Below are 57671 nucleotides of genomic sequence, written 5' to 3' on the forward strand. Positions count from 1 at the left end.
GGGGTCTTTTAACCGCTCGGCCATTGAAGCAGTCTTTCATCAGATTTTTGCCATTAGCAGAAATCTGGAATTGCCGGAGCGCATCGCCTATTTGGGGCCGATGAATTCTTTTACCCATCAGGCTGCTGAGAGCCGATTTGGTGCATTGTCAGAATATTTGCCCTTAACGACTATCTCCAAGGTTTTTGATGCCGTAAGTACCGGAAAAGTACGCTTTGGCGTGGTGCCTATTGAGAATAATCAGGAAGGAATCGTGGCCGACACCATCGACTTATTGGGAAAACATGATCTCAATATTGTGGCAGAGGTGGCCATGCCGATTCACTTTGCTTTTGGAACGAAAGAGAATTCGGTCAAAAGCATCAAGAAGATTTACTCTCGTGATATCGCCTTTCGTCAATGTAAAAGCTTTTTGGGAGAGTTTTTCGAAGAAGGACAAGTGGAACTGATTCCGGTGAACTCTACTTCTAAAGCGGTGAAAATGGCAGCGGAAGAAGAAGGTGCAGCAGCCCTTTGTTCGCATGTGGCAGCCAGAGAATATGCTTTACCAATTCTGTATGAAAACGTTGAGGATTCAGAGGATAATTTCACTCGCTTCCTGATTTTGGGTAAAGAGATTGTTAATAAGCAATCCGGTAAGGACAAAACCACGATTCTGGCCAAAATCGGAGATAATCCGGGTGCCTTGGTGAATATGCTGCAGGATTTTTATCAGGCGGGCATTAATCTGACCAAAATCGAGAGTCGTCCGGCTAAAGAAGGAAAGAACTTTAAATACTGGTTCTTCATTGATTTTGAAGGCCATATTGAAGATGAGTCCGCCAAAGCGGTAATGATGGTGAACCGGGACAAGATTAAGTTCCTTGGGAGCTATGTACGGATGTGTTAACCCGAATTATTCACCGCTAGATTTAGTGATTCATCATAAACGTCTTGAAATCAGGTTATTTCGATTAGTTTTGTCGAATTATCAATAGCTCAAATTTGGGTATGCTTGCTTTCTCCTCATTCATCTGCTTCGTTGGGAAAAACTCGAAATAGGAAACTATTCCTTCATTTTTCCCGCCTAGCAGCTAAACGAGGATTTAAGCATAAATAATCCGGGTTAATAGCCAATAAAAAATAAAAAAAGGGAGATCCGATTCAATTCAGATCTCCCTTTTTCATTTTCAGGCCTGAAAATTTTCGTGCCCATTACAAATCTGCATGGAAGGATGAAGCCTGACTTTTCCGCTATCATCCAATACCACTTTATTTCTTCCCATCAGGAATTCCAACGCTTCTTCTTTGGGGAAAGGAACACCCGAACAAGCCATGAACTGCACATCAGCACCCCAATTTTCAGCAATAGCCGTTTCAAGGCCGGATGCATTCCATTTTCCATTGTTTTGTTCTACCAGGAAGATAACCTCGTGAATATGCTTTATATTGTTCATCGTAATTTAGTTTATTGAAGACCCTACAATTTTCCGCAAATCAAAATTGCCAATGATATGACCGATGTCATAAGGGAATTAATTCCTGAAAATATACTAAGAGAAAATGGTGCCCAATTAGTGGAAGGAGCCCGTGGAATGGAGATTTTTTCAGAAGGAGAAGCTCCTGTTTTTTACTATCAGGTGGAAAGTGGTGCCGTGAAAATGGCTCATTTTGCAGAAGACGGACGGGAATTCGTCCAGGGGGTCTTTCATAAGGGGGAAAGCTTTGGCGAGCCGGCAATTTTTGGGGATTTCCCCTACCCTTCCGGTGCTTTCATGTTGGAAAAAGGCAGGTTGTGGAAATTGCCTTCCGAAAAATTGATGGCATTATTGGAAAAGCGGCCTGATTTGCATTTCAAATTCACCCGTAATTTATCCCACCGCCTGCGCTATAAGGCCATTATGCAAAGCGAAAATGTGGGCGCAGCACCGCAGCGGATTCTGCGATTGATCGAGTATTCGATGGAACAGGCCCGGGAAAAGAAACCCTTTCTCGTGCCTTTAACTAGGCAGCAAATCGCTGATCTGACCGGACTGCGGGTTGAAACCGTCATTCGGACGATCAAAAAACTGGAGCAAAAAGGGGATTTGGAAATAGCCGATAAAAAGGTCTGGCTCAAATAAAAAAAAGGGAAGAGGCCAATGACCTTTCCCTTTTCGTATCGTTTATTTCTACTATTTCTGTTTTGGAGTATACTAGCAAACATTAAGCCAATGTGGGTAAACCCCTGGTGTTTTTAGAAATTTGATAATCAAAATCCCAGCTTGATCTGATCCCTGCCTTTTTTGGGTTTCAGAATAAAACCAGCCTCTCCTTTTTCCAGTGAATATTTGATCACACGGTTTCCCCCTGTGGGTTTGGCATTGGTATCCGACTCATTATACAATGGAAATTCTCGTACCAGCAAATCATCCTTAATGTAAAAGCGATCATGGCCCATATAGCCTTTGGCAAGATCCTCCGTCATTTCCGGCATATAAATCGGCCCGAAAGATTTATCGCCGAAGGAAGCAAAAGCATGCACTTTTCCATAGGTGCCTGAACCGATGGAATATTCAAACAGATAGATTTCCTGAAAGCCATCACCGTTTAAGTCAGCCTGATAACCTTCACGTACAATACCTTCTATCTTAGTCGTGAAGGGATCTTTCATATTTTCAAAGCCTTCCGGATTGATGGTAATCAGGTTATCCGTGGTGGTATTGGGAATATGGACCATCATTTTGACCTTACCTAAATCGAAAGCTTGCTCAAAGGCCACCGCCCCTGATGTTTTTTCTTCCTTTGAGTTTTCCGCCTTTGCTATGGCTTCTTCTCTATCGCCTTGCTGCTCTTTTTCCTGACATGCAATGAAAAATACAAAAACGAATAAGTATAATAGTTTGGTGCTTAGGTTATTCATGATAAACAGAACTTTTGAATCATAAAAATTGCCAAAAAAAGAGAAATAAAAAAGCACCTGACCAAATTGGCCGGTGCATATTTACTTTTATCATTAATACAAATGCCGGAAAGTGTGTGGCCAAACTATCGTGGGACAATCTGATTCGCTGCCATCATAACCTCTCCGTCTTTTGTGAAAATCTCAGAACGGGAGAAAAAGAACATGGCTTCATTGAGGGCATTTTCATCACTATCAGAGCCATGAACCGCATTTTTGCTGACAGATTCTGCAAATAATTTACGAATAGTGCCGGATTTGGCCTCTTCCGGATTCGTGTTTCCTATCAGCGCCCGGTAGGCCTCTACTGCATTTTCTTTTTCCAAAACCGCCACCACGATAGGGCCGCTGGTCATGAATTCCACCAATGACTTAAAGAAGGGACGGTCGCGGTGGATGCCGTAAAAAACCTCCGCTTGTGCAGTTCTGAGTTTGATCATTTTCATGGCTGCAATACGGAAACCGGCTTCGGTGATTTTGCTGAGGATAGGCCCGATATACTCATTGCTTACCGCTCCGGGCTTTATCATGGTGAAAGTTAGATTACCTGATTCCATACATTAAATACTTAGTGGTTATGTTGTTTTAATTAAAATTTGAGGATTTTATTGAGAAAAGCAAGTGTTATAGCTTCAATATTTGCATCATTTTATGACATTATTAAAAGGTGTTTATTGTTATAAATTTTAGACTTTATTTGAGTTGATTGCTGATCTTTTTGAAGTAAGATAAGAATAAGTCTATTTTTTTTATGGAGCAGTTTCCTTAATGAGCACAGAATAGTCGGATTTTGAGGGTTTTATCATGTCTTTAGTTTCTTATTAATGCTATTGAATATCAATTTTTTGCAAAAATAGTCTGCATGCAGAACAAATTTTCGTTATATTAGGTTAAGACGCTGTGAGTATGAAGAAAGAAGAAACTGTAGATTATATTTTTAAAGCCACCTGGCATGCCATCTCCCGGATGTATAATAAATATGCTTCCTCCCAGGAGATAACGACCTCCATTGGTTATGTGTTACTGAACATCCACCCCACCGAAGGTATGCCCGCTACCAAAATCGCCCCTTTAATGGGCTTGGAAAGTCGGTCACTGTCTCGCTTACTTAAAAATATGGAAGACCGGGGGCTGATTTACCGGGAAAGAGACAAGTATGATAAAAGGTCAGTTTTAATATTTCTGACTGAAGAGGGCCGCAAGAAAAGAAGCGTTTCCATCGCTACGGTGAAGGCCTTTAATCATGAGGTAAGAGATAAAGTAAGTGAGGAAGAGCTGGCTACTTTTTTCCGGGTGTCCGGAAAAGTAAACGAGGTGGTGGATGCAAGCTTAAAGAAGAAAACTAACCTGTTGGCAGATTATCAGTCCGCAGACCTGAAATAAAATTCCCTTAAACTAAACCCAAAACAAAATTTTTTACCACACCATGAACCGATCAATCAAAAAAGCAGCAATCCTGGGCTCAGGAATTATGGGCTCCCGCATTGCTTGTCATTTGGCCAACATTGGCGTCGAGGTGCTTTTGCTGGATATTGTTCCTCGGGAACTTTCCGAAGCGGAGCAGCAAAAAGGCCTGACGATGGAATCCCCTCAGGTGCGTAATCGCATTGTGACGGAGATGTTCCAAACCGCCGTAAAAGCTAAACCCGCTTCCCTTTACGATAAGTCATTTCAATCACGCGTAAGCCTTGGGAATTTCGATGATGATATGTCGAAAATCAAAGAGGTGGATTGGATTATTGAAGTGGTGGTGGAAAATCTGGAAATCAAGAGAAAGGTTTTCGATCAGGTGGAGCAGTTCCGTAAGCCGGGTACTTTGATCACTTCCAACACCTCCGGTATCCCCATTCATTTAATGTTGGAGGGCAGATCGGATGATTTTAAAAAGCATTTCTGCGGGACGCACTTCTTCAATCCCCCAAGGTATTTGAAATTGTTGGAGATCATCCCGACGCCATATACTGATCCGGAGATTGTGGACTTCTTCATGAAATACGGAGATGTTTATCTGGGTAAAACCACTGTGCTTTGTAAGGATACCCCTGCATTTATTGCCAACAGAGTGGGGATTTATGCCATTCTAAAAGTGGTGGATTCCATGCAGAAGCTAGGGCTGAATATCGATCAGATTGATAAACTTACTGGTCCGGTGATCGGTCGTCCGAAATCTGCCACCTTCCGAACTTCTGATGTTGTGGGTTTGGATACGCTGGTGAAAGTAGCCAACAACCTCTATGCGGCCCTGGAAAATGATGAAAGCCGGGAGACTTTCAACCTGCCACCGGTGATCAATGAAATGATCGAGAAAAAATGGCTGGGAGATAAAACGAAGCAAGGCTTTTACAAGAAAACTAAAGACGAGAATGGTAAGAAGGTCATCCTGACACTGGATCTGGAGGATATGGAATACAAGCCCAAACAAAAGGCTTCCTTCCCTACCCTTGAAATGACCAAGCCGATTGATGATGTTAAGGAGCGATTTAAAATATTGCTTTCCGGAAAAGATCAGGCCGGGGAGTTTTACCGCGATTCCTTCTTTGGCTTGTTCCAATATGTGTCCAATCGCATTCCGGAAATCACCGACGAGCTCTACAAAATTGATGATGCCCTTTGCGCCGGTTTTGGCTGGGAAGTAGGTCCGTTCAAGACCTGGGATTTGGTAGGGGTTCGCAAGACCGTAGCGAAAATGGAAGCCGCCGGCTACAAGCCAGCCGATTGGGTTTATGAAATGCTGGAAGCCGGACATGAGTCTTTCTTCAAGGCAGAAGCCGGAGCAACGACCTTCTATGATATTCCATCCAAATCTTTCAAAGGCATTGCAGGTACAGAAGATTACATCATTTTGGATAATCTTCGCGAGAGCAATGTGGTTTGGAAAAATTCAGGTGCTTCCATTTTTGATATTGGAGATGGCGTATTGAACCTGGAATTCCATTCCAAAATGAATACCATGGGCGGTGAGGTGATCGAGGCCATTAATAAAGCCATTACCCTTGCCGAAGAAAAATATACCGGATTGGTCATTGCCAATAATGGGCAAAACTTCTCCGCTGGAGCAAATCTGGCCCTGATCTTCATGAATGCCATTGAGCAGGAATACGATGAGATCGACTTCATGATTGCGGCCTTCCAAAAAACCATGATGCGCGCTCGTTATTCTTCCGTTCCGGTAGTAGTAGCACCACATGCTTTAACCCTGGGTGGAGGTTGCGAATTGACGCTACATGCGGATCGCGTACAAATGGCTGCGGAGACCTATATTGGTTTGGTGGAAGTGGGCGTTGGTTTGATTCCTGCTGGTGGTGGAACCAAGGAACTGACACTGAGGGCAGCAGACCGTTATGTGGAAGGGGATGTGGAATACAATGCCTTGCAGGAGGCTTTCATGTCTATTGCAACCGCTAAAGTGGCTACCTCCGCTCACGAAGCCTTGGGAATGAATATCCTGAGACCGATCGATGGCATTACCTTGAGTAAGAATCGTCAGATCACGGAGGCCAAAGCGACGGTATTGAAGTTGGCGGCAGAGGGCTACACCCAAAAGCCACAGCGTACTTTCAAAGTACAGGGACGTGGAGGAATGGCGATGTTCTACGCCGGAGTGAATGGCATGAGAATGGGGAATTATATCTCGGATCATGATGTGAAGATCGCCCATAAAATCGCCCATGTGATGTGTGGTGGTGATTTGTCTGCTCCTACAACGGTGACCGAGCAATACCTGTTGGATTTGGAAAGAGAAGCCTTCCTGTCCCTGACCGGAGAGAAGAAAACTCTGGAAAGAATACAGGCCATTTTAAACGGTGGTAAGCCGTTACGCAACTAATATCCCTTTACCAAACGAAAAAGAAATAATCATGAATGCATATATCGTTGCCGGTTATCGATCGGCAGTAGGAAAGGCGAAAAAGGGCGGTTTCAGGTTTACCCGTCCGGATGATATCGCCTCGGATGTCATCAAGCACCTGGTGAATCAGGTGGATGGTTTTGACACCAAAAGAGTGGATGATCTTATCGTGGGTTGTGCCATTCCGGAAGCAGAGCAAGGCATGCAAATGGGGAGAATGATTTCTTTATTAGCATTGGGCATTGAAACTCCGGGTTTCATCGTGAACCGTTATTGTGGTTCCGGTTTGGAGGCGATTGCAATCGCGAGTGCCAGAATCCATGCCGGGCAGGCAGAATGTATCATTGCCGGTGGAGCAGAGTCCATGTCGATGGTGCCGATGATGGGTTTCAAAACGGCTTTGAACTATAACATTGCCAATGAGACGCCGGATTATTATACCTCCATGGGATTGACTGCGGAGCAGGTGGCTTTGAAATATGAGATTAGCCGGGAAGATGCCGATCAGTTCGCATTGAATTCTCATCAAAAGGCTTTGGCAGCTTTGGAGCAACAGAAGTTCAAAGACGAGATCGTACCGATTTCGATTGAAGAGGTTTACCTCGATGAAAAAATGAAGCGCAAGAGCCGTTCATTTGTGGTAGATCAGGATGAAGGACCTCGAGCTTCCACCATGGAAGCCTTAGGGAAATTACGTCCTGCTTTCGCTATGGGCGGGCAGGTAACCGCTGGTAATTCCTCTCAAACATCCGATGGTGCTGCTTTTGTCATGGTGATGTCAGAAGCCATGGTGAAAGAATATAATCTTGAGCCTATAGCCCGTTTGGTGAGCTATTCCGTGGCCGGAGTAGCGCCTAAATTGATGGGGATCGGGCCAGTGGAGGCGATCCCAAAAGCCTTGAAGCTGGCAGGTTTGCAATTGGCAGACATCGAGCAAATCGAGTTGAATGAGGCTTTTGCTGCTCAGGCTTTGGGCGTGATAAAAGGCGCGGAGCTGAATCCGGACATCGTCAATGTGAACGGAGGAGCAATTGCCCTGGGACACCCACTGGGCTGTACTGGTGCCAAATTATCGGTTCAATTATTTAATGAAATGCGTCGTAGAAATCAGAAATACGGAATGGTAACCGCCTGCGTGGGTGGTGGTCAGGGTGTAGCTGGTGTTTACGAACTACTCAAATAAGTCCGACAAGGACAAATTCACACATATTTGAAGGGAGGCGATTGTCAGTCCGCCTCCCTCCCCTTTCGAACAACAAAATAAACTATACCCTATTATGGAGACCCTGAACAAAGAAAAAAAAGCCATTAAAGGAGGCGAGTTCCTGATTTCCGAAACCTCCCCTCAAGATGTTTTTACGCCCGAGCAGTGGAGTGAAGAACAAAAAATGATAGCGCAAACTTGTACGGATTTCGTGGAGCATGAAGTATATCCTAAAGTGGAGGAGCTTGATGCGATGAAAGATCCGGAGTTGATGCCGAATTTATTAGATAAATCCGGTGAGTTGGGATTATTGGGAACTTCCATTCCGGAACAATATGGTGGCTTTGGGATGGACTTCAACACCTCCATGTTGATCGCAGAGAAAGTAGGTGCAGGTTACTCCTTCGCAGTAGCCTTGTCGGCACATACCGGCATTGGTACCCTTCCGATTTTGTATTATGGAAATGAGGACCAGAAAGCCAAATACCTGCCAAAATTGGCCACCGGGGAATGGAAAGCTTCTTATTGTTTGACCGAGCCCGATTCCGGTTCTGATGCCAACTCCGGTAAAACAAAGGCGGACCTTACTCTGGACGGTAAACATTATTTGATCAATGGTCAGAAGATGTGGATCACCAATGGAGGTTTTGCCGATGTCTTCATTGTATTTGCTAAAATAGAGGACGATAAGAACCTGACGGCTTTCATCGTGGAGAAAGGCTTTGGTGGGGTGACCATGAATGAGGAAGAGAAAAAGATGGGAATTAAAGGTTCTTCTACCCGTCAGATTTTCTTCAACGACTGTAAGGTGCCGGTCGAAAATATGCTTTCAGAGCGTGAGAATGGTTTCAAGATCGCTTTGAATATCCTGAATATTGGTCGGATCAAATTGGCTTCTGCTACCTTGGGAGCCGCTAAAGGGGTGATCAAAAATGCTTTGAATTACTCACAGGAGCGTAAGCAATTCGGGAAATCCATTGCGGAATTCGGGGCAATAAAACACAAGCTGGGCGAAATGATGGCACGGGTTTATGCTTCGGAAGCCGCCACCTATCGTGCCGGACAAAATATTGATGACGCCTATGATGCATTGGTTGCCGGAGGAATGGAAGAAGGGGAAGCTAAATTAAAGGCAGTAGAAGAATTTGCGATTGAATGTGCCATGTTGAAAGTGCACGGCTCCGAGACTTTGGATTTTGTAGTTGATGAAGGTGTTCAGGTATATGGTGGAATGGGCTATTCTGCAGATGCGCCGATGGAAAGAGCTTATCGTGATTCCCGTATCAATCGAATTTTCGAGGGAACCAATGAAATCAATCGCATGTTGACCATCGATATGTTGTTGAAAAGAGCCATGAAAGGTAAACTGGATCTGATGAGTCCGGCTATGGCGGTAGCCAAAGAGCTCACTTCTATTCCGGATTTCGGTGGAGATGATGACGAGCGTGTACTGGCCGCCGAGCATAAATTGATCAAAAACCTGAAAAAAGCAGGATTGATGATTGCCGGAGCAGCCGTACAGAAGCTGATGGCCACCCTGAAAGATGAGCAGGAAATTCTGATGAATCTGGCGGATATGCTGATTCAGGTTTATGCTTTGGAATCGGCCGTATTACGTACGGAGCGCATTATTGAATCTGAAGGAGCCGGGGCCGCTAAAGTGCATATTGAAATGGTGAAAGTTTATGCGCATTATGCAGTAGATGAAGCCACAAAGGCGGGTAAGCAAGCCATTTATGCTTTTGCGGAAGGCGATGAAATGAGAATGATGCTCATGGGCTTAAAGCGCTATACAAAAGTGCAGCCTCATAATTTGAAAGTAGCCAGAAGAACCATTGCTGATTATTGTCTGGATAAGGGGGATTATCCTTTCAATTAAAAGAATTTAATGGTGTGTGATGCTTCCCTTTTTTCAAAGGGAAATAAAACCGGTCTGTTTGGGCCGGTTTTTTTATTTTTTTATTAGATATTGATGAATAATGGATTTTTATGTTCATTAATAGAAAAATGCGTTTCCGTGATTTCACTTACGTTTTTGTGAACCCAAAACCATGGAAAGTATTATTTGATAAAAACCCACATTAAATCTTATTATGAAAATTAGAAGAAATCTTTTGGCGGTGCTGTTCGGCGCTTTAATGGTGCTTTTCGGAACAGGACTTAGTTCCTGCGCAAAAAAGACCTATAACTCTTATGGGAAGAAAAAAACAATTAAAGACAAAGGAAGAGGACATACCAAGTATAAAACGATCTATTAAGTTATAAGGGGTTGCTTTCCAGTTCTTTAAGTCCTGTTTTATGCAGGAAATAGTAATTGGATATACTGGAATTGACAATTTTTCTTAAATTGCGAACTGATAATCATCAGGTAGAAGCGAAAAAACATGATTTCCGAAGATATTAATAAGCAAGGTAAACTTGCCAAAGTGGGATGGATTGCCAAAATGGAGAAAAAATGGGAGTTGGATAGCGCCTGGCAGGTGTTGATTATTCTTTTGGTTTTTTCCCTGACGGGTTCCACGGTAGTCTGGCTTAGAAAAGGACTCTACTTTGCATTGGGGTATGACGAAACCACCCCAATGTGGTTGAAAGTAATTACTTATTTGGTTTTTGTATTCCCCTCTTATCAGATTTTAATCCTAGTCTACGGATGGATCTTTGGACAATTTGATTTTTTCTGGAAGAAAGAGAAAAAGATGCTTCAAAGAATGAGACTGATGAAAAAGGAGAAGCAATAATACTTCGAAATAAAGAAAGGTAAGCAGAAGCTTACCTTTTTGTTTATACCTGTTTTTTCTAGCCCGAAATATTCACCGCTAATTTATTAAGACGCGCTTAGGGGGCGTGTGCCAGCTCATTGGTTGATTTTGCTGATTTTTTAATCGCTCAAATAGAGTTTAGCCTGCTTTTTCTTTATTTAGCGGCCTCCTTGGAAAAAACTCGAAATAGGGAATGATTCCTTCACTTTTTTCCGCTTTAGCTAAACGGAGGTTTATGCATGTATAATCCGGCTCAGGCATGCCTCATTCGGATTAAAGATCATAAGCATCGTACTTTTTCCACCACTCCTTTCTTTTGGCCTCTGTCCAGCTATAGCTTAATCGAAACGCTTCTAATTGATCAATAACCTCCTCAATATTCGCTGGCCGGTCTTCCATATCATAAGCCATACAGCTGAATAGGAAATCAATAAAGGCCTGTGGTTGATCATGAAGTTGGTAAGCTTCTAAATTGATCATGCTCGGAGATAAGGGCTTGCCGCCCAGGTTACTCTGGGAAAGCATATCAATCAGTAATTTTTTTCCCATCAGGAAAAAGCCGATGGCGCCCAAAGCGTAAATATCCACCCGGTGATCTGCCAGTTTCGGATTGGTCATTCTTTCCGGGGCCAGATAAGAGGGGGTTCCCGCTACCTGATTCAGCTGCGTGATCTCTTCGGTATTGCGCATGTCCTTCACCAAACCAAAATCCAGTACTTTTACGAAATCAGGCTCACCGCCAATCTTGCAAAGCATAATATTCTGTGGTTTGATGTCCCGGTGCACCAAGCCCATCTGGTGCGCTTCTTTTAATGACTTGGAGATTTGATAAAGGATATGTAAAATTCGCTCTACCGGTTGCTCCCCATGCTGATTCACTAACTCCTGAAGGGAAATCCCATCCAGATATTCCATGGCATAATAAAAGCGACCATCTTTGGTGTAATTGTAATCATACACACGAATGGTATTCGGATGAGACAGGCGCGCCACTAATTGTACCTCTCGTTCAAATCTTTGCAGGTGCTCCGGCTGGATCAACTCTTTTTTAAGGACCTTAATCGCGGTAGGTCTTCTCAAAAAAGCATGCTCTGCCAGAAAGACTTCACCAAATCCTCCTTCTCCAATTTTTTTCTTGATCACATAATGCCCCATTTTATTGGCCTTGCTGACCTTTTTCTTTAAAAGCGAAATATTCACATTGCTATTAAAAAGTAAAATGGAGAGTATAATGATGACGATGAACATCGGGAAATATACAATTCGGATGTATCGGATGGGAGCAAAAACTTCCGTAGCTTCCACCTCAGTGGCAACACCGAAGCCATATTCCGGAAGCCAATACCAGGCCCCCACCATCTCTTTTCCTGCATAATTGACATAGGGTTCCATCAAGGCTCCGAAAGTGAGAGAGTCTGATCCAAAAGACGCTTTTTCTTCTAATGCCGCCTGTACAATTTTGACCAAATCACTTTTCTTTTCCGGGTCTCTCATGGTCAGAACGTTTTTCTTGACCAGGGTATCTTTCTTGGACTTTATCAGTCCTACCTTGTCTAGCTCAGTGATGGTTTTGGATATCAATTGCCCCTGATCGTCAAAAGCATAGGATTCTCCTCCTTTTCCTTCCAGGGCTATATTGAACAATTTAGAAAACTGAATCTCGGGATCCATCGCCACCGCAATACCTCCAATTACACGGCCGTTTTCATCCCGTATGGGAGCGCAGAAATAACAGAAAGTATTGGTCGGTCCATCGGAAATAATGGTATTTTTTTCTTCCTGATAAGGAGGTAGAAAAACAGCTTTACCTTCTCGAATATCGGCCAATATTCCCATTAAGTCTTTGGCGATATAGGTGCCTATGACTTGACTTTGAGGCACGTAAGGGATTTTGGGATTACTGGAATGGAAGGCCACAATCGCCCCACTCAGGTCCAGCAAGGCAATAATAGAGGTATTGTTCCGTTCCGTTAGATTATTTAATAAGGCACTGAAATCATCATGCGCTTTTACTGCGAATAGGCTATCCAGAAAGGGAAGGTTATTGGCCGCCTCCAGAATTTCAACAGAGATATTTCGCAATTCAGTACTGTCATTAACTTCTCTTTCAATTTCTGTCAGGCGACTTTCTACCCAGGAACTCAAAATTTCATGGTGGGCAGTAAGGATGGATTTCAACTCCTTCCGCTGTTGGTCTACAATTTGTTTCCTAACACCGCTTCTGAAAAGATTTCCGCAAAAAGAAATGAATAACAAACAGGAGATCAACACCATTAAACGTACCCTTTTGGGGAGTAAGAGCTGGTTTCTCCATTGCTCTAAAAGGGTGTGTTTTTTGTTTTTGGTGAATTGGGTATCCGCACCAACCCTTTGGATGATTTTAGCACTCTGGGTGCTGGTTTTAGGCTCCTCAACGAAATTTAATAGCGATAATACCTCTTTACGCAGGGCTTCATCACCTGCGCATAATTCCCGTACTTTAGGCTCCACCTCATGAGGAGGTAAGTCCATTACCTGGGCTAAGATATCACTTACTTTTTCGTGGTTATTTTGGCGCATATTGCTGAGTATAGGTGGTTAAGGACCTAAAAAAGAAATCTGGATTTATCCTTTCACAAAAATCAAGCCGATTCCTGCTAGATAAATATACGAAAAGTGACAAAATGAGGTCAATAGCAATCTTGATGGCCATTTACTCATTAATTGTTCCTTGTTTTTTCAAAACTAAAGGAAATTATTATACGAAAGATTAAAAAAAAGCCGTTTTCAGTTAAGAAAACGGCTTTTAACAATATTTAACTGTTTGATTAACCCGGATTATTCATGCTGAAATCCTCGTTTAGCTGTAAGGCGGAAAAAATGAGGGAATTTTTCCTATTTCGAGTTTTTTCCAACGAAACAGATGAATGAGGAGAAAGCAAGCTTGCCCAAATTGGGCTATTATAATTCAAAGAAAATAAGCTTTAAAGACTTGAAATTATGTCACTTGTGTTGGCTTGATAAATTTGGCGGTGAATAATTAGGGTTAAATATCACACTGGCCGGCCATACAAGCTAATTCCTGAGCGGCCGTGGTATAATCTTCTTCCTCAAAACGGTAAATTTTCGAGAAATCAATTTCAGGGAATTCCGCACTTAATTTTTCATAAGTGGCCTGGTCAATTTCCACATATGGCATTTGATCAAATTGAGCATCATAAGCCGGAAGGAAGGTCATGCCTCCAATACGATTTTGATTTTCCCATACCCAACGAATGATATCCAACACTTCATCCTGCTTATAGGTGATGGTCACCGAAGGGTTATGTTCCGTATAATTTGATTTCACCCTTAACCAATATTCGCACTGCTCCAGTGCAGAGCGGTCATTGCGGGTAACTGCGCCTTCCGGAGCTTTGACCGGGAAGTGTGCCACCCAGGTTGTGGCATTGTCGGCAGTTTGTCCATTCTCCGGATCCATCGGTACGCCTGAGGTCTTCAATACCTTGTAAATAGGAGTGGCGGCGCCTACCCTTACATTTCGAATATAATATGGCGCCCAGCGAGAGTGAATACCCGGTGAGCAATTCAATAGTTGTGAGGAGTTGCCGGAGGGCTTCACACAAGTAACAGAAGCCGACTGGTTGATACCAAGAACCATCGCATAACGCGCATTTACATCCACGGCCAAATCTCTTAATTCTGCCATCACTTTTGGATCCTGTGCTAATGGGCTGTCCAATTGTCCGTTGATGTCCACACCCAACAAACGCTCTTCCTCACAGTTCTTTCTCCATTGTTCACGAAGCCCGGGGAAGTGAGTGGCCATTGATTGAATTGTTCCAATGATGGTGGCTAATTCTACTTTTTCTTTCAGGTCTTCCAATGAATCTTCCGGACGGGCCACCGCTACGGAAAGGTTACAGAATTCAAATGGACGAAGGATGATTTCTCCACAAGGATTGGTTCCAAAGCGCGCCTCTTTTCTTCGTTCAGGCATGGTCGCAATGGCTGCTTTTCGGTTGAAAATACCAGGCTCACCACGCTCAGAATGTACCATGTCTAACATGTATTTGGCAATTTCTGCCTGAGACAATTCACGATCCGGCCATACCGCAGAGTTATTGGCGTTCCAGCGCTGTGGGTTGGTTCTCCAAAAATCCCCGTCTTTAGAATGACGCATCGCGTCATCATCGAAATCGAAAAGAGAAATCATTGCCGTACGGCGTACTCCACCGGATACTGCGGCTGAACCAATCGCACACATAATGTCGTGCGCATCCAATGATCTTAGGAAGCTACCCTGGCGTGCAATAATTCTCGCTCGGGCGAAATCCAGCATTTGACGCAATGGCTCTGGGCCGGAAGCACGGCCACCTTTAATGCGCAATACCGCACCTGCCGGGCGAACTAAAGAATAATCAAATTTAATGTCATAACCTTTGAACCAGGCATCCAGTCCAGCTCTTAGAGATTCTCCCCAACCCTCAGTCGTATCTTTGACCACGTGGGTAGCCAGCGTTTGTCCTTTTTGTCGCTTAATTCTTGGGAATTTTTCAATATGTTCGTTCTCCACCGAGAAGCCTACGCCGCAGCCCGCCATTGAGATCAACAGGGCTTCCACAAAGGAGTCCATGGAATCTACTGGTAAGTAAGAACAGTTGTAAATGGACATATTGTTACGACGCGCCGCCGGGCCCGCCATCGCCAATAGCCTCATCGAAGGCATTACACGCATCTCCAGAATGCCTTTGCGTAATCTTTCATAATCGGAGGCAGGTAATCTGCTCTCAGATAATTCCTTCATGAAATCCACCGCCCGGTCAACGGTTTCTATCCAGGTTTCTCGTCGGCCTTTTTCATAGCCAAAACGGGAGTATTTATCGTAAAATTGAAATTTTTGTAGTTGTGTGGGGAAGTAAACGTCTGATGCCGCAAAGTCTTCTTTTACTTCCTGCGGTATTGGGCGACTTTCACGCATTTTTGCATGCTCAGCACGATAAAGGATGTAGTGCTTTGCCGCTGCGTATTCTCCTTCCGCCTGAAGCGTCATCTCCACAATATCCTGAATATTTTCTACCGTCGGTACATCGTACTGTGCAGAGACAATATTGACCACTCTTTCAGTAAGACTGTCAATGAGGGTCTTCAATTCTGACGGCTGACGGCCCACATTCGCAAAACATTTATCCAATGCATTGGCAATTTTTTGTGGGTCGAAAACGACGCGCTTTCCGTTTCGTTTTACGATATGTTTGGGTTGGATCACTTTTACTTCTTTTTGTTCTTGGTTCAGGGTTTGAGTGGCGGCGTTCTCGGACATGGGTCTCTCCAATATTTTGGGTGAAAAATTGATTTATCACCGCCCACTTCACGACAAAAGTAACGACTTGTGGGCGGATTCGGTGTTTTTGGAAGTAGAGCAGCCAAAAAAGTGGAGACTATAGCTAAAAATAGTACAAAATGGTAAGAGACTGATTTCTAGCGTCGGTTCAAATTTGGGGTGTTGCTCTTTCTGACAACCGTAACCAAATGTAATAAATCTCTTCAAAGAAAATAAAGGGGAGTTCATGATGGCTTTTAACTTCTTTAAAAATTAATAAAACCCCTTTTTAGGTACTTTTTCAAATTTAAATATTAATATTTCAATTGGTATCGATGATTTTGTGCCGCCAAAGCTTTAGGATATAATAATTTAGAGGAGGATTTCGAGAATCATAACATGCAGGTAATTTAAGGCTCAAATTTGCCTTAGCCCTTCGGTTACTGGTATTTTGGCCTTCGATAAGAGAAAAAAAGAAAGGGTTGTGAGAATGAAATAAAGTTTAAAAAGTGCAAATTCCTTTTTGTTAAAAAATCTTTACGCTTGCTTGTGTTAAAAAAAGAACAGCAAAAAGTGAAAGCTTCTGCTGTTCGGGGATGGATTATGAAAATGAGTAGCTATTCTACCACTATTTTTTTCTGATAGGCTTTTTTTCCCTGGATGATTTGCAATCGATAGTGACCATTTTGGAGATTTTGAGTGGAGATAGCGCCTTCATAATGGCCGTCAAAACCATTGTATTCTTCCTGATAGAGGGCTTGCATTTCAGCGTCTAATAATTGGATCAGCGTATTTTTTGATGGAGCGCTAAAGCTGAGCTCAATTTGACCGGGACTGGCCTTTAATTGAATTCTTTCCAAAGGGAGGCTTTTCCATTTGCTTTCGCTTTGTTCAGCCTGATTAAGGTCTGCAATTTTTACTGTTCTATGGTTTCGGGAATGGGGAGGATGGAAAAAAATATTTTCCTGAAAAGCGGTGTTTTGTTTGGCCTCCGCCAGGGCGTTGGTGGTGGTTTCAATGATTTTTTCAATTTCCAGCTGGTTCAGTTTTGTTTTTTCCAGCTGCTTCATCAGTTTTTCTTCCATGGCTTTTATTTCTTCTTCCGTTGGGAGTTCCTCTAGCTGGTTTTTCCAGACCAATACATCCGCCACTGCGGAGTCCCCCTCAGTGATAAATACAAAAGGATGCGTCATACTGTCCTCTAAAACCTTCACCTGCTTCATCTGTATATGCACCATGGAATCCAGTTTTTCATGATCAAATTCGAAATTAAAATCCATATTGAATTGCGCTCCGGAATCCAATGCAAAAGGGAAGTGAAAAGCTTCTTCCCCATGCGGGAAAGAATGCATTTGGAAATCTGCCATGCCGGCTTCCTGCATTTCTTTTTTCAGTTTCTCCCGATCTTTTTGCATGGCCTCAGGGCTGTCGTATTCGCGTTCAATGGTGACCTTATTACCTTCCTGGTCCACGGTCATCATTTTGAGGCTGAACTTTTGTGAAGCTTCCTGCGCCAATAGCGGAAGGTTCATGGACAGGAGGCACAAAAGGAGGAGTTTTAGCTTTTTCATAGGGCTGGTGTTTGATGAATTTTCAGTTGCTAAGGTATTGGATACCATTGGTTTATTTTGTTAATGCCCTGTTAAAACAAGTTAAAAGATGTTAAAAGGCAGTTGGCGGGTCATAGAGATTTGAAATTAGCCCTTAAATTAGGGGGCATAACCCCAGGGCTATGAATAAGAGAAATCTCAATATTGTCATTTTAATCATGTGCTTGTCCACATTGGGCCTGCTGGCTTTTCAATTGTATTGGGTCGGCAATGCCATGAAAGTGAATGAGGAGCGTTTTAATCAGGATGTGCACCTGGCCTTGAATGCGGTGGCGGCCAATTTGGAACAACAAGAGGTGTTGCACCGGGTGCAGAAGCAGCAAGAGGTATTGGTAGATACGGATTTTTTCTATTGGGTTAATCAGCAATCTCCAGGCGGCAGGCATGCTTTTCAAAATGGCTTTTTTCAAAATCCATTGCAGGCAAGATTAAATGCCATGAATTCTTTTGAACAGCAGATGGCCGCCGTGGAGCAAGAAATGCAGCAGATGATGCTGGACGTCAATATTGATGTCGGCGCCTTTCCAAAGGGAGCTCAGCAGTTCGACTTTAGTTTTTCAGCGGAAAGTTCCAATGGGCCGGATGGGCATTTCGCTTTTCAGGTGATTAGCGGGGATTCTCTACTGGAGTTTCATGAGCCGGCAATGAAGAGCGGAGATCAGATCGTTATTCAGTATCCAAGCCCACAACTAAAGAAAAATGGATGGAAAAAAACCTGGCCGGAATTAAAAGAAAAAGCCCTGGAGGAGCAAAAAAAGAAAATGGAGGAAAGGACTAAAATGGTCCAGAGAATCGTTGATCAAATGTTTGCCGCCCCCAGAACGGTAGCGCAACGGTTGAACAAAAATATGCTCGATTCTCTCCTTTCTGCAGAGCTTTCCCGTCGGGGAATGAATATCAATTTCCATTATGCTGTCATGCAGGATGATCAGTTCCTGATGAATAATATGGAGCCGGGGCAACTTCAAAATCTGAAACAAACGGATTTCAAAACCATTCTTTACCCCAATGATTTTTTTAGCTCCAATACTAAGCTATTACTGGATTTTCCTGAAAAGAAGCGTTTCCTTATTGGACAGGTAGGCGTTGCCATGGGCTCTTCTCTTCTTTTGGTGTTGATGATGATCCTTTGTTTTGCCTATGCGGTTCATATTATTCTTCGCCAAAAGAAATTGTCGGTGATGAAAAATGACTTCGTCAATAATATGACCCATGAATTCAAAACGCCTATTGCCACGGTTTCCCTGGCCTGTGAAGCTTTGGCAGACCCTGATATGCGGACTTCCCCGACGATTGTGGACCGCTATTTAGGCATTATTCGCAATGAGAATAAGCGATTGGGGCAACAGGTGGAAAAGGTTTTGCAGGTAGCCCGAATGGATCGCGAACGGATGAAGGTAAAATGGGAGACGGTGGATGTCGCAGAGATCTTGCGACAATCTGCCGAACATATTGCGCTTCAGGTAGAAAAAAGAGGCGGAAAAGTAATCTGTGAGTTGAAAGCGGAGCGCACCGTGATTCGAACTGATCGGGTGCATTTGTCCAATATCGTGGAGAACCTGCTGGATAATGCCAATAAATACTCTCCGGAAGCGCCCTGGATTAGCCTGAGTTTAAGTCAGGAAGAAAATGGATTGCGCATCACCGTGCAAGACCACGGTTGCGGAATGAATAAAGAACATTTGAGCAATATTTTTGATAAATTTTATCGCATTCCCACCGGGAATGTTCACAATGTGAAGGGATTTGGCTTGGGGCTTTCCTATGTGAAGTCCGCTGTGGACGCGCTGGGGGCACAAATTGAAGTCAATAGTCAACTTGGGAAAGGATCCACTTTTTCCTTATTTTTACCTTATGGAACAGAACGCTAAAATTTTATTGGTGGAAGATGATCCCAGCCTTGGCCAGATTCTACATGAATACTTAACCATTAAAGGCTACCCCACCGTTTGGTGTCAGGATGGAGAAGAAGCCTGGGATACCTTTAAGTCAGAGGAATTTCATCTTTGCATTTTAGATGTGATGTTACCCAAAAAAGATGGCTTTACCCTGGCCAGGGAAATTCGGGCCTCTGGCAAAGAAGTGCCCTTTATTTTTCTGACTGCCAAATCGCTGAAAGAGGATACTCTGGAGGGCTTAAGCCTGGGAGCGGATGATTATATGACCAAGCCTTTTTCAATGGAGGAGCTGTTACTTCGCCTGAAAGCTATTTTGCGGCGAACCTATGCGGATGCGCCTCAAAACCAGGAGATGGTCAAATTTGAATTTGGAAACTGTGTTTTTGATGCTCACCGGCAGGAGTTAACGGTGGCAGGCACCACCACCCACCTGACGGCCAAAGAAGCCGGATTATTGAAGCTTTTGGTGAAGAAGAAAAACCAAACCATGGATCGCTCCGAAGCCCTGAAAGAAATCTGGCAGGATGATTCCTATTTCAATGCCCGAAGCATGGATGTTTATATTGCGAAACTTCGGAAGTACCTGAAGGCGGATAGTTCTGTCTTGATTCAAACTATTCATGGCCAGGGGTTTCGATTGGCTGAGATGACTTAGGTGGGCTTATTTATGCTTCAATCCTCCTGAAGCGGCAAGGCGGGAAAAAGGAAGGAATTTTTCCTGTTACAATATTTTTCCAAGGAAGCTGATGAGGGAGGAGAAAGGGAGCTTACCTAAATTTGGGCTATTTGAAACTCAGGAATGACAACCTCCCTGCGCGGAGAAAATTAACCGCTAAGACTTATTGAAATTTTCGGAGAATAATTCGACTGCAAAAATAGCTTCCTCGGACTGCCCTTAGTTTGTGGAATCAGAGGCCTAAAATCCCCCGATGAATAGGATAAATTCCCTTATTAAACCAAATAAGAAGCAGAAAACAGGCGATTTTTGTTATATTACCATATGAAACCTGTTACTTTTTTACCTCAACAATAATCAAAACCATAATGATAGAAATTATCCCTTCTTTAGCAGTATTAAGCAATAAAGTGGTTCGCCTGCATCAAGGAAAATATGAAACGGCAGTGGAATATTCCGCCTCTCCGGTGGACATGGCCAATAAATTTCTCGACGTGGGGGTAGAACAAATTCATTTGGTAGATTTGGACGGGGCCAAGCAGCGGGAGCCGGTGAATCTGGATATTCTCGACACCATAAGTTCTCACTCCAGCTTAAAGGTGAACTTTGCTGGAGGGGTTTTAACCGATGGGGCCATAAACAAAGTTTTTGAATATGGGGCAAAAAGTGTTACTGCCGGAGGCTTGCCGGTGGAAAATTCCCGTTTGTTTGTGGGGTGGTTAATGACCTTTGGGCGCGAACGTATTGCGATGGCGGCAGATGCGCTGGGAGGGATGATCATGACGGATGCCTGGCGAAAGAATACGATGATTAAGCTGGAAGAACATATCGAATATTTTACTTCCCGGGGACTCAAGTTTGTTAAAGTAACGGATATTTCCAGAGACGGAACCCTGGAAGGCCCCAATTTTGAAATGATGGAGCAATTGGTGCAGCAGTTTCCGGATGCTCACCTGGTGAATAGTGGTGGAGTGCGTTCTATTGAAGATATTAAACGCCTTGAAGAAATTGGTGTCAAAGGGGTAGTCGTTGGAAAAGCTTTGTATGAAGGTTTGATTAAAATTGAAGATTTGAAGGAGTTTGCCGGCTAGTAAAACGACCCCGGTCTTATTAAAATCAAATAAGGTGATTGTTATAAAGATATTAAGCGCTCCTTTTAGGGCGCTTTTTGTTTGCCAAAATGGACAATATGTGATTTTTGGCACGGTTGTGGTTAAATTCTAAATGCGGTGAAGCAAAAAAAACTGCCACCTCTTCCGAGATGGCAGTTGCAGTCCAAAAAATCCTTGCGATAAGTTGAGATAAAAAAGTTCATTTCGTTTTAGCTGAAAAAATAAAACCGCATTTACAAATTTCTTGTCCATTCCACAATTTGTAAGCTTGGCTCCCAGCCATTATTTCATTAAAAAAACAGTAAAAAGTATAGTCAAAAAAATCGCTTGTTTAAGTTAAAAAAATCGGAACAGGACTCCACTCCTGTTCTGTCCTCCAAAAATCTACATTACAAATATCGCTATATTTTTTTAAAATAACATGACATTTATCATTTCTTTGCGGGATCTTAAATTCGATATGTATATTTTGGCTTAAATTCAAAAATTTTGAATTTTGACCAAAACAAATGAAAAATTGGCACCCCTCTGGCGGGACGACAAAACCGGGCAATTTTTTAATTGAATTTTTCTGTTTAATTTCATGGAATTAGCCTGTTTTTAGGGGTGTTTTTTGCACTTTTTTAATGGAATCTATTCAGCGCAACCGTTTGCGGAAACTTAGGCGTATTTGTAATTTTGTAAGATTAAAGTCCAATTTTATAACTGGGATCGCGATATGAAAATCACTGAAATTTTTGAAAAAAAATCTAAAACTTTCTCCTTTGAGTTTTTTCCTCCCAAAAGTTTAAAAGCCAATATTGAATTTGGAATCAATCTGGGGCAGTTGTTAAAACTATCTCCTGACTTCGTCTCGGTGACCTATGGGGCTGGAGGAAGCCATCAAAATGCTTCTTTTGACTTGGTGGATTATATTCAGAATAAACATCAATTGACCACCATGGCCCATTACACCTGTGTGGGCGCCAATGAAGAAAGAATCAAAGCCGATCTGGATTATCTGCAGGGTTTGGGGGTGGAGAATTTAATGCTTTTAAGAGGAGATCCTCCAAAAGGGCAAAGCACTTTTGAGAAGCAGGAGAGCGGTTTTAATAATGCCAGTGATTTAGTGGCCTTTGCTGCCAAAAACGGACAAAGTGCCATTGGGGTGGCAGGTTATCCGGAAAAACATCCCGAGGCAGATAATATGGCTTCTGATATCGATTATCTGAAATATAAAATGGATCAGGGGGCGGATTTTGTGGTGACGCAGATGTTCTTCGACAATGATTTCTATTTCTCTTTTGTCGAAAAGTGTCGTCAGGCGGGGATTACCGCCCGAATCATTCCCGGTATTATGCCGATCACCAATTATAATCAAATCAAGCGTTTCTCGGAGATGGTGAATGCGAATATTCCACAGCGTATTGTTAATGCCCTGGAGCCGATTAAAGATTCTCCGGAGAAAATGTATACCGCCGGGGTGTATCTGGCATTGAAACAGTGTATGGAACTGTTGGAAAGAGGAGCTCCGGGCTTGCATTTCTATACCTTGAATAAATCACGTGCGACCGTGGAGATTTTTGAGGCCATTCCGGAATGGTTGAAGCGGTAGTTCAGAACTTCAGAATTTTATAAAATACCCGAAAAGCCCTTCAAATGAGCGGGCTTTTTTTTATTGACAAAATTTTATTTGTCAAATATCTTCATCAGGGACTTGATTAAGCTGTAATGGCTATTAGAGTACAGAAAACTCAGAATTTTATTTCGTTTTCTTTTTTCATAATAATTCCTTATTGATAGGGAATTATCAGGTCAAAATTCTATGTTTGCGGCCAAATAGTCATATACCCTATAATTTTTTGTGAATGGAATATCAACTGTTCTTTACAACGGTTTTTCTGGGCTTTTTCACCATGATGAATCCTTTTGCCATGATGCCGGTCTATGTTGGGCTGGTGGAAAGGTTCAAGCCTGAAACTCGCCGTCGTATCGCCAATAAGGCTTGCCTGATCAGTTTTATCATCATGGCGCTCTTTGTGGTGGTGGGGAATGTGATTTTTCAAATGTTCGGCATCACCCTGAATGCTTTTCGCCTGGTGGGTGGGGGGATTATGATCTCCGCCGGGATTGAATTATTAAGAGGGCATATGAGTAAGGAAAACAGCCCACAAGATGATATTGAGCGAGAAGACATGTCCTCGATGGATATAGCGGTCTCCCCGCTGGCGGTGCCCATGCTGGCGGGGCCGGGTACTTTGGCAGTGGGAATGAACTTTGCAGGCATGTATCCCGGTTGGCTGAATTCTTTTTTGATTGTCACCATCGGCGCTTTGGTTACCCTGATGGTTTATCTCTCTTTTATTTATAGTGAAAAAATCACCAATGCCCTTGGTCGGGACTTATTGGACGTAATTGCTCGCCTGATGGGGCTCATTATTGCGGTAATGGGGGTTCAAATGATCATTTTTGGTAGTGAATCCCTGTTGGAAACCTGGGGTTTTATTCACCCATAAACAGGTTTAGCAAAAATAATTTTGCGAAAATGTTAAATTTATGATATAGCCCACTGATGGTTTAAGGAATGGCAATGAATGCAAACGTTTGTTGGATATCTGATAAAATTGCGGATAAAATCGACAGATCATTTTGTCCCAATGCAAAAATAACTAACTTAAATTCATCTTAATCAGATCCCTAGCTGGTAATCCAGTGATTATTTTTTTAAGTTTGGGGTTAGTTTCAGGTCAATAAGAAGCAAAATGTGGTGTTTGGCTTGCTTAAGCTTGAAACCGGTTTCCAAATCAGACTAATGAATACCGAACAACGTTAATTTTAAACTATGAGTAATTCTAAGCAATTCAGTTTTTTGAGCAAAGCTTTTTACCCATTGATGATGGTCTTTGCTATTATCATTTTGGCACTTTCTATTGGGGTATATCATCATGTGAATGATGGTGCTGATGCTTCTGCAGCCGTTGAGCAAGAAGTGCCAAGTCAGGCCGTTGGTCAGGCGCACTAGCGCGTCTGCTTTCTAAAGAAATTTACAAGCATCTCTTCGGAGGTGCTTTTTTTTTGATCTTTTTGGGCTCGAAAATGTTTTACAGACGCACTAAAGCTCAAAAGGATGTACAAAAATCAAAAAGGAATTGTAGCGAAAAACCTTCCCGCCATCATTGCGGTAACCGCCATTACCCTCTTCGCCATTGTCGTGGGGCTGTTGGCCTGAAATTGATTTGGTCTTTTAAGCCGGATTATTGACGCATAAATCCTCGTTTAGCTGCAAGGCGGAAAAAATGAAGGATTCTTTTCTAATTCATTTTTTCCAAGGTAGCAGCAGCAGAAAAAGAGGGAGACAGCAAGCCTACCCCAATTTGGGCGATTTAAAAAAAAGCAAACCAAATTGTAGTGCGTTGTGAATACGCTCCGTGGGTCTTTATTATGAATCTAGCAGTGAATGATTCGGGTTAAGGAGCATCATTGGTTTAAAACAGAAAACACCGCAGGCAGCATACGTATTGTATTTGCCTGCGGTGTTTTGTTTTTGGGAAAAAAATCAGGAAGCCTATTTCCCTATTTATACCTATTAAGCACGTTGTCCTGATTAATTGGGCTCCAGCTTACTTTTTAATTCATTCAGCTTCATCAGCGCCTCAATGGGAGTCAGGGTATTGACATCCATTTTACGGATCATCCGTTCGACTTCCGCCAGCTTCGGATCTACTGCATCAAACAGGTTCATCTGGAAATTATTTTTCGGCATGGCCTCGATGCGCTCCTTGGTTTTTTCCTTGGTACGGCTCTCTTCCAAATGGGCCAGGACTTCATTGGCCCGACTCACAATCGGCTTCGGCATACCTGCCAATTGGGCCACATGAATACCAAAACTGTGCTCAGAGCCCCCCGCACGCAGCTTGCGCAAAAAGATCACCTTACCATCCATTTCCTTCACAGAGACATTGTAGTTCTTAATGCCTTTAAAGTCTTCGGAAAGCTGGTTGAGCTCGTGATAATGGGTGGCAAAAAGGGTTTTGGCCTTGCACTTTTGGTGATTATGCAGGTATTCCACAATCGACCAGGCTATCGAAACCCCATCATAGGTAGAAGTCCCTCGCCCAATTTCATCCATCAGGATTAAAGAGCGCTCGGAAAGGTTATTCATGATCGAGGCGGTCTCGGTCATCTCCACCATAAAGGTGGACTCCCCTTTGGACAGGTTGTCCGAGGCGCCCACACGGGTAAAGACTTTATCAATCCAACCGATTTGGGCTGCTTCTGCTGGCACAAAGGAACCCATCTGGGCCATCAGTACGATCAGGGCCGTCTGACGTAGCAAGGCGGACTTACCGGCCATATTCGGACCGGTAATGATGATGATCTGCTGGTCGGCATCATCCAGGTAAATGTCATTGGGGATGTAAGGTTCCCCGACCGGGAGTTGTTTTTCAATTACCGGGTGGCGTCCCGCCTTGATATCGAGCTGTAAATCATCTGACATCTGCGGTTTGGTGTAATCATGCTCCAGAGCCGCTTGCGCAAAGGAACTCAGGCAGTCAATACTGGCCACTGCCAGGGCATTTTGCTGTACCTGCCCGATGAAATCGGTAGCAAAAGCCACCAAATCGCGGAATAAGGCCTGCTCAATGACCTGTAATTTCTCCTCGGCGCCCAGGATTTTTTCTTCATAGACCTTCAGTTCCTGGGTAATGTAACGCTCGGCATTGACCAGGGTCTGTTTACGGATCCATTCCTCTGGTACTTTATCCTGATGCGCTTTGCTCACTTCCAGATAATAGCCGAATACTTTATTATAAGAGATCTTTAGCGAGGGAATGCCTGTGCGCTCCTTCTCCCTTTCTTTAATCGATTCCAGATAATCCTTGCCCGAAAAGGCGATTTGGCGCAATTCATCCAGCTCCGCATTAATGCCATCATTGATCAGGTTCCCCTGATGGATCAACATCGGCGGATCTTCTTTCAGAATCTTGGCAATGCGTTCAAAAAGCGCCTGGCAGGGGTGAATCCGTTCTGCCAAGGCCTGCAGTTCGGCATAAGGGCTGTCCAGTAAGGCCTGACGAATCGGGCCCAGGGCTATTAGGGCTTTTTTCAGCTGCACCATTTCCCGCGGATTGATACGGCCGGCAGCCACCTTGGAAATCAGCCTTTCCAAATCATAGATATGCCGCAACTGCTCCTGCAATAATTCCTGCAATTCCTCCTCTTGTGTGAAGGCCTCCACGCAGGCATGACGCTCCCGGATGGTCTTCAGGTCCTTCAATGGCAAGACCATCCACTTTTTCAATAGGCGACCGCCCATAGGGGTGAGCGTATGGTCCAAAACCTGTATCAAAGGAACGCCGCCCTCCTGCTGCGGATATAGCAGCTCCAGGTTACGGATGGTAAATTTATCCAGCCATACATAGCGATCTTCCTCTATGCGGGAAATGCTCGTAATGTGCGCCACTTCCTTATGCTCGGTATCTTCGAGGTAGAATAATACGGCCCCGGCCGCAATAATCCCTTCAGCAAAGCCTTCAATGCCAAAGCCTTTCAGGGAATCGGTGCGGAAGTGGTTTTTGAGTTTATCATAACCGTATTCGGCCGAGAAAATCCATTCCTCTAAAGAGAAAGTATTGTACTGATCACGAAAAGAAGCGGTATAGGCTTCCTTCTGATTGCGGCTGTAAAGGATTTCGGAGGGACGGAAACTCTGAATCAGGTTTTCGATATAGGATAAATCCCCCATGGCCACGGAAAACTCTCCGGTGGACAAGTCCAGAAAAGACACCCCATGCTGCGTTTTGCCGAAATAAACCGCCGCCAGATAGTTGTTGACCTTCTGATCCAGCACCTGATCATTGAAGGATAAGCCCGGCGTCACCAGTTCGGTCACGCCCCGCTTCACGATGCCTTTAACGGATTTCGGATCCTCCAACTGATCGCAGATCGCCACCCGATGACCCGCCCGCACCAGGCGTGGAAGATAAGCATCCAGGGCATGATGGGGGAAACCAGCCAGCTCCACATGGGAGGCCGAACCATTGGCTCTTTTGGTCAGGACAATATCCAGCACCTTGGCCGCTGTGACGGCATCCTGCCCGAAGGTTTCGTAAAAGTCTCCTACGCGGAAAAGTAAAAGTGCTCCCGGATATTGTGTCTTGATGGCATTGTACTGCTTCATCAAAGGTGTTTCTTTGCTCCCCTTGGCCATAGATGCGCTGCTTTCTGTTTTTTTAGATCTATCCTATCGAAATGCTGTTAGCTTTTCTTGCTTTCTTTACCTCAAATGATCTTGGGTTAACCAATGGATTTTAGCTTAATGGGCGGTTGATTTTTTTTCTCCTCCTTGCAATCCCTTCCTGCTTACCGACTTGCACCGCAACCCTTGTCGGAAGGTGAATGATGGGGCGAAATGGTTTTGAGCGTGTCCTCTTGGTTTTCCCGAAAAATTGAGGCATTTTTTACCCACAGCATAGAAATTTTCTTAGGAACAAACCTTTTGAAAATGCTACTACTGAAGTAAATTACAAAGATAGAATCTTTTAACAGACTTTCTATTATCGACCCTTTTCCATTGATTAAATTTACACTACCTTCTCGCTCAAATTAGCGCTTTAGGTAGCCTCCCCTACCTATTTACCCATTATTTACACAGTATTAACCATAAAAAATACCAATGCAAACAATCCACTATGAACTGCTTGGAACGCTCTGTTTGTTTGTCCTTTTTTTTACGAGTAGGACCCTTTTAGTTCGTTATATTCATTCTTCTGGCGTAAAAAGGGACTACCTGCCCTTTCGGGCGGCCTATGTTCAGAAGGTGGTTACTTTCTTGCTTTCAGTACTCGGACTTATTGGTCTGGGCATGATTTGGCAGGTTTCGGTTCAGGGCCTTTCGGTTTATATTGCGTCCATTTTTACCGTCGTCGGGGTGGCCTTTTTCGCAGCCTGGTCTGTTTTGAGTAACATCACCTCCGCCCTGATTCTGTTTTTTAATGCTCCCTTTAAAATTGGAGATCATATCAAAATAAAAGATGGAGACAACGGAGCCGAAGGTAAAGTCATCGACATTAACCTGTTCAATATTCGGGTAATTGATTTGGAAGGAAATGAAATTGCTTACCCCAATAACCTGGCCATGCAGAAAGCAATTGTTCGAAAAGAAAAGTCTAATTTGTGAAAAAAAAAGTAGCGATATCCGCTTGTTTAATGGGGCAACATTGTCGTTATGATGGCCGCCATAACCTCCAACAGCAGATCATTGATCGTTATGGGGCAGAAAACCTCTTGCCCCTTTGTCCGGAAGTACTTGGCGGACTGCCCACTCCTCGAATACCGGCAGAAATGCAGGGAAATAAAATTTGTACCCAATCCGGTACAGATGTGACAGCGGCCTTTATGGCCGGAGCCGATGAGGCCCTGAAGCAAGCTGAGGCCGCGGGGGTGCAAGCCGCCATATTGAAAGCCAAATCGCCCTCCTGTGGTTGCGGCTTAATTTATGACGGGAGCTTTTCTGGTCGATTGGTTCCCGGAGATGGGATTTTTACTCAAAAACTTAAAGCAAAGGGGATCAAAGTCTCCACAGAGTTAGACTATATTTAAAGCTTGCCCGAATTCGGGTTATTAATCAATAAGTTCAACCTTATGGCGTTGAAAATAAATCATTTAGTCGATTGACGAAATTTAGCGGTGAATATTTCGGGTAACACGTTTTTAGCCTAATGGTGAATGAAAAAGGCTTAAAAAAAATCCCCAATGGCGGCGATGGTCCATTGGGGATTTCCTTTTTTGGGTAGGTCCCTACCGCCTCAGGCCGGGTTGGCCCCTTTGCTTCCGGAGGCTGGAGACCCGTTTTCCGTCATTCTCAGAAAGCCCTTCCGGATGTGGTGATAGTGGAGCTCTTCCCCAATAATTATGCGGCGAAAGGCAAAATACCGCCCTTAACCCGGAAAATTCATGCTTAAATCCTCGTTTAGCCATAAGGCGGAAAAAATGAAGGAATTTTTCCTATTTCGAGTTTTTTTCCCACGAAACAGATAAATGAGGAGAAAGCAAGCATGCCCCAATTTGGGCTATTATAAATCAATGAAAATAAATTTTAATGAATTGAAAATTAACCCCTTATGACTAATAAGTAAATTAAGCGGTGAATAATTCGGGTTAAGTCTGAATAGAATACTCAATCTCCGGAATTTCATCCATCTTCCGCAAGAGCTCATTTTCCGGCTTCACCTGCATGGAGCGGGAGATCATGTCGACGGAAATATTCTCCTCTGAATCACGGATGGTGACCTTCAAATTACATTGGCCCGGATGCTGACGACTGATGTATTTGATCTGTTCCACCAATTCATTGGTGATATCCTTGGCCTCAACCTGCAAGGCCACGGTCTTGGACAGCTTATCGCGGATATTGCCCAGCAATTCGATAGAGCGGATTTTGAACTCCTTACGGCTCGGGTCCCACTGACGCACCTGTACTGTCCCTTTGAGGTAAATGAACCAGCCGATCTCCATATATTGCTTGAACTTCACATAGTCCTCTCCAAAGAGGAAGAAAGTAAACGAACCGGAATAATCTTCCACCGTCAGGGTACCGAAAGGTTGCCCTTTTTTGGTGTAGCGGTGGGAGCAATCGGTAATACAACCGCCCAAGGCGATTTCTCCACGACCCACCAGGCTGTCCATATTCACTTCTAGCTGGCCCAGGTCTGCATTACAAAACATGTCCAGCTCTACCCGGAAGTCATCCAGCGGGTGACCGGAGATATAAATCCCCACCACCTCTTTTTCTTTATTCAGCTTGGTGATCGACGACCACTCTTCCACCTTTGGGGCTTGCGGTTCCGGATCTGCTACGCCGGAGTCTCCTCCGAAAAGGGACACTTGCGCCTGTCGGGCTTGCTCCTGCTGGCGTTGTCCATAGCGTACGGCCTTTTCAAAGAACAAGGGATCGCGCTCATTTTCCTGATGCATATAGGCGGCACGTGGAATATTGAAAGAGTCAAAGCCTCCGCCGAGGATTAAGCACTCCATGGCCTTCTTATTGACCGCACGTAAATCTACCCGCTTGGCAAAGTCAAAGATCGATTGGTAACGACCGCCTTCTTCGCGCTCGCGCACGATGGCTTCCACAGCCGCTTCTCCTACTCCCTTGATGGCCCCCATTCCGAAGCGAATCGCGCCGTCTTCGTTTACGGTAAACTTCAGCGAGGACTCGTTTACATCTGGGCCCAATACCGGAATCTTCATCCGCTGGCATTCTTCCATAAAGAAGGTCACCTTCTTGATGTCATTCATGTTGTGGGTCAGGACCGAGGCCATATATTCCGGCGGATAGTTGGCCTTCAGGTAACCGGTATGGAAAGCCACCACCGAATAACAGGTCGAGTGGGACTTGTTAAAGGCATAGGCGGCGAAGGCTTCCCAGTCTTTCCAGATTTTCTCCAGGCGATCTTCCGGATGCCCATTGGCTTTACCCCCGTCGATGAACTTCGGCTTCAGCTTTTCCAGCAGGGCGAAGATTTTCTTACCCATGGCCTTACGCAGCATATCCGCCTCACCTTTGGTAAAGCCTGCTAATAGCTGAGAAAGCAACATCACCTGCTCCTGATAGACCGTAATCCCGTAGGTTTCGGCCAGGTATTTCTCCATATCAGGCAAATCGTAGGCAATCTCTTCCCTACCGTGCTTACGGGCAATAAAGTTTGGAATGTATTCCAAAGGACCCGGACGGTACAGGGCGTTCATGGCGATCAGATCGGCAAACTTATCCGGCTTCAGGGAACGCAGGTGCTTCTGCATCCCCGGGGACTCAAACTGGAAAGTACCATTGGTCTCTCCCTTTTGGTAAAGCTCATAAGTCTTGGCATCATCCAGCGGAATTTCATCCGGATCAATATCAACATCATGGCGCTGCTTCACCAGCTTGATGGCATCTTTGATAATGGACAGGGTTCTTAGCCCTAGGAAGTCCATTTTCAGCATACCGGCATCCTCTACCACGGAGTTATCGAACTGCGTAACGAGCAGGTCGGCATCACGGGCGGTAGACACCGGGATGAATTTGGTAATATCGTCAGGGGTGATGATGATACCACAGGCGTGAATACCGGTGTTTCGCATGGAACCCTCCAGCACACGGGCGGTGTTCAATACATTCCCCTCCATATCCGATTGCTTGGAGATGTCCATCAGCTGACGGGCCATTTCCATCTGGTCGGAATTCAGTTTATCTTTTAGTTGGTCCGGTGACATGCCGAAGAGCTTTTTCAGCTTGATGTCCGGTACCAGTTTGGCAATACGGTCCGCATCCGGTAAGGGCAAGTCCATCACGCGGGCGGTATCCCGAATCGATGATTTGGCGGCCATCGTACCGTAGGTAATGATATGGGACACCTGATTGTGACCATACTTCTCTACTACCCAGTCGATGATCTTTCCGCGTCCTTCATCATCAAAGTCAATATCAATATCGGGCAGGGAGACACGATCCGGGTTCAGGAAACGCTCAAAAAGGAGGTCGTACTCAATCGGGTCCACATTCGTAATCCCGATCGCATAGGCCACAGCTGATCCCGCGGCCGATCCACGACCAGGCCCCACCGATACGCCCATATCACGGGCGGCGGAGGTAAAGTCCTGCACAATCAGGAAGTAACCGGGATAACCCGTCTTCTCGATAATCATCAACTCAAAGTCCAGTCGCTCCTTGATGTCCTCCGACAGCTCCTTGCCCCAACGTTTATAGGCCCCTTCGTAAGTCAGGTGACGTAAGTAAGCGTTCTCTCCGCGCTTGCCCCCGTCTTTTTCATCCTCCTCATGTATGAATTGCTCGGGGATGTCAAAGGCTGGCAAGAGCACGTCCCTGGCCAGCTCATAAGCTTCAATTTTTTCGTAAATCTCGTTGGTCGTCACGATGGCTTCCGGAATGTCTTTGAACAGTTCCTTCATCTCTTCCGGAGATTTCAGGTAGAACTGATCATTCGGGAATCCAAAGCGGTAGCCTCGGCCACGACCGATAGGCGTTTCTTTCTTTTCCCCATCGCGGACACACAACAGGATGTCATGGGCATCGGCCCCATCCTGATTGATGTAGTAAACATTGTTGGAGGCAAAGTATTTGACCCCATATTTTTTAGCCCAACCGATCAATACCTCATTGACGTGGTCCTCTTCCTCCAGTCCATGGCGCATCAGCTCCACATAGAAGTCGTCTCCGAAGTGACCGTGCCACCAGCGGAAGGCTTCCTCGGCCTTTTCTTCCCCCACATTCAGGATCAGGTCCGGAATTTCCCCATTCAGGTTACCGGTAGTGGCGATGATGTTTTCTTTATACTGAACGATCAGGTCCTTGTCCACACGGGGATAACCCGCATATAAACCATCCACATAGGCAATCGAGCTCAGCTTGGCCAAATTATGATATCCGGCCTTATTCTTGGCAATCAGCGTCTGTTGGAAACGACGATCGGGATTGTCCTTGGTAAATTGGCGTTTTTGGTATTCCTCCGCCACATAAAAGTCACAGCCCAGGATGGGTTTCAGGTCATTTTTCAGGGCATCGCGCACAAAGTGGAAGGCACCCATCATATTTCCGTGGTCCGTCATGGCCACGGCCGGCATGCCCAATTCCTTGGTCTTGCTGACGAGCGAACCAATGTCACAGGTGGCCGACAATACCGAAAACTGCGTATGCACGTGCAAATGCACAAAAGGGACGTCAGTCAGGTCAATGGCCGTGGCGGTATCGGTAGTGTCACGGTCTCCGTCGGTCTCCTCGGCAAACTCTACATTGTCCGGCGTATAGGGCTCAATATTCAGCCCGATGGCCGCAATGGTGGAGGGATTATTCTCTTTGAATGCTGCAATGACGTCCTCGGTGGTGCCTAATCGCTCGGCAGAATAGAGGCCGATACGGACCATTTCGAGGAAACAGCGGGCAGTGGCTTCCACATCGGCAGAGGCGTTGTGGGCTTCGGCAAAACCTTCTCCGAACAGCTTCACGTGCAGCTCTGTCAGGGTAGGCCATTTGAACTTTCCACCTCTACCGCCGGGAATCTGACAGAATTCCGTCCCCTCATCTTTGGTGTCAAGGATGGGTTTCTCCAAAATCTGGGCGGTATCTCTTCCTTTACGGTCCAGTTCGGCCCCGACAATGTTCACGTCGAATTCAATGTTCTGCCCTACCGAGAATTGGGACTTGGCCAAAGCCTTTTCGAACTCCTCTAGCACATACTCCAGTGGCATACCCTGCTTCTCTGCGCGCTGGGTAGAGATGCCGTGGATCTTGGTGGCATTAAAGGGAATCGAATAGCCTTCCGGCTTGACGATAAAGTTTTTCACTTCCACCAGATTACCTTGCTCATCATGCAACTGCCAGGCCAGCTGGACCATGCGGGGCCAGTTGTCGTGATCCGTAACAGGGGCATTATAATTCTGAGGTAAACCGGTGGTCTCGGTATCGTATATTAAGAACATATCTTCTCCTTCATTTACAAGAACGCGCTATTTTTCTGCGCTCTAAATACAAAGATAAGCAATTTCTGTCACCATTCATGCCATTTGATTCCTCCTCTTTTGGGCTTTCGACAGATGCGGTTTGTGGAGGACTGGCCTAGGGTGCTTACCTGAAAAAGCTCCTGCAAAAATTACCGGATGACAGGAGGTTTGGGGCGGATGAGATGCCCATTCGACTGGTGTTCTAGGGGAATGAGGAAGACGACAGGCAAATTGATGCCTTATGGCCGGCAGATGGGGGATTTCCTGTGGACTGTACGTGATCGGATACAAAAAAAACACCCCGCGGATGGCAGGGTGTTTTGGATATTTTAAGAATTGGAGTGCAGCTCCTGCCCTTTAAGGCTTACATATTGGCTACGATCTCTTCTCCAAATTCAGAACATTTCAATAAGGTAGCCCCTTCCATCAGACGCTCGAAATCATAGGTCACGCGCTTTTTGGAAATGGCTCCTTCGATGCCCTTATAGATCAAATTACAAGCTTCCGTCCAGCCCAAGTGCTCCAACATCAGGGCACCGGAAAGGATAACCGACCCCGGATTTACCTTATCCTGTCCTGCATATTTCGGAGCGGTACCGTGAGTCGCCTCGAAGATGGCATTTCCTGTCTGGTAGTTGATATTTGCTCCCGGAGCAATACCAATTCCCCCAACGATGGCCGCCAAAGCATCCGATACATAGTCCCCGTTCAGGTTCAGGGTTGCGATTACGGAATATTCCGCCGGACGCAACAAGATCTGCTGCAAGAAGGCATCTGCAATAGAATCTTTCACAATGATTTTACCTGCATCCACGGCTTCTTTTTGTGCTTTATCTGCGGCTTCCTTGCTTACCTCTTCTGCAATGCGGTCATATTGTGCCCAGGTGAATACCTGATCACCGAATTCGCGCTCTGCCAAGGCATAACCCCAATTTTTGAAAGCACCTTCGGTAAATTTCATGATATTCCCTTTGTGTACCAAAGTCACCGATGGCTTGTTGTACTTGATTGCATATTCAATGGCCGCACGTACCAGGCGCTCCGTCCCTTCTACCGATACCGGCTTGATGCCAATGGAAGAAGTCTCCGGAAAGCGGATTTTCTTCACGCCCATTTCATTTTGAAGGAAGTTTTTCACCTTTTCAGCCTCCTCCGTACCGTTCATATATTCGATACCCGCATAGATATCCTCGGTGTTTTCACGGAAGATGACCATATCACAAAGGTCAGGGCGTTTTACCGGAGAAGGCACCCCTTCAAACCAGCGTACCGGACGCACACAGGCAAATAAATCCAACTCCTGGCGCAAAGCCACATTCAAAGAACGGATACCGCCCCCCACTGGAGTGGTCAATGGTCCCTTGATCCCTACTAAATATTCATTGAAGGCGTCCAAAGTTTCCGTTGGCAGCCAGTTTCCTGTCGCATTAAAAGCTTTCTCACCCGCCAACACCTCTTTCCACTGGATTTTCTTCTCTCCATTGTAAGCTTTCTCCACAGCAGCATCCAAAACACGCTTCGCAGCCGGCCAAATATCTACTCCTGTACCATCGCCTTCAATGAATGGGATGGTTGGATTATTCGGTACTTGCAATTTTCCGTTCTGAATGGTGATTTTTTGTTCGCTCATGGTGTGTTGTGTTCTAATTTTTGAGTCAATTTGTCCGAATATAGGAGATTTTGTATTGAAAAATGCGCTGTTGGTGCATAAAAATTCGTTAGAAAGCTGGTGGAAAAGAAGATTATCGTTACAAATGCTTATTATAGAAAGAATCAGGTAATATGAATATTTTGCTTAAAGTTTAGTACTTTAAAGGAAAGGACTTTAATTAAAATGGTAAGCAAAAGCCTGAAATTTTCTGACCTCTTGTGATATTCTATGAAAAAGAATGCTACTACAACAAAATCGCCTCCAGCTCTTTTTAAAAATCCGATACTTGAAAGGATCACCCATACCCACATCGTTTATCCTCTGGTAATTTTTTATGGAGGCGCTTTAGGATTGATGATTTATGCAGCCTATCATCAGCTGCTGCCTCTATTTTCTTTATTTGGCGTTTTTCTATTTGGTTTCACCCTGTTCACCTTTGTAGAATATTGGGCACATCGAAAACTTTACCATATGGTGGAGGATGCCGGATGGAAAAAGCGATTTACCTACACCTTTCATGGGGTGCATCACGATTTTCCCAAGGATAGAAGCCGTTTGGCGATGCCTCCATTGGTGAGCGTTACGGTGATCACCCTGGTCTTTTTACTCTTTCAGTTTTTGATTGGGGATTGGGCCTTTGGTTTTGTGGCCGGCTTCATTAGCGGCTATGCCACTTATCTTTTTGTCCATTATATAGTACATGCCTGGGCACCCCCAAAAAATGCCTTCAAGACTTTGTGGGTGCATCATGCCATCCATCACTATAAGGATGATACGGTGGCCTTTGGGGTGAGCTCCCCATTTTGGGACGTGATTTTTGGAACCATGCCTGAAAAAAAGCGTAAGTAATGCTTAAGGGTGAACAGCCCGTAGATAGAATCTCTAAAATAGTACTTCAGTACTAGTTGTTGTCATTATTATTTTGCTAGGCGGCCTATGAAAATAGGCCGCTTTTTTTATCTACTGGGTTTTGGAGGAAAGCACTCCTATCCCGAATTATTCACCGCCAAATATCTTGGTTAATGATAAATAGCTTGTTTTTAGTTTTTATGGCTTGTTTTCTTTGATTTATAATAGCCCAAATTGGGGCAAGCTTGCTTTCTCCTCATTCACCTGTTTCGTTGGTAAAGACTCGAAATAGGAAAAATTCCCTCATTTTTTCCGCCTTACAACTAAACGAGGATAAGCATGTATAATCCGGACTACCATAGAAGCCATGGAAGTGGGCAATAGGGAAAGCATGTAAGGACTAGCCCCTGGTTTCGCAATCGGGGAGGAAGTGGGATGGCCTTTTTTTATCAAAGGCTTGTCCAGTACTGAAAAATGGTATCCATTTTGGCGTTTTTTGGCCATGGGGAAGTTAATTCTGCGGAATTGCTTTAGTAGATTGTTAAATCTCTATCATAAAAATGGACCGCTTTTGGAAAGCTTTAAAAACGAGTTTTGTTGATAAAAGCTTAATATTGAAGGTTTTGGGTGGTAAAATCAAAACAAGAACGGTGCTTTAGAAGAAAGTTGGCAGTTTGAGTTATTTTTTTATTGGCGATTTAATAAAATTTAGAATTTCATGTTTTTCATAATCGATGGTGGCGATTAAATAATTCATAATCAGGTTTACAGGCTCCATTTGCCGCCGTAAATTCCATAATTAACAAACTAACCAAAACTAGTTTGCTATTATGAAAAACCTATTTGTGATTTTGATGGCCGTCATGCTGGGCATGCCCGCCATCGCTGCGAACAAGGACAATGAAGCGACCAAGGGAAAATCCATGGTCAAGGTGATTGGCAATGCCAATGCCAAAACTTACAAAGTCCTTTATATGGCCAACATCCAAAGCAAAGTAACTTTGGCCATTTATGATGAAGCCGGAATCCTGGTGGCGAAAAGCCATATTAAGGACAAGTCGGAGTTTTTGAAACCCTTTAGGTTTGAGAACATGCCCGCCGGTGAGTATACTATTATCATCAAGGATTCCTTTGGAATGAAAAGAGCAACCTTCTACCATCAGCCCAAGGACTAATCGCCTTTGAATGATGTCACTTTTGAGGACTATTCTCAAGGGCATTAGTTTGAAATGCCCCTTATTTTGATTTTTTGTTAGAATAGCCAATTGTAATATTAAAAGATTGGGGTCGATTCGCTGCATATTGATTTTCTTTTTTACGGCAGCCCTACTATTTTTTTCGACCTCCTGATTTCCTTCTCCTCTGGTTAATCCATATCTTATAATCCTTGCTTTTTAGTCGAAATACCGCCTTTTAAGCCATATTTCATGATCATTCGATCCCTTCAAGGGCTTGTTTCTTTGTGTTTTATTGTTGAAGCGCATTTTTGCTCCTCCCTTTTGTTGGTTGCGTCGCGATAAACTTCCTAATAATTGTCAATACAAGCCCATTACTATTGTGTTTTTTGAGTTACTGGATCTTGTTGAAAAAAATCACAAAAAAATTAATGGTATTTTATGGTGATTTAGTCTGTGCTTTGCACTAGTAGAAGTGAAGCTTAAATTTAAAGACTAACAATTATGAAAAAGATGCTTTTATTGGCAGTGACTGCCATAATGATGAGTGGCGCTACTTTTGCAGCCAAAGATAGTGAAGCCAAAAGTAGTACCCATGTTGATGTGATCGGCAATGGTTATGGCAGAATGTATAAGGTGTTGTATATGTCTGCTCCGCAGGATCGTGTGACGATGTCTATTTATGATGAGGATGGAAGAATGGTAGTGAAAACTTCTGTTAAGGGGAAGGACGGCTTTTTGAAACCTTTCAGGTTTGAAGATATGCCTGCCGGAGAGTATACCGTTGTAATTAAGGATGATCAAGGAACCTACAGAAAGAAATTTGTACATGATCCAACGGAGTTTTAACTAAAAAGGTAGCGGACAGGTATAGGAATGTGGAGAAATGAGCCTGTAATATTTTTTGTAGCTGCTTTGAGCGCGGAATTGATGCCTGTCAGGGCATTTTTTTTTGCCCAAAATTCAGCTTTGATTAAAAATGAGTTCAAAAAAACGATGTTTGGTTTTCAAAAGTGCGTAAAAAGAAGCTTGAAAAAGGGTTTCATTTTGAAATTTGCAATTTTGTTGTGCAGATTAATAAAAGTTAACATTGGGAGTTAGTGGTTAAAAGCTGCGAAAATGAATATACCTTTTAAGGAAAGGCAGCAGAATAAGGCGAAAATTCAGGGTTAGTTTGCGAATTTGGTAATTTGAAGCCCTGAAACCTCCTGAATAGGCGATTAAAAAGATGATAATGATGCGATTTCCGTAAAATTATCCCCGTATGTTTGTAATGTAATCAATGAACAAAAAGAAAACGTTATGAAAAACATTGTAGCAATCGCCTTCGCTTTAGTAATGTCCGCTTCTTTCGCATTTGCGGGAATTAATGATACAGAAGCTGCCAAAGGAAAATCTTTCTTCCGTGTAATTGGAAATGCCAATGCAGAAACTTACAAAGTTTTGTATATGGCCAATATGGATTCTAAAGTGATCGTATCGATCTATGATGAGTCTGGAGTTTTAGTAGCGAAGACTACTGTAAAAGACAAAGAGGGTTTTATGAAGCCATTCCGTTTCGAAAATATGCCAGCAGGAGAGTATACTGTAGTGGTAAAAGACGGTTTCGGTGTGACCCGTAAGACATTTGATCACAAACCTTTTTAATTGATTCAAAGGGCGATTGCTGACGCGGGGTAGGAAGCCTGCCCCTGGCGTGAGCACCTTTTGGATCAATCGGAACATTATTAAAGTCTCGACTGTCGAGCAGCGGAAATGCCTCATAAGGGCATTTTTTTTTGTGTCTGATTTTTTGGTGAATAGGCGATCTTCTCAGCAAGCCTATGTTTTTTGAAGGCAAAACCTCCCATTATTATTGTTTTTGATAGGCTATGACCCAATGGGTTGTGGGTACATTGATTAGATCATTCCTTTTGGTCAGGAACCTTCCCTTTTTTGTAAGCAGGGACTTATGGGATTTGATGAAAGAGGCTTTTGTGACTTCCCTTGTGTTTTTCGAAGAGCCATGGTTGGCGTTTGAATCATCCTCAAAGGAATGATTTAGCCCGAATCATGCATACTTAAATCCTCGTCTAGCTGCGAGGCGGGAAAAATGAAGGAATTTTTCCTGTTTCGAGTTTTTTCCAAGGAAGCAGATGAATGAAGAGAAAGCAAGCTTGCGCAAAACCGGGCTTAAAAAACACAAAGTAACACTCCTAATGTGTTGAAAAAAAGGCGCATTGAGTTAATTTATGCGGTGCATAATTCGGGTAAGGCGGGATAAGCCCGATGGGTATGCTTATAAAAACAGACTGAAAGGAGCAGGTCTGCCTTTAAAGGCAAATCAGGAAAGTGAGTACAGGCCTATGCCGGCCAAAAGCAATATTTTCATGATCATGGTGGGCTGTTTCAGTAGGGGGATGAAGGGATCGCAGGATCTTTTGATCCGCATAAAAAAACCTCCCGAATGCTTCCGAGAGGTTTTCCTGAAAAATCAATAATTGATTAAGCTTTCACGCGATCCGCTAATGTATTGATGGCGGCCTCAATGCGGTTAGAGACTTCTTCCTTTCCAATAGTGGCAATGGTTTCGAAAAGATCAGCACCACCACCCTGTCCGGTTACCGAAACACGAAGGGATTGCATCACTTTACCCATACCAATTTCGCGGGCTTCACAAACACCTATATAAGCCGCCTTTATGTTTTCGGCACTGAAGTCCTCTACCGCTACCATGGCATTTTTGAATGCTCCGATAACTTCCACCGCTTCTTGTGTCCACTTTTTTCGGATGACTTTATCATCATACTCTTCCGGCGCCACGAAAAAATACTTTCCTTCTGAGGCAAATTGCGTTGGGTAAGTCACGCGCTCCTTCATCAGCTGCCCGATGGCACGTGCTTTCTCTTCCGAGCATTCATAACCGGCCTTTTGCGCATCTGCCAAAACAAAGGCGGTGATATCTGCTTCCGGGCGGTTTTTCAAATATTGCTGGTTATACCACTGCGCTTTTTGAATGTCAAATTTGGTCCCCGCTTTTCCTACGCGCTCAATAGAGAAGCGCTCGCAAAGCTCTTCCATGGTGAACATTTCTTCATCATTCCCCGGAGACCAACCCAACATGGCCAAAAAGTTGACCATTGTTTCCGGCAAATAACCCTGCTCACGGAAACCAATGGAGAATTCCCCTGTCCTCGGATCATTCCAGTCCAGAGGGAATACCGGATACCCTTTTTTGTCTGCATCACGCTTGGATAATTTCCCGTTTCCGTCCGGTTTCAAGATCAACGGCAGGTGCGCAAATTGCGGCATGCTGTCTTCCCAACCCAGAAAATCATACAATAACACGTGGCAAGGCGCAGAAGGCAACCACTCTTCTCCGCGAATCACATGGGTGATCCCCATCAGGTGATCATCCACTACGTTCGCCAGGTGGTAAGTTGGCATGCCATCGGATTTCAAAAGCACTTTGTCATCCACATCAATGGACATTACCTTTACCCATCCACGAACCATATCATTCAAACGGATTTCCTCTTTGCGCGGAACTTTCAAACGTACCACATAAGGCTCGCCGGCATCCATTTTCGTCTTAACCTCTTCAGCGGAGAGGGTCAGGGAATTTTTCATTTGCATGCGGGTGATGGAGTTGTATTGTGGTTGGGCCACTTTAGCTTCCATCAAACGCTCGCGCATCGCATCCAGCTCTTCCGGGGTATCAAAGGCATAATAGGCCTTGTCCTCGTCGATCAGTTGCTGTACATATTTTTGATAAATATCCTTACGCTGAGACTGAACATAAGGTCCGCATTCGCCGCCTTCTGCTCCTACGCCTTCATCTACCTGAATGCCCATCCAGTTTAAGGCTTCCAGGATGTAGGCCTCTGCCCCTTCCACAAATCGGCTTTGGTCAGTATCTTCCAATCTTAGAAGAAATTTACCACCGTGCTTGCGGGCGAATAAGTAGTTGAAAAGGGCGGTTCTGACACCACCAATGTGCAAGGCTCCGGTAGGTGAGGGAGCAAAACGAACTCTTACTTCTTTTTCCATTTATAAGGAATGATTTTTAATGTCAATATCCTGTGGCTTTGCATTGTACAAAAGCGGTACAAAGGTAACAATTCGTTACGGATTTTGAAATGAGAAGAAGGGCGGTAATTATAGGAATAAAGCAAAAAAGACAGGACCTCTGCCCTGTCTTTTTGATCCATTATCGAATTTGTCTGTTTTCAAGATCAATCGGTACGGAAGCAGGCATTTGAATCTCTCGCAGTCGGCTGGAGATGTATTTGATTTTATCCACATCTTCCTGCGGCAGGGATTTAAGGAATTCCCAGTCTAATTTAGACATTTTGATCATGCCCTCTTCATCATGACGGAAGGCATAATAGATGATCAGACTTCTCCATCGTGCAGGTGACTTGGCATTATGCTCAAGTACAAACTGCTCTTCTCTGGCTGCCAGAGCACTTCTTTGCGTGCGGGACTTGGCCCAGTAATAGCGACCGATGCGTTTAAGTTCTGCTTGTTGGTCGGCTGCCAATGCGGCCCATTCCTGCTTGAGTTCTTCCGTCAGCTGTGGTGCCATGGTCAGGCGCATATTCATCCACATGGTGGCCATGATGCGTTCCACTTTATTTTTTTGCTGATGATCTAATCCTTCATAATAGGCCAGCGCCTCTTCCTGATAGTTGGCCGGGGCCAAAGCCGGAGCTGTTATTTTTTTGACAGGAGTAACATCGTAGGCATGGGTGCTGTTTGCCAATGGTGATTGTGGTTGGCCAGCGTTCGTAGTGGTGAAGGAGGTGTCAGTTTTGGCCTTTGCAATGGCTTCTTTTATGACCATTTCCTGTGCCAGTACTTCTTTTTGACGTGTATTGATTTCGTATAATCTGAATTGATTCCCCTTCCTTTGAGAGCTAAAAAGCATGAGATCTCCCTTTTTTACAAAATAGGCATCATCCGCAAAACTGTTGATCGGTGCTCCTAAATTGTGGATGGATCCATCCTGAAACGAATAGCTGAAAATGTCCAGTCCTCCATAGGTAATATGTCCTGCGCTGCTGAAATACAGGTGATCCGAGCTTCCGTCATAGTAAGGGGCTACTTCATCCTCCTCCGTATTGACCGCTTCCAGATTTTGGGCTTTTTTCCATTCGCCATTTTTATTTTTTACCGAAAACCAGATATCAAATCCACCCTTTCCCCTTGGCCGGTTAGAGGAAAAGAAAAGGGTATCACCTGAAGAAGAAAGGTTTGGGCAGATATTGTCGTAATAAGGGTTATTGACTTTATCCTCCAATGGTTTTGGTTTGACCCAACGACCTTTTATTTTTTCCGAATACCAAATTTCGTAGGGATAATCTCGCTGGCTTTTGACGAAAAAGAAGGTATTTCCATCTGGGCTAAAAGCACCTCCCTCCTCCTGAGCGCCGGAATTGACATATCGAAAACCATCTTCTTGAGTGAAGGGAAACCATTGTCCTCCGGTATATTTAAACCTTTGGAAATTTCCTTTTTGCCGGGCATTTTCGGTGGTCACCCATAAATTTCCGGTGGTGGGGTGAATAGCCGGTGAATAAAGCGTAAAGCTGCTGTCTATTTCAGCGACCTCTCTATAGCCCATTTCCAAAATTTCTACCACCGGATCCTTCAAGGCTAATTCGCAACCCTGTATTTCCTTTTGGGATAAATCTGTCAGATATTTCGCATCCCGTTTAGCCCTTCCCTTTACCAATTTTGCCTCTTCCAAAAAAGTGTTAAATTCCTGAATGGCTAAGGGGTAATTTCCCAATTTTTTTAGACTGGCGGCATACTCAAATCGAATCAGCGGAATTTCTTCCTGATGTTGTTCAAGAATAATTTTATATACTTGAGAAGCTTCCTCTAACTGATTGGTTTCTTCATAGCATTCGGCTAATTCAAGTGCAGCAAAGGCGTCATATTCTTTAGAAAGGGCCTTTTTGTAATAGCTGATGGCTCTTGAAAATTTACCCTCATCATAGGCGATTTGTGCTCTTTCCAAATAATTGTTCCTTTGTCCAAAGGCCTCTGAGCAGTAAAGGATTATGAGGGGCAAAAATAAAAGGTAGAAAGGTCTTTTCATTTAATTGCATCAAATATTAAAAAACACCGGAAAACATAACATTTTATAATGGGCATGTTCAGCCGGTTTTTGTGTCTAAAAAGCTAATTTTAGTTTAATTTGTAGTGAAGCACCTGCCATTTGGCGCCACTTGTAATTATTTCAATTTCAAATTTAGTTTTTTTTTGATCTAATGTTGGGGATTTAAATACCGCTTTTAATGCTTTTACCTCTCAAGTATCACATCAAATTGAAACAAAGCGCAAGGTAGAAAGGTAAATATTTAAATGACTCAATGGGCGCTAAGCTGGCTAATGCAATAAAAACCTGATTGGCGCAGGGTGGAAGGGGCTGAAATGAGGAGATTTTTATTTAAATTTTAATTTAAACATTACATGAAAACGATTCGCATGATTCGGTTATTAACGGCCATTGCCTGGACAGAAGGATGTGCGGTAAGTTGTTGTCCTCGACAGTTTTCCGCCTGAATTATTCTGAAAAAAATTAAGCCTAGTCATGAAAAAGCAGTTTATAAAATCATTATTTGAATACCATCGCAATACCCCTCCTATGCCCTATCGTTCTTCCATTTGTGAGCTGATTGAGCGGATGCGTGAGTTTTTGTTTCCTCAGTTTTCTGAACACTGCATCGTGAATGAGACTCAGATTGCCGCGCAGTATGAGTTGATTTATTCCCAGGCGATAGATATCCTTTCCGGTATGGAGATGGATTTACCCAAGCCGGCAAAAGAAATCGCGGATGAGCTGTTCGATGCACTTCCGGGCATTCATGAAATGCTAAAAAAAGATGCGGAGGCCATATTTTCAGGTGATCCGGCATCCACCAGTGTGGATCAGGTCATTCGTACTTATCCAGGATTTCGGGCCATCTTCTCTCACCGCATTGCGCATGAATTGTATAGAATGAAGCTTCCCCTGCTGCCTCGGATTATTAGTGAAAATGCCCACAGCCATACGGGTATTGATATTCATCCGGGGGCAGAGATTGGAGAGCATTTTTGCATTGATCACGGCACCGGGATTGTGATCGGCGAGACCACCAAGATTGGAAAGAATGTGAAAATTTATCAGGGCGTCACATTAGGGGCTCTGAGTGTGGATAAATCGATGGCAGAAACCAAAAGACATCCCACTTTGGAAGATCATGTAGTGGTGTACGCAGGGGCAACCATTCTGGGGGGAGATACGGTGATTGGGGAAGATAGTGTGATTGGGGGGAATGTCTGGCTGACAAATTCTGTGGAAAAACACTCCATAGTTTATCACCGCCCTCAAATCGTGATGAAAAATAAGAAAGAGCTTATGAGTAAAAGTTCTTAAGCGGATTATTCCTGCTTCGCTCTTTGATTAGCCGCCGGAAGGGAAAAAAGGAAGGAATTTTCCTTATCTCAAGATTTTTCCAATAAGGCATAAGAATGAGTAGCAAGCAGGCCTCCCATAATTGGGCCATCAATACACCAGTAGGGTTCATTTTAATGCATGAGTAGTGACCCTATTAGTGTAGTGCCTGAATCTAGCCGTGAATAGTTTGGGTGACGAGATCATAAATATTCGAGAGAAGCCTCCGTAGAAATATATGGAGGCTTTTTTATTCCTTACGAATGCGCATATAATCCAATAATACCCGATTGCCTGCTTCCCGGTTGGGCTCATTAAAGGATTCCAGGCTCAGGGAGATTCGGGATCTACCTTTGGGCAGCCTTACCCGAATGCTATTGGAATAGCCCCAGTTCGACCATTCGCCATCTCCTCTTGAAGGCAATACAATGACTCCCTGATATATGCCGGATACGCTAAGTGATCTTGAGGGGCAATCTTTACCGGAATATAAGTTGCCATTACCGTTAGCATATTTGAAGTCAATCAGGTAATTCCCTTCCTGTTCCATCTCAATGGAGTAATTCACCTGTCGGTTTTTTTGGCGATCCAAAATAGCAAAACCATCTCCGGTGAATCCCTTAATATTGCTGCTTTGCCCGGTGTAAGGAATGCCGGACATGATTTTTCGGGATTGGTCTACAGAAAAAACAGGAGCTGAACCAAAAGACTCAAAGCCCATGGAGTCCAGGGCGTAAACGCAATATTCCGCCCCTTCTTCCGGGTTAGTACGGAAGCTGAATTCTTCAGAAAGGTAGGCGTAGGGCTTACCATTTTTGAGCACGGTATAAGCAATGGCGCCCGGTATGGGGTCCCATTCCAATATGCCATCAACTAATTTGGCATTGGGGGAGGACAATAATTTATGCGGCGCAATAAGGTTGATTTCTTTTTGATCGGCCAACTGTCGATCCAGTCGAATGAAAACCTCATGACTGCCCTTCATATCATTGGGGATTTCTGCTTTTGGAAACTCCACCCCATCAATAGTAAATTGAGCTATATGATGACCGAAGCCCTCAATGGTAATTTTTAAATTGTTTTCACGATATTTTACCTTATCCAGGGTATAGGTACCGGCATAAGTTTTGGGGATGTGCGGCTTAAATTCCAGTCCGGACTCATTGAAATGCATTCCAAATAATACCCGGTAAACCAAACCTAAATTTGCTGCAGCACTCCATAATTCTTTTTCTGACCTTTCCTTATGAGAAATAATGGCTCCATTGGTTCCCCTGATCGCGATAGGGTTGCTCATGCTTAGACTACTGGCTCTTAAAAGCGTGGAAATACCATATTTAACGGCTTCTTCATTGGGAATATCAGCCGCCGCCCAGGTCCAGTAGCTTTGGGCCATGGGAGCAATGTGGTCCTGCCAGCTTCCCACGGCATCCTGCATCAAAGGATAATTTAGGGGTACTCCATAGGCCAGTGTCGGAATGTTTTGAAATACCGACTGCCCTTGCTGAAGATTACTGACCTGAAAAAGGGAGGCCAGGGCTTCCGCAAAATGATTTACCCGATAAGCACTTAGCTTATGTTGCTGGCCATAAAGAAAAGCAGCATAGTATCCCCGGTCCTCCTGCCAGAAATTTTCATTGATGGCCAGCTTTAAGTTTTGTGCATATTTCCGGTAGCGATTCGGGTTTTTACCTAATAGAGCGGAGGCTTGCTCTAAAATCCTAAAAAATTGGTAATGAGCACTATTAGTGGCCAGATGGTTGGAGTTGAAAATGTCTGCCGGACTCATCCAGTTGGGATAAACGGACCACTGTGGCTTAATGCCAATATTGGCCCCTTTCAAAAGCCCGGTGTTGGGGTCCATCAGGGTGATGATATCCTGTTCAAAAATCATCTGCATGAGCGGATATGCTTTTTCCAGCCATTCCCGATCTCCCTGAATCATATACAATTCCCAGGCCGCCAAGGCCCATAATATACGGTCTGAGGAAATGGGCCATCCAAAAGACAGGCTATTTTCCGCATGAATATTCCGGCGCTCTAATTGTTCTTCCAAATGCTTCCGAAATAAATCCGGTTCAATAATGCCCAGGGATAAATATGCCGCATACCAGAGGTGTTGTTGGTTCAGGGCATTGGTCTGGAATGATTGAACCGGATTATTATGAAAGGTTTTACTGATACTTTCCACCGCCAACCGGTAGGACTGATCCAGAATAGGAATATCCGATTGAATGGAGGGGTAAAAGTAATCTGCTTTACTAGTCGCTACCCATTGGTCAGGCTGTTCCTTATTTTTTTGTTCCAGGGCAATATTGAGGTAAAACAGGCCCTTTTCGTCGGGTCCTCTCATGATTAAATCGCGACGGGACTGTAAGTCGGGAAGCAATACTGATTGGCCGGGTAAATTACATAGGAGGTAAATATTGTGGAGGTCATCCTCATAAAGGCGTTCCTGTTCAAAATCATAATAGCCCTTCTCCGAAAATGATTGGAGGATGGCAGAAAGGTCCAGCTGAAAAGAGATGGTTTTTAAAGGAGTGGTGGAGGCTTGCTGATTTTTTTGATTCAGCTGCTCTGCTTTCCCGTAAGTGCTGATGGGGCATTCTAAATGCCCATTGATATCCGGGCTGATCTCTACTTCATGAAAGTTTTGACCCTGAAATTCCAAAATTTTCCCATTAATAATAAAGGTGTATCGCAGGCTGGGAGGAAGGGACTGCTGTTTGTTTTTGAAGTAATTACTATGAATACCAGCAGAAGAGGTTTCAGCGCCCAAGGCCCCCTCTTTGACCATATGCCGGTTGAGGGTAAAAGTACTGTTTTTGTATAAAGGAGAATCCCCGGAATGGGAGTTACAGCCTATTATTAGGGTAAGGGCAAAAAGTAAAACAACCGCTTTTTGGATCATATTCAATTATTTGGCCTAAATTAAAGGGTTTAGAAAAAGCTTTCTCAGGTTGGCAATCAAAAATATCTTAAATTTACCGCGGTTTAATCAATTGGCTATGAGATTTTATAAATACTTTTTGCTTTCCTGCTTTATTTTCTGCCTTGGGGAGTTAAAAGCGCAGCAGTTTATTGGAGTTCGGGGTGCCGGAGCGGTTTCTTCTGTAGGTTATACCAATAATGTAGAGACGAATCAGACACTTTTCACGACTTTTATCCCGGCTTATTCGGGTGGGGTATTTTATCGGCTATATACTTCTCCAAATGCCGGTTTGCAGATAGGCTTGGATTACTCAAAGAAAGGCTTTGCGGAGCGAGTACCAGAGAGTCGAAAAATTGGGGATAACCCGCAAACCGAAAGCATAGCGGCGGATTACACTTATTTGGAGGTACCGCTTATGTCCAGCTTTTATGTATTTAAAGGCTCTACCAAGGTGGTGATCAATTTAGGACCCTATTTTGCCTATCAGTTGTCTAATGTTCAAAAAGTGATTGATGTAGAGACCGGGAATATTATCTCTGAAGAGCAAATTGAATACGATGATTTTCGGGATAATCGTTTTGATTTGGGCATCCGGGCTGAAATTGGAATGTTGCAATCCTTTGGGCAGAGCTCGGTAGAACTTACCGGCATATTCAGTGTTGGCCTCAAAAATATCATTAATCCGGATTATCCTGGCGCTCCATATGGTACGCTCAATATTTTTGCGGGGGTTCAAATGGCTTATTTATTTCAGTTTGACATGTTTAAGGAGCGATTTCCTTTCGTGGATAGAAGGAAAAAAATGAAATAACTGGAGTCAGGGCGCTGTAAACTATTATGGTAGCCTCCAGTGACGCTTACTTTAGGATTAACCTTATAACTTGAGCAGCATGGGGAGGTCGCAGGCGGCATGGCCAGTATTTCCCATGGATTTTTCCAGTTTTTGAAAACCGTATTTTTCATAAAGGAGGACCGCCTCCTTTAAACTTGGGAGAGTTTCTAAATATACCTGCTGGTAAGCTTGTGATCGGGCAAAATGCAAGCATTGCTCCATCAGCATTTTTCCCAGCCCTTTTCCTCTTGCAGATGCCTTTAGAAATATTCTTTGTAATTCACAGGTCTTTTGATGCTCGCCAATTAAAGGTGCAATTCCGGCTCCACCAAGAATTTGATGGTTTTCTTCAATCACAAAATAGGCTGAGTCCTCCTGCTGGTATTGATCGCTCATATGATCCAGAATGGGGTCAAAATAAATGGTTCCGGCTTTATTCTCCCCATATTCTTCCAGGCTTTTGCGGATGATGTGGGCGATGGCTTTATCATCGTTTTGGGTGATTTCTCGAATAATCATGATTAAAAATAAAAAAGCAGTAAGGAGAATGGTACTCTTTACTGCTTTCTTTTTGTTCTTATGCCTGGTTTTACTCGATTTCAGCCGTAATATTGACCTCAATATTGCCACTAGTTGCCTTTGAATATGGGCATACCTTATGCGCTTCCTCTACCAAGGCTTGTGCTTGCTCCTCGCTAACCCCGGGAATTATAGCTTTAAGATCAACGGCCAATCCAAATCCGGTATCATCTTTTCCTAAATGAACCGTAGTCGTCACCCGGCTTTGCCCCGTTTTAATCTTTTGATTGCCTATTACCAGATTCAGTGCAGAACTGAAGCAGGCCGCATAGCCTGAGGCAAATAGCTGCTCCGGATTGGTGGTACCTGCTTGTTCCGCTCCTCCCAAAGATTTCGGAACACTAAGGCCAGTATCAATTACTCCGTCACTGCTTTTTACTTTACCATCTCTTCCTCCTGTGGCTTCGGCGGAAGCGGTATACAACTTTTTGAATCCCATGTTTGTGTTTAATTATATCGCTTAAAATTAAATCGTGTGCGATATAATAAGAAACTGAAATTTATCGTTTGGGTTTCAGTTTGAGTAGAAATTTTAATTATTTTTTAGCATCTGCGGTAGACATAGACCCTGTCTTTCCCCTTAAGCTCATTTTGGTGCTCTGCTTCCGGCTTAAATCCACAAGAAAGAAAAATCATTTCCGAGGCGGTATTGCGCGTGTCAACATAGGCTTTGACACATTTGAAACGCATGGTTTTGATGGCATGGCGCATGAGTCCTTTGGCTAATTCAAAGCCATAACCTTTGCCCCAGAATTCCTTTTGAAGACGGATGCCCAACTCTTCCTCTTCCTTACTGTTTTTGTAAATTAAACAAACCCCTATGAATTGCTTGCTCAGCTTATCTTCCACCGCCCACATCCAGTAATCATTTAAGTGCTTATTGTAGGCCTCAATAACCGTTTTTAATTTAGCCTCCCCTTCCCGAGAATGATAAGCTTTGCCGGTGACATACTCCATTACCTCCTGGTCCCCAACTAATTTTTGGAAATCCTTTAAGTCGTGCCAATCCAACTTTCGGATACGCAGTCGATTAGTCTCAAACTTCACCTCATAGGAAGGGTCTGCCGGACGGATGGGTTGATCTTGCGTTGAATAATTGAGGGCCGTACTCATCATGACTAGTAATTTTCAGCTATTTACACAATTGGCGTCAATATTTGAAAATTATTGGTTGTTTTTTGATGAAAATAATAACAAAAAAGGAGAATCTATGTGAAAATAGAATTCTCCTTTTTTATTTACAATCGCTTAAGGCAATATTAAAATCCTATTTACTGAATAGGGATTTCCATATTATTGCCGCGATAATGCCACCAATGATGGGGCCTACCCAAAATAGCCAAAGCTGGGATAGAGCATCTCCCCCTACAAATAGTGCTGGGCCTAATGAACGTGCGGGGTTTACGGAGGTATTGGTTACAGGAATTGTGACAAGGTGAATCATGACTAATGCTAAGCCTATCGCGATTCCTGCGAATCCTTCGGGTGCCTGTTCGCTGGTAGCACCAAAAATGACCAAAAGAAATAAAGCCGTGAACACGATCTCGGCTACCAGGCCGGCGATCATGGAATAACCATCCGGAGAGCCCGTTCCATATCCGTTGGCGGCCAGTCCGTTTGCACTAATGTCATAATCCGGGTTGCCGTTGGCAATAAAATAGATAATACCGGCCCCGACAGCTGCCCCCAAACATTGCGATACAATGTAGCCTAAGGCATCCTGAGTGGATAATTTACCGGCGACGGTCATGGAGATGGAAATGGCCGGGTTGATATGGCAGCCCGAGATTGGTCCTATGGTATAGACCATGGTCAGTACCGAAAGACCGAATGCGAAGGATACGCCCATAAAGCCGATGTGGCCACCGGCAAAAACGGCCGAACCACAACCCACCAGTACCAGTACCATGGTTCCGATGAATTCGGCAAAATATTTAGTAGTAGCTTTTACTTCCATTAGATTATTGTTTTTATTCATTTAAAAACTCTTTCAATGAGGGAACCATGAAAGGGGGGGGGATTGTTGAATAAAATTGACATGAAAGGCGATTTTATTTAGAATTTTTTTGTGTGAGTGTTGGGCTTTAATTTTAAGGAGAATGGCTATTGATGTTTTTATATTAAGTCAGACATGGTGTTGGAATAAGTCAATTTCATGGAAGATTTTGACCAAAAAAAACGCCGGAACTCAAAGGTTACGGCGTTTTTTTAATCCGAATGGTTCATGTTTATAGCTTCCTTTGGCTGAAAGGCGGGAGAAAGGAAGAAATTTCTCCTGTTTCGATTTTTTCCCAAAAGAAGCATATGAAAGAGGAGATCGTAAGCTCCCCTTAATTGGGATGATTAATAAAGCAGTAAAGTCATTCAAAATTTTCTTTTAATAAGGACTTTAGCGCTACTCCCTGAATTGGTCGGTGAATATTTGTAATGATTAGATATGTAGCGGTCGGTCTTCCGTCGCTGCCAGGCAAGCCTCCTTCATCGCTTCGGTAAAGGTAGGGTGCGCATGAGACATCCTGGAGATATCCTCCGCAGATGCGCGGTACTCCATGGCCACCACTGCTTCGGCAATCATATCGGCAGCCCGCGGCCCAACGATATGAACTCCCAGGATTTCATCGGTTTCTTTATGAGCCAGCACTTTTACCTGTCCGTCAATGTCCATGGATGCCCGGGCTCGTCCCAGTGCACGGAAAGGAAAAGCCCCGGATTTATAAGGAATACCGGCTTCTTTGAGTTGCTCCTCACTCTGGCCTACTGCCGCTACCTCGGGCCAGGTATAGACCACGCCCGGAATTAAATTGTAATTGATATGAGGCTTTTGCCCTGCTACATATTCTGCCACATAAACCCCTTCTTCCTCGGCTTTATGCGCCAGCATGGCACCCTTGATGACATCTCCGATCGCGAAGATATGCGATTTGGAAGTCTGCAGGTGGTCATTCACTTCAATTCTTCCCCGATCATCGGTTTTGATGCCGATATTTTCCAGCCCAAGCCCTTCGGTGTAGGCCTGACGACCAATGGCGACCATGCAATAGTCTCCTTTAAATTCTACGGTTTGCTCCTTTTTATCTTCTGCCGTCACCGTAACTTCCTCCCCTTCTCTTTTTACACCGGTTACTTTATGGCTGAGGTAGAACTTCACACCCAGTTTTTTCATGGAGCGCTGCAATTCTTTGCCCATGGTGCGGTCCATGGTCGGAATGATGCTGTCCAGAAACTCCACCACAGAGACTTTCGCGCCCAGACGGGCGTACACAGATCCCAGCTCAAGGCCAATGACGCCACCGCCGATAATAATAATATGCTTCGGCACTTCCTGAAGGTTTAGCGCCTCCGTGGAGGTGAACACCCTTTCTTTATCCAGGCTGATAAAAGGCAGGTTGGCCGGTTTTGATCCGGTAGCAATGATGGCTTTTTTAGTAGAAAAGGTGTTTTCTTTCCCGTCTTTATCGGTCACCTTGACGGTATGATCATCCACAAAAGATCCGGTGCCATAATGAACATCGATTTTGTTTTTCTTCATCAAAAATTCAACACCGGCAGTGGTTTGACTCACTACTGCATCTTTCCTTTTGATCATCTGTGGCATATCCACTCCTAAATCTTTTAGCTGAATGCCATGTTCTTCAAAAGTTTTGTGGGCATTGTGATAATGTTCAGAGGAATCCAAAAGCGCTTTGGAGGGGATACAGCCTACATTCAGGCAGGTTCCCCCAAGGGTGGGGTACTTTTCGACCAAAGCCGTTTTCATTCCCAGTTGGGCGCATCGTATGGCGGCTACATAGCCTCCGGGGCCGGATCCTATTATGGTGATATCGTAGTTCATTATTTGATGGTCTAATGTTTGGAAAAGGAGGGGCCCGTACGGGACAGGCCGCAGATTAATTAAGCGCTTTTAAAACATGCTCTAAATACCCAAAAGCAATCTCGAAGGATCTTCCAGCAATTCTTTCACCCGTACCAGGAAGCCAACAGACTCCCGGCCGTCGATGATCCGGTGGTCATAGCTCAGGGCCACATACATGATGGGCAGGATTTTCACCTCCCCATTCACGGCCATCGGGCGCTCCACAATGTTGTGCATTCCCAATATGGCCGACTGTGGCGCATTGATTATGGGGGTGGACAACATGGATCCGAAGATACCGCCATTGGTAATGGTAAAAGTACCGCCGGTCATTTCATCAATAGACAATTTATTGTCGCGCGCTTTGGTGGCTAGCGATACAATGGTTTTCTCAATCGTATCGAATGACATTTGCTCTGCATTGCGAATTACAGGTACCACCAGACCCTTAGGCGCTGATACCGCGATGGAAATGTCACAGAAATCATTGTAAACCATCTCTTCCCCGTCGATCTGGGCATTTACTGCCGGAAATTCCTGCAGGGCAAGACAAACCGCCTTGGTGAAGAAAGACATAAAGCCCAGATTCACTTCATATTTCTGCTTAAAGGAATCTTTATATTTTTTACGCAGATCCATGATCGGTTTCATGTTCACCTCATTGAAGGTGGTCAGCATGGCCGTTTCATTTTTCACCTGTACCAGTCTCTTGGAAATGGTTTTGCGTAAAGGTGTCATTTTTTTGCGTGTCTGCTCACGACCTTCCACTCCACTGCTTTTTTCAGGCGCCGGACTCGATTTGGCTGCGGGCTTCGGAGCTGGTTTTGCTGCTGGAACTTTTGCTTTTTGCGCATCTTCCTTTGTTACACGGCCATTGACGCCGGTTCCTTTTACCTGATCAGCGCTAATGCCTTTTTCTGCTAAAATTTTAGCCGCTGCCGGAGAGGCATGGCCGGTGGCATAATTGGTGGTTCCATCCGTAGCTGTTGCCGGCATTGGGTTAGGGCTCGCGGCTTCCTTTTTTTGCTCATTTGTAGTGACCGGAGCGCCTTCTCCAACGGTAATTTTGCATAATAAAGCACCGATTTCCAGGGTTTCCCCTTCCTCGGCGATTACTTCTAATTCACCGGAAGTTTCTGCCGTAAGCTCGAAGGTGGCTTTGTCGGATTCTATTTCTGCAATGACTTCATCCATTTCCACATGGTCACCCGTACCCTTCAACCAGCTGGCAATGGTTACCTCTGTAATCGATTCTCCCACAGTAGGTACTTTCATTTCGATGATCGCTCCTTCGGTATCTTTGCTGGTTTCTGACGGCGCCTCTGTTTTGGCTTCCGTTGCCTCCGTTTTTGCTTCGGAGGCTGTATCTTCCTGCCCACTGCTTCCAGCGGCGGATTCATCAATTTCACATACTAGGGCACCAATTTCCAGGGTTTCCCCTTCCTGCGCATGTATTTTTAGTTTACCGGAGGCTTCAGCGGTTAATTCAAAAGTAGCTTTATCAGACTCCATTTCACAGATTACCTCATCCATTTCTACTAGCTCGCCATCTGCTTTCAACCATTGGGAAATGGTAACTTCTGTGATAGATTCTCCTACTTCCGGGACTTTTATTTTAAGGCTCATATTGATTCTTTGTTTTTTGGGATATCGTATCCGGTTTTATTATAAGGTGAAAGCTTTCTCGATGATGAGTTGCTGATTTTTTGCATGCAATTTGGCATATCCTGTTGCTGGTGAGGCCGAAGAAATACGGCTGATGCACTGAAGGGAACGGTCTTCCGGGAAGTTTTCACGGATAAACCACCAGGCCCCCATATTTTTGGGCTCTTCCTGTACCCAGCAAATTTCTGCCTTTTTATACTTGTTTAAAATGGCATCCACCTGCTTTAGCGGGAACGGATGCAATTGCTCCATTCTTACCAATGCAATATCTTCCCGCTTATCCGCCTTTTGTTTTTCCAATAAGTCGTAATAAACCTTTCCGGTACAGAAAACGACTCTTTTGGTTTTTCTTGGGCCTGCCTGAGGATCATCAATAACTTCCTGGAATTTATGATTTCCATTGAAGGCTTCCAGCGGAGAATAGACTTCCGGATGACGCAGCAATGACTTGGGTGACATATTGATCAAAGGTTTACGGAAACCCCAGGTCAGTTGTCTTCTGAGTGCATGGAAAAGGTTGGCCGGGGTGGTGATATTGGTGACCACCAAATTATAATTGGCACAAAGCTGAAGAAAACGCTCCAGTCTTGCGGAAGAGTGCTCCGGTCCCTGTCCCTCATAGCCATGTGGCAATAGCATGACCAAACCACTGCCGGCATTCCACTTGGTCTCTGAGGAGGAAATAAATTGATCGATCATCACCTGAGCACCATTGGCAAAATCACCAAACTGCGCTTCCCAAATGGTTAAAGCATTCGGGTTGGCAGTGGAATATCCGTATTCATAACCCAGCACGGCATATTCTGAAAGCAGGGAGTTATAAATGCTGAAATGCGCCTGCTTTTCGTCGATATGGTTCAGGTTATTGTACTTCTCAGAGGTTTCGGAGTCAAATAGTGCCGCATGGCGGTGAGAGAAGGTTCCGCGGATTACATCCTGCCCGGTAAGGCGTACTTTTTTGCCTTCGGTCAACAGGGTGCCATAGGCCAATAATTCTCCTGCGGCCCAATTAAGTTTCTTTTGCTCAAAGAACATTTGCTTACGCTCCTTTAGCAATTTATCAATCTGACGCAGTGGCTTGAAATTTTCCGGTACCGTGGTCAGGGATTTCGCGACTTTTTCTATCAGTTCCATTTCCACTCCGGTAACCGGCGACTGGTCAAAATCTTCCGGTTTCGAACTGCGCAATGCCTGCCATTGGCGCTCCAAGGGCTGCAGCTTATATGGCAAAGGTGACTGCTTCACCATATTCAGGCGATCCTGAAGCAGCTGTCGGAACTGTTTGTCCATTTCCTTCGCCACTTCGGCATCCATTTCATCTCTTTCAGCCAAATAGCGGGAGTATACTTCCCTTGGATTGGGGTGTTTGGCGATTTTTTTATAAAGATCCGGCTGGGTGAATTTGGGTTCATCTGACTCATTATGTCCGTGACGACGGTAGCATAATAAATCGATGTAAACATCCCGCTGGAATTTTTGTCGGTATTCAATCGCAATTTCCATGGCATGCACCACGGCTTCGGCATCGTCTCCATTCACGTGCATCACCGGACAGTCATCCACCTTTGCAATATCGGTACAATAAATACTGGATCGGGCATCATCAAAATTAGTGGTGAAACCGATCTGGTTATTGATCACAAAATGGATGGTACCCCCGGTGCGGAAGCCGTGCAATTTGGCCATCTGCGCCACCTCATATACAATCCCCTGACCCGCAATGGCCGCATCTCCATGAATGAGGATCGGGACTATTTTATGATAATCTCTTTCGTATAAATAATCAATCTTGGCGCGGGTGTTGCCTAATACCACAGGGTTTACCGCTTCCAGGTGAGAAGGGTTGGGGGTTAAGTTCAGCTTAACCTTTTTTCCGCCGAGGGTGACAATGTCTGAGGTATAACCCAGGTGATATTTCACGTCTCCATCGCCCATGGTAGAATCACTTGGCGTGTTGCCTTCAAATTCATTGAAGATCTGCTCATAGGTTTTCCCCATGATATTAGCCAAAACATTCAGACGACCACGGTGCGCCATTCCGATGATGAATTCTTCAGCACCTAGGTCTGCTCCGCGGTTAATCAGCGCGTCCAGAGCCGGGATCGTATTTTCTCCGCCTTCCAGAGAAAATCGTTTTTGCCCAATATATTTGGTATGCAGGAAATTCTCGAACACCACCGCCTCATTCAGTTTTCCTAAAATGTGGCGTTTTTGCTGGTAGCTGAATTTCTTGTGGATGGCGTAATCCTCTACTTTTTCCTTGAACCAGGACTGAATTTCCGGCTCACGGATATACATGAATTCAAAGCCGATATGATGTGAATAAATCACTTTCAGTTTGGCGATGATTTCATTGAGTGTGGCCTCTTCCAAACCAACTTCTCGTCCAGCTTCAAAGACGGTATTGCCGTCAGCTTCTGACAACCCAAACTCTTCCGGATGCAAATAGGCTTTCCAGTACCTTCTTTCCCGAACCGGATTGGTTTTCGTTTTGAGGTGGGCACGCGTCCGAAAGGCGTAAATCAGGTTACGAACACAAATTTCTTTATAGGCATGGGAATCCTTATCCTCCTGAACGGCCGCATTTCCATTGACCGAGGGGGTCGGAATCAAATCTTCGTTATAATGAGCGGAAAACTCAAATCCTTCAAAGAATTTTTGCCAGCTTTCATCTACTGACTCCGGGTCAGCCTGAAACTGGGTGTACAACTCATCGATGTAATCGCCATGTGCGTTGGCAATGTAGGAATATTTATCCATCAGCCTGGGGTTCTAGGGTTTTGGTTGGAATTGATTGGGGCTAGCCTGCCCCTCTATCAAATGTATAAAGTGAAATGAATATAAAGAAATTGCCTAAGCGGTTATACGGTTTTATGATTCAGGCCTTTTTTTGAGTTTTTGATA

At 44.3% G+C, this 57671-nt stretch carries 42 protein-coding genes (1 of these 42 only partly in view); 23 read left to right on the top strand and 19 right to left on the bottom strand.

Annotated features, from left to right (window positions below):
* Positions 1–889, top strand: the 3' portion of a protein-coding gene (pheA, locus tag AAA970_RS00225; RefSeq protein WP_053406357.1) for a prephenate dehydratase. The gene continues 182 nt to the left of window position 1, outside the view; the window shows 889 of its 1071 coding nt (coding positions 183–1071); its start codon lies off the left edge, out of view; its stop codon occupies positions 887–889.
* 280 nt (positions 890–1169) lie between these two features.
* On the opposite strand, the gene AAA970_RS00230 is transcribed toward pheA, so the two are convergent.
* Positions 1170–1436 carry a DUF2492 family protein gene (locus tag AAA970_RS00230; RefSeq protein ID WP_053406356.1) on the bottom strand — a complete coding sequence of 89 codons (267 nt, stop codon included), beginning with the start codon at positions 1434–1436 and terminating at the stop codon, positions 1170–1172.
* Between the two features lie 57 nt (positions 1437–1493).
* Between AAA970_RS00230 and AAA970_RS00235 the strand changes: the two genes are divergently transcribed.
* Positions 1494–2102, top strand: coding sequence for a Crp/Fnr family transcriptional regulator (locus AAA970_RS00235; RefSeq protein WP_338235543.1), 609 nt, complete (start codon positions 1494–1496; stop codon positions 2100–2102).
* A 128-nt stretch (positions 2103–2230) separates the two neighbouring features.
* Here AAA970_RS00235 and AAA970_RS00240 read toward each other — a convergent pair whose 3' ends face one another.
* Positions 2231–2881, bottom strand: a complete 651-nt coding sequence (locus AAA970_RS00240; protein WP_338235544.1) for a hypothetical protein — start codon at positions 2879–2881, stop codon at positions 2231–2233.
* Between the two features lie 125 nt (positions 2882–3006).
* The gene (gene ndk / locus AAA970_RS00245; protein WP_053406353.1) at positions 3007–3477 is read right to left on the bottom strand and encodes a nucleoside-diphosphate kinase; all 471 of its coding nucleotides are present in this window, start codon (positions 3475–3477) and stop codon (positions 3007–3009) included.
* 349 nt (positions 3478–3826) lie between these two features.
* Here ndk and AAA970_RS00250 point away from each other — a divergent pair, with 349 nt between their 5' ends.
* From AAA970_RS00250 to AAA970_RS00275, 6 genes are all read left to right on the top strand, one after another.
* Positions 3827–4303: a MarR family winged helix-turn-helix transcriptional regulator gene (locus AAA970_RS00250; protein WP_053406352.1), complete on the top strand. Its 477-nt coding sequence runs from the start codon at positions 3827–3829 to the stop codon at positions 4301–4303.
* A gap of 43 nt (positions 4304–4346) precedes the next feature.
* Positions 4347–6746, top strand: a complete 2400-nt coding sequence (locus AAA970_RS00255; protein WP_338235545.1) for a 3-hydroxyacyl-CoA dehydrogenase/enoyl-CoA hydratase family protein — start codon at positions 4347–4349, stop codon at positions 6744–6746.
* Between the two features lie 31 nt (positions 6747–6777).
* Positions 6778–7950, top strand: a complete 1173-nt coding sequence (locus AAA970_RS00260; protein ID WP_338235546.1) for an acetyl-CoA C-acyltransferase — start codon at positions 6778–6780, stop codon at positions 7948–7950.
* Positions 7951–8044: 94 nt separating this feature from the next.
* Entirely contained in the window at positions 8045–9850 is a 1806-nt protein-coding gene (locus AAA970_RS00265; protein ID WP_338235547.1) for an acyl-CoA dehydrogenase family protein, read from the top strand.
* A 214-nt stretch (positions 9851–10064) separates the two neighbouring features.
* Positions 10065–10229 (top strand): hypothetical protein, encoded by a 165-nt coding sequence (locus AAA970_RS00270; RefSeq protein WP_157601115.1) that lies wholly within the window; start codon positions 10065–10067, stop codon positions 10227–10229.
* A gap of 126 nt (positions 10230–10355) precedes the next feature.
* On the top strand, positions 10356–10709 hold the full coding sequence (locus tag AAA970_RS00275; RefSeq protein WP_060685055.1) for a DUF6787 family protein: 354 nt from the start codon (positions 10356–10358) through the stop codon (positions 10707–10709).
* A gap of 294 nt (positions 10710–11003) precedes the next feature.
* Here AAA970_RS00275 and AAA970_RS00280 read toward each other — a convergent pair whose 3' ends face one another.
* The 3 genes from AAA970_RS00280 to AAA970_RS00290 all read right to left on the bottom strand — a co-directional run bounded on the left by AAA970_RS00280 (position 11004) and on the right by AAA970_RS00290 (position 17603).
* Complete coding sequence (locus AAA970_RS00280) at positions 11004–13289, bottom strand: protein kinase domain-containing protein (RefSeq protein WP_338235548.1); 2286 nt, start codon at positions 13287–13289, stop codon at positions 11004–11006.
* Positions 13290–13755: 466 nt separating this feature from the next.
* Positions 13756–16032 (bottom strand): ATP cone domain-containing protein, encoded by a 2277-nt coding sequence (locus tag AAA970_RS00285; RefSeq protein ID WP_053406346.1) that lies wholly within the window; start codon positions 16030–16032, stop codon positions 13756–13758.
* A gap of 617 nt (positions 16033–16649) precedes the next feature.
* Positions 16650–17603 carry a hypothetical protein gene (locus AAA970_RS00290; RefSeq protein ID WP_338235549.1) on the bottom strand — a complete coding sequence of 318 codons (954 nt, stop codon included), beginning with the start codon at positions 17601–17603 and terminating at the stop codon, positions 16650–16652.
* A gap of 161 nt (positions 17604–17764) precedes the next feature.
* On the opposite strand from AAA970_RS00290, the gene AAA970_RS00295 reads away from it, so the two are divergent.
* From AAA970_RS00295 to AAA970_RS00320, 6 genes are all read left to right on the top strand, one after another.
* Positions 17765–19513, top strand: coding sequence for a sensor histidine kinase (locus tag AAA970_RS00295; RefSeq protein ID WP_338235550.1), 1749 nt, complete (start codon positions 17765–17767; stop codon positions 19511–19513).
* Entirely contained in the window at positions 19497–20195 is a 699-nt protein-coding gene (locus tag AAA970_RS00300) for a response regulator transcription factor (RefSeq protein ID WP_338235551.1), read from the top strand. Before AAA970_RS00295 ends, AAA970_RS00300 begins: the two co-directional genes overlap by 17 nt.
* Positions 20196–20584: 389 nt before the next feature.
* On the top strand, positions 20585–21307 hold the full coding sequence (locus AAA970_RS00305) for a 1-(5-phosphoribosyl)-5-[(5-phosphoribosylamino)methylideneamino]imidazole-4-carboxamide isomerase (protein ID WP_053406342.1): 723 nt from the start codon (positions 20585–20587) through the stop codon (positions 21305–21307).
* 739 nt (positions 21308–22046) lie between these two features.
* On the top strand, positions 22047–22922 hold the full coding sequence (metF, locus tag AAA970_RS00310; protein ID WP_060685062.1) for a methylenetetrahydrofolate reductase [NAD(P)H]: 876 nt from the start codon (positions 22047–22049) through the stop codon (positions 22920–22922).
* A gap of 253 nt (positions 22923–23175) precedes the next feature.
* A complete protein-coding gene (locus AAA970_RS00315; RefSeq protein WP_338235552.1) occupies positions 23176–23823 on the top strand; it encodes a MarC family protein in 648 nt (215 codons plus the stop codon).
* 326 nt (positions 23824–24149) lie between these two features.
* Positions 24150–24329, top strand: coding sequence for a hypothetical protein (locus AAA970_RS00320; RefSeq protein WP_053406339.1), 180 nt, complete (start codon positions 24150–24152; stop codon positions 24327–24329).
* Between the two features lie 582 nt (positions 24330–24911).
* Here AAA970_RS00320 and mutS read toward each other — a convergent pair.
* On the bottom strand, positions 24912–27488 hold the full coding sequence (gene mutS / locus AAA970_RS00325) for a DNA mismatch repair protein MutS (protein ID WP_338237697.1): 2577 nt from the start codon (positions 27486–27488) through the stop codon (positions 24912–24914).
* Positions 27489–27983: 495 nt separating this feature from the next.
* Between mutS and AAA970_RS00330 the strand changes: the two genes are divergently transcribed.
* Both AAA970_RS00330 and AAA970_RS00335 read left to right on the top strand, forming a co-directional pair.
* The gene (locus AAA970_RS00330; RefSeq protein ID WP_053406337.1) at positions 27984–28487 is read left to right on the top strand and encodes a mechanosensitive ion channel domain-containing protein; all 504 of its coding nucleotides are present in this window, start codon (positions 27984–27986) and stop codon (positions 28485–28487) included.
* The gene (locus AAA970_RS00335) at positions 28484–28909 is read left to right on the top strand and encodes a 2-thiouracil desulfurase family protein (RefSeq protein ID WP_338235553.1); all 426 of its coding nucleotides are present in this window, start codon (positions 28484–28486) and stop codon (positions 28907–28909) included. The genes AAA970_RS00330 and AAA970_RS00335 overlap by 4 nt, the downstream gene beginning before the upstream one ends.
* A 558-nt stretch (positions 28910–29467) precedes the next feature.
* Here AAA970_RS00335 and dnaE read toward each other — a convergent pair.
* Together dnaE and icd are read right to left on the bottom strand one after the other, a co-directional pair.
* Positions 29468–33787, bottom strand: coding sequence for a DNA polymerase III subunit alpha (gene dnaE, locus AAA970_RS00340; RefSeq protein ID WP_338235554.1), 4320 nt, complete (start codon positions 33785–33787; stop codon positions 29468–29470).
* A gap of 385 nt (positions 33788–34172) precedes the next feature.
* Positions 34173–35438, bottom strand: coding sequence for an NADP-dependent isocitrate dehydrogenase (gene icd / locus AAA970_RS00345; protein WP_338235555.1), 1266 nt, complete (start codon positions 35436–35438; stop codon positions 34173–34175).
* A 249-nt stretch (positions 35439–35687) separates the two neighbouring features.
* Here icd and AAA970_RS00350 point away from each other — a divergent pair, with 249 nt between their 5' ends.
* From AAA970_RS00350 to AAA970_RS00370, 5 genes are all read left to right on the top strand, one after another.
* Positions 35688–36308 (top strand): sterol desaturase family protein, encoded by a 621-nt coding sequence (locus AAA970_RS00350; RefSeq protein ID WP_338235556.1) that lies wholly within the window; start codon positions 35688–35690, stop codon positions 36306–36308.
* Positions 36309–37138: 830 nt separating this feature from the next.
* On the top strand, positions 37139–37483 hold the full coding sequence (locus AAA970_RS00355; protein ID WP_338235557.1) for a hypothetical protein: 345 nt from the start codon (positions 37139–37141) through the stop codon (positions 37481–37483).
* A gap of 504 nt (positions 37484–37987) precedes the next feature.
* Positions 37988–38332 carry a T9SS type A sorting domain-containing protein gene (locus AAA970_RS00360; protein ID WP_338235558.1) on the top strand — a complete coding sequence of 115 codons (345 nt, stop codon included), beginning with the start codon at positions 37988–37990 and terminating at the stop codon, positions 38330–38332.
* A gap of 453 nt (positions 38333–38785) precedes the next feature.
* A complete protein-coding gene (locus tag AAA970_RS00365) occupies positions 38786–39130 on the top strand; it encodes a hypothetical protein (protein WP_053406327.1) in 345 nt (114 codons plus the stop codon).
* 584 nt (positions 39131–39714) lie between these two features.
* A complete protein-coding gene (locus AAA970_RS00370; RefSeq protein ID WP_338235559.1) occupies positions 39715–39963 on the top strand; it encodes a hypothetical protein in 249 nt (82 codons plus the stop codon).
* Positions 39964–39967: 4 nt separating this feature from the next.
* On the opposite strand, the gene gltX is transcribed toward AAA970_RS00370, so the two are convergent.
* Both gltX and AAA970_RS00380 read right to left on the bottom strand, forming a co-directional pair.
* Positions 39968–41512 (bottom strand): glutamate--tRNA ligase, encoded by a 1545-nt coding sequence (gene gltX / locus AAA970_RS00375; protein ID WP_338235560.1) that lies wholly within the window; start codon positions 41510–41512, stop codon positions 39968–39970.
* A 160-nt stretch (positions 41513–41672) separates the two neighbouring features.
* Positions 41673–43487 carry a tetratricopeptide repeat protein gene (locus tag AAA970_RS00380; RefSeq protein ID WP_338235561.1) on the bottom strand — a complete coding sequence of 605 codons (1815 nt, stop codon included), beginning with the start codon at positions 43485–43487 and terminating at the stop codon, positions 41673–41675.
* A 576-nt stretch (positions 43488–44063) separates the two neighbouring features.
* On the opposite strand from AAA970_RS00380, the gene epsC reads away from it, so the two are divergent.
* Positions 44064–44888 carry a serine O-acetyltransferase EpsC gene (gene epsC, locus AAA970_RS00385; RefSeq protein WP_053406324.1) on the top strand — a complete coding sequence of 275 codons (825 nt, stop codon included), beginning with the start codon at positions 44064–44066 and terminating at the stop codon, positions 44886–44888.
* A gap of 268 nt (positions 44889–45156) precedes the next feature.
* Here the strand turns inward: epsC and AAA970_RS00390 are convergent, their stop codons facing one another.
* Positions 45157–47817, bottom strand: coding sequence for an alpha-L-rhamnosidase-related protein (locus AAA970_RS00390; protein WP_338235562.1), 2661 nt, complete (start codon positions 47815–47817; stop codon positions 45157–45159).
* A gap of 97 nt (positions 47818–47914) precedes the next feature.
* Between AAA970_RS00390 and AAA970_RS00395 the strand changes: the two genes are divergently transcribed.
* A complete protein-coding gene (locus AAA970_RS00395) occupies positions 47915–48649 on the top strand; it encodes an outer membrane beta-barrel protein (RefSeq protein ID WP_338235563.1) in 735 nt (244 codons plus the stop codon).
* A gap of 63 nt (positions 48650–48712) precedes the next feature.
* Here AAA970_RS00395 and AAA970_RS00400 read toward each other — a convergent pair whose 3' ends face one another.
* The 7 genes from AAA970_RS00400 to AAA970_RS00430 all read right to left on the bottom strand — a co-directional run bounded on the left by AAA970_RS00400 (position 48713) and on the right by AAA970_RS00430 (position 57527).
* Positions 48713–49189, bottom strand: a complete 477-nt coding sequence (locus AAA970_RS00400; protein WP_338235564.1) for a GNAT family N-acetyltransferase — start codon at positions 49187–49189, stop codon at positions 48713–48715.
* A 70-nt stretch (positions 49190–49259) separates the two neighbouring features.
* Positions 49260–49688 (bottom strand): organic hydroperoxide resistance protein, encoded by a 429-nt coding sequence (locus AAA970_RS00405; protein WP_338235565.1) that lies wholly within the window; start codon positions 49686–49688, stop codon positions 49260–49262.
* 104 nt (positions 49689–49792) lie between these two features.
* Entirely contained in the window at positions 49793–50365 is a 573-nt protein-coding gene (locus AAA970_RS00410) for a GNAT family N-acetyltransferase (RefSeq protein WP_338235566.1), read from the bottom strand.
* Positions 50366–50516: 151 nt separating this feature from the next.
* A complete protein-coding gene (aqpZ, locus tag AAA970_RS00415; RefSeq protein ID WP_060687303.1) occupies positions 50517–51206 on the bottom strand; it encodes an aquaporin Z in 690 nt (229 codons plus the stop codon).
* Positions 51207–51680: 474 nt separating this feature from the next.
* Positions 51681–53081, bottom strand: a complete 1401-nt coding sequence (gene lpdA / locus AAA970_RS00420; protein ID WP_060685083.1) for a dihydrolipoyl dehydrogenase — start codon at positions 53079–53081, stop codon at positions 51681–51683.
* An 81-nt stretch (positions 53082–53162) separates the two neighbouring features.
* Complete coding sequence (gene odhB / locus AAA970_RS00425) at positions 53163–54728, bottom strand: 2-oxoglutarate dehydrogenase complex dihydrolipoyllysine-residue succinyltransferase (protein WP_338235567.1); 1566 nt, start codon at positions 54726–54728, stop codon at positions 53163–53165.
* Positions 54729–54767: 39 nt separating this feature from the next.
* Positions 54768–57527 (bottom strand): 2-oxoglutarate dehydrogenase E1 component, encoded by a 2760-nt coding sequence (locus AAA970_RS00430; RefSeq protein ID WP_338235568.1) that lies wholly within the window; start codon positions 57525–57527, stop codon positions 54768–54770.
* Between the last annotated feature and the right edge of the window lie 144 nt (positions 57528–57671).

This window comes from Persicobacter diffluens (assembly GCF_036244895.1).
Classification (GTDB): domain Bacteria; phylum Bacteroidota; class Bacteroidia; order Cytophagales; family Cyclobacteriaceae; genus Persicobacter; species Persicobacter diffluens.

Coding starts and splice junctions, on each gene's coding strand:
- AAA970_RS00230 (WP_053406356.1), bottom strand. CDS start 1,436: ATGAACAATATAAAGCATATTCACGAGGTTATCTTCCTGGTAGAACAA.
- AAA970_RS00290 (WP_338235549.1), bottom strand. CDS start 17,603: ATGAAAAAGCTAAAACTCCTCCTTTTGTGCCTCCTGTCCATGAACCTT.
- AAA970_RS00410 (WP_338235566.1), bottom strand. CDS start 50,365: ATGATGAGTACGGCCCTCAATTATTCAACGCAAGATCAACCCATCCGT.
- AAA970_RS00320 (WP_053406339.1), top strand. CDS start 24,150: ATGAGTAATTCTAAGCAATTCAGTTTTTTGAGCAAAGCTTTTTACCCA.
- odhB (WP_338235567.1), bottom strand. CDS start 54,728: ATGAGCCTTAAAATAAAAGTCCCGGAAGTAGGAGAATCTATCACAGAA.
- AAA970_RS00285 (WP_053406346.1), bottom strand. CDS start 16,032: ATGTCCGAGAACGCCGCCACTCAAACCCTGAACCAAGAACAAAAAGAA.
- AAA970_RS00295 (WP_338235550.1), top strand. CDS start 17,765: ATGAATAAGAGAAATCTCAATATTGTCATTTTAATCATGTGCTTGTCC.
- aqpZ (WP_060687303.1), bottom strand. CDS start 51,206: ATGGAAGTAAAAGCTACTACTAAATATTTTGCCGAATTCATCGGAACC.
- AAA970_RS00275 (WP_060685055.1), top strand. CDS start 10,356: ATGATTTCCGAAGATATTAATAAGCAAGGTAAACTTGCCAAAGTGGGA.
- AAA970_RS00305 (WP_053406342.1), top strand. CDS start 20,585: ATGATAGAAATTATCCCTTCTTTAGCAGTATTAAGCAATAAAGTGGTT.
- epsC (WP_053406324.1), top strand. CDS start 44,064: ATGAAAAAGCAGTTTATAAAATCATTATTTGAATACCATCGCAATACC.
- AAA970_RS00395 (WP_338235563.1), top strand. CDS start 47,915: ATGAGATTTTATAAATACTTTTTGCTTTCCTGCTTTATTTTCTGCCTT.
- dnaE (WP_338235554.1), bottom strand. CDS start 33,787: ATGTTCTTAATATACGATACCGAGACCACCGGTTTACCTCAGAATTAT.
- icd (WP_338235555.1), bottom strand. CDS start 35,438: ATGAGCGAACAAAAAATCACCATTCAGAACGGAAAATTGCAAGTACCG.
- lpdA (WP_060685083.1), bottom strand. CDS start 53,081: ATGAACTACGATATCACCATAATAGGATCCGGCCCCGGAGGCTATGTA.
- AAA970_RS00355 (WP_338235557.1), top strand. CDS start 37,139: ATGAAAAACCTATTTGTGATTTTGATGGCCGTCATGCTGGGCATGCCC.
- AAA970_RS00265 (WP_338235547.1), top strand. CDS start 8,045: ATGGAGACCCTGAACAAAGAAAAAAAAGCCATTAAAGGAGGCGAGTTC.
- gltX (WP_338235560.1), bottom strand. CDS start 41,512: ATGGAAAAAGAAGTAAGAGTTCGTTTTGCTCCCTCACCTACCGGAGCC.
- AAA970_RS00235 (WP_338235543.1), top strand. CDS start 1,494: ATGACCGATGTCATAAGGGAATTAATTCCTGAAAATATACTAAGAGAA.
- AAA970_RS00360 (WP_338235558.1), top strand. CDS start 37,988: ATGAAAAAGATGCTTTTATTGGCAGTGACTGCCATAATGATGAGTGGC.
- AAA970_RS00350 (WP_338235556.1), top strand. CDS start 35,688: ATGAAAAAGAATGCTACTACAACAAAATCGCCTCCAGCTCTTTTTAAA.
- AAA970_RS00330 (WP_053406337.1), top strand. CDS start 27,984: ATGCAAACAATCCACTATGAACTGCTTGGAACGCTCTGTTTGTTTGTC.
- ndk (WP_053406353.1), bottom strand. CDS start 3,477: ATGGAATCAGGTAATCTAACTTTCACCATGATAAAGCCCGGAGCGGTA.
- AAA970_RS00430 (WP_338235568.1), bottom strand. CDS start 57,527: ATGGATAAATATTCCTACATTGCCAACGCACATGGCGATTACATCGAT.
- AAA970_RS00400 (WP_338235564.1), bottom strand. CDS start 49,189: ATGATTATTCGAGAAATCACCCAAAACGATGATAAAGCCATCGCCCAC.
- AAA970_RS00260 (WP_338235546.1), top strand. CDS start 6,778: ATGAATGCATATATCGTTGCCGGTTATCGATCGGCAGTAGGAAAGGCG.
- AAA970_RS00255 (WP_338235545.1), top strand. CDS start 4,347: ATGAACCGATCAATCAAAAAAGCAGCAATCCTGGGCTCAGGAATTATG.
- AAA970_RS00300 (WP_338235551.1), top strand. CDS start 19,497: ATGGAACAGAACGCTAAAATTTTATTGGTGGAAGATGATCCCAGCCTT.
- AAA970_RS00240 (WP_338235544.1), bottom strand. CDS start 2,881: ATGAATAACCTAAGCACCAAACTATTATACTTATTCGTTTTTGTATTT.
- AAA970_RS00405 (WP_338235565.1), bottom strand. CDS start 49,688: ATGGGATTCAAAAAGTTGTATACCGCTTCCGCCGAAGCCACAGGAGGA.
- metF (WP_060685062.1), top strand. CDS start 22,047: ATGAAAATCACTGAAATTTTTGAAAAAAAATCTAAAACTTTCTCCTTT.
- AAA970_RS00315 (WP_338235552.1), top strand. CDS start 23,176: ATGGAATATCAACTGTTCTTTACAACGGTTTTTCTGGGCTTTTTCACC.
- mutS (WP_338237697.1), bottom strand. CDS start 27,488: ATGAAGCAGTACAATGCCATCAAGACACAATATCCGGGAGCACTTTTA.
- AAA970_RS00390 (WP_338235562.1), bottom strand. CDS start 47,817: ATGATCCAAAAAGCGGTTGTTTTACTTTTTGCCCTTACCCTAATAATA.
- AAA970_RS00280 (WP_338235548.1), bottom strand. CDS start 13,289: ATGCGCCAAAATAACCACGAAAAAGTAAGTGATATCTTAGCCCAGGTA.
- AAA970_RS00365 (WP_053406327.1), top strand. CDS start 38,786: ATGAAAAACATTGTAGCAATCGCCTTCGCTTTAGTAATGTCCGCTTCT.
- AAA970_RS00270 (WP_157601115.1), top strand. CDS start 10,065: ATGAAAATTAGAAGAAATCTTTTGGCGGTGCTGTTCGGCGCTTTAATG.
- AAA970_RS00370 (WP_338235559.1), top strand. CDS start 39,715: ATGCGGTGCATAATTCGGGTAAGGCGGGATAAGCCCGATGGGTATGCT.
- AAA970_RS00250 (WP_053406352.1), top strand. CDS start 3,827: ATGAAGAAAGAAGAAACTGTAGATTATATTTTTAAAGCCACCTGGCAT.